This window comes from Shewanella sp. SP1S1-7, assembly GCF_031932105.1.
GTDB classification, from domain to species: Bacteria; Pseudomonadota; Gammaproteobacteria; order Enterobacterales; family Shewanellaceae; genus Shewanella; species Shewanella baltica.
This window is the reverse complement of the sequence record NZ_JAUOEU010000007.1, coordinates 1-57,671: the sequence shown is the minus strand read 5'-3', so window position 1 is coordinate 57,671 and position 57,671 is coordinate 1. Positions and strand designations below refer to the sequence as shown.

Genomic DNA, 57,671 nt, shown 5'->3' with positions numbered 1-57,671 from the left:
GTTATTTTTAGGTAGCCTGCGGGCGGCGTCGATCCCGATTATAACCATTCCTGTGTGTGTGATCGGGGTGTTTGCCGTGATGTCGGCGCTGGGTTTTAGCATCAATGTGCTCACTATTCTGGCGATAATCTTGGCCATTGGTCTGGTGGTGGACGACGCCATTGTGGTGGTAGAGAACTGCTATCGCCACATCGAAAACGGTGAAACCCCTTTTAACGCGGCGATTAAAGGCTGTCAGGAAATCATCTTCCCTATCATTGCCATGACCTTAACCCTCGCGGCCGTGTATTTGCCGATAGGACTCATGTCGGGATTAACCGCCGATCTGTTTCGGCAATTCTCCTTCACCTTGGCCGCCGCCGTGATGATCTCTGGTGTGGTGGCGTTGACTTTGTCGCCTATGATGAGCGCCTATCTTATCAATACCACTGAGCAGCAGCCTAAATGGTTTAGCCGAGTCGAGCATGCGCTGCAGCAGTTAAATAATTTGTATATCAAAGAGCTGGATAAGTGGTTCGGTCGTAAGCGTTTAATGCTCGGCGCGGCAGTGGTGCTTGTCGGTCTTGCGGGCATCGCCTACTGGCAGCTGCCGAAAATACTCTTGCCCGCGGAAGATTCTGGTTTTATTGATGTGGCGTCCAATGGCCCAACGGGTGTGGGTCGCCAGTATCATCTGAACCATAATGCTGAGCTTAATGGCGTGATGGACGAGCATTCTGCCGTTGGAGCGAACTTGTCTTACATCGAGGGCGAGCCAGTAAACCATGTGTTGCTCAAACCTTGGGGTGAGCGCAGTGAGGGTATAGATGAGGTGATCAGCGACTTGATGGCTAAATCGAAGCAAAGCGTTTCTGCCTACAACATGTCCTTTAGCATTCGCTCGGCGGATAATCTCAGCATTGCCAATAACCTGCGCTTAGAGTTAACGACCTTAGATCGCAATAAGGATGAACTGAATAACACCGCCGCCAAAGTGCAAAAGTTACTCGAGGATTATCCAGGGTTGAACAACGTCGGTAACTCGGTGCTGAGGGATCAACTGCGTTACGATCTGTCTATCGATCGCAACGCCATTATCCTCTCGGGCGTCAGCTATGGTGATGTGACGAATGCGCTGTCGACCTTCCTTGGCTCAGTCAAGGCGGCGGACTTACATGCCACCGATGGCTTTACCTATCCCATTCAAGTGCAAGTAAACTTAGATAAGCTCAGTGATTTCAAAGTATTGAATAAGCTGTACGTCACCTCAGAATCGGGGCAAGCATTGCCGTTATCGCAGTTTGTGTCGATTAAGCAGACCACGGCAGAGTCGAACATTAAGACATTTATGGGCCTTGATAGCGCCGAGCTGACGGCAGATATTATGCCCGGTTATTCCACCAATGAAATTAAAGCCTATTTAGACGAGCAACTGCCAACGCTGCTCAATGACGCCCAAGGCTTTAAATACAATGGGGTAGTGAAAGATTTAATGGATTCGCAGGCGGGGACTCAGTCGTTATTTTTGCTGGCACTGGTGTTTATCTATTTGATTTTGGCCGCGCAGTTTGAAAGCTTCGTCGATCCCTTAATTATCTTACTGACTGTGCCCCTGTGTATTGTTGGCGCGCTGCTGACCTTAGCTTTGTTTGGCCAGAGCGTGAATATCTACTCGCAGATAGGGTTATTAACCTTAGTGGGACTCGTGACTAAACACGGCATCTTACTGGTGGAGTTTGCCAATAAGCAACAGGACCAAGGCTTGAGTGCTATTGAGGCGGCGCTCAGCAGTGCTAAATCGCGCTTAAGGCCGATTTTAATGACCTCTTTAACCATGATTTTAAGTGCCATTCCCTTAGCGCTGGCTTCTGGGCCTGGTTCATTAGGGTTAGCCAACATAGGCTTAGTCTTAGTCGGAGGCTTAATGACGGGGACCTTCTTCTCGTTATTTGTGGTGCCTGTGGCCTATGTCGCTATGGCCGAACTCAAAGCTAAGGATGTGCTTGCTGGGCTGCGCAGTGCTAAAGCTTAGTCGCAGGTTGGTTGGGGTTGATCGAGCCTAGATCCACTCCATGGGTTCAACTTGCCTATAAATACGTTATGATTTAAGCCAATAGCTAAGCGCGTTGGCTTAATTTTTTTGTCGAGTGATCATTGCAGTATTTGAGAGAGTGTTGAGTGCGAGTGGCCTCATCAGCGACGGAGAGCTGGCATTATGAGTTTGTTACAGTGTTTTCATCGGGCGCCCCTGTATCTGGCTTGCTCGGCTGGGCTGATGTTTGCCTCTCCGGTCATGGCCTCTTTTTGGCAGTCCTTGTTGCGCAGTGAGTTACCGGTCGATCAAGTGACGGCGCCGGCGGACAGCCAGCGTTTCGAGTTTGTCGGTGTGTTGCCCGCCAATACGCAATTAGAACTGGTCGGTTATTACGCCTCTTCGATTTGTACCCGCAAGGAAATCCGTTTTCCCAGTGGCGATCTTGCCAATCCCTATCGCGCCACACTCGAAGAAACCTCAGTGCTGCGGCAAGTGATTAGCAGTGGTAGCAAAGCGAGTGATTTTTTGCTGCCCTTAGCCTTAAATGGCGGCGGTGATTGTCAGTGGCGGCTTGAGGATTTAATGCTCGATGTGACTATACTGCCAAACCATCCACTGTGGCAGAGAGCTAAAACGCTGCAACGGGATTACCTCGCCAAGTTGCAGCGCACTTCGGTAGATGCATCTAAGGCTGCCAGCCAAACTGCGTTGCCGACTCAAGTGTCATCTCACGATGATTTTTATTTAAGTCAAGAGCTTAATATCGATCCTATTCATGCGGGCAGCGAGGCAGATAACTCACTGCTGGCGACCACGCCGTTATCGTTAGCGCCAGTTTACTATCCGGTTTTTATTCATTATCCAGAGGAAGACAAACCCTTCGAGGCACGGCTGAAGAGTAGCCTGCAGCGCACTTCTAGCCTGTGGGCCAGCCCGTATACTCAGGCCGTTCGGCGTGGCGATGAGGCGGTGATGCGGGTGAACTTCAATCCACAGATTGCCGAGCATTACGAGGTCGATGTTTGGTATCTGCCCGATACGGTTGAGGTGAAGTATCCCGACGGCACTCAATATGCTTATGTCAACAGTGAAGTAAAACTGTATGCCTATGGCAAACCTGAATCACAAATCAAGACCTTAGCTCAAAGTGCCGAGGCCGAAGATAAGCGCTTATTGGCGCGTATCTATGAGCTTGGGCACGCCTTGCCTAAGGATGAGGCTAAGGCGCTAAAGTATTACCGCGAAGCCGCAGAGGCGGGCGATATTGAGGCCTTGCACTGGATGCGAGATCAAGCTGGTTACGCGGGGCGAAAAGATGAAAAAACCTATTGGCTCGGGCGCGCCGCGAGCTTTGGTGATAACACGGCAAAGCTTGAGTTAATCCGTTTACCTTTATCGGTTATTGAGCGTGGCCTCGTTAATACGGGTGAAGATAAGGTTAGAGAAACGCAAGCGTGGCAGCTGTTAAATCAATTAGTTGACCAAGGAATGCCAGAGGCAAGCAGCCTGATGGCTTTCTATCAAGTGTTACCCTATTCACCGTATTTTGATGCTAATGCCGCGCTGGAAAATTATCGTCTGAGCGTGAAGGCTAAGCCTGAACTGGCCTATGCGGCGGCCAGCGATTACTACTATTTGGCGGATAATTTTGCTGCGGGTGAGGAGTTTTGGCTGATTGCCGCCGAGCGGGATCTCTATGCCGCAGCCGAACTTGCCAATATCTTGTTATCGGAAACCCATCGTGATGCGGTTAATGCGCGCTACTGGTTAGCAAGAGTGACGACGCTGGGTGCCAAGCAAGGTTTGCAGGCGGATATTTTAGGCAATGCATACTTCCAACTCGCAACCTTATTAGATAAAGGCGAGGGCGGCGCGGTCGATGCGAAAACAGCGTTAACGCTTTATCAGCAGAGCCTTGAAATTGCAGAGCGATTTTCAAATGACTATGAAGCAAAGGCTAAGGACAGAGTGCAAGTGCTTGAACAGCTGCGCTTATAACCTCATGTTTATATAAAAGAGTATTCGTTAGCATTTAGCCAATAAAAATCCCTGCCATGGCAGGGATTTTGCTATTTATTCAGCTGCTTGATTTAAGCCTCTAGTGTTAAGTGGCTAGAGTTAAATAAGCAGATTTAAACGTTCTGGCTTAAGCAACGACAGCCAACTAGCGTAAATCAACCTGCAGTGCGACACCCGAACTCTGGGGTTCACTCTGCACTGTGATGTAATACCACCCCACGTTTGGCGCATCGACTGTGATACTTTCTTGAGTGTTAGCAGGCGTGACAGACGCTGCATCGAAGTGTTGAGCATTGGCCCACGTTGTCCCCGAAAATAGGCTCACATCACCACTGCCGTGGGCTGAGTTGATGCTTAACTGACTCGTACCTTCTGGCACCCAAAGATAGTAATCACTGCGACCATCGGTGGTGCAGATGGCTTTGCCTGAACTCAGCTCACCATGACTCAAGGGTGATTGCGTCGCGCAAGCATTGGCGATGAGAGCTGGCGAAGGCGTGTTGCTCGCGCCTGTATTGAGGGTGAGTGTTACGCCGCTAAACTCAGTGGCAGTGTCCACTGTGATATAACGCCAGCCGCGATTGGCACTAAAACTTAGCGACTCTTGATTACCTGCTTGAGTGCTCTTGGCATCGGCATTTTCGGCGTCGGCCCACTGACTGGCATTGAAGTAAAGATTGGCATCCCCAGAACCGCCCTTAGTGGTGACGGTGAACTGAGTATTATCTTCCTCAACCCAGAAGTAGAAGCTGTTGCGTCCACCACTGATACACTCGTTTTTGCCCAGTGTGAGCTGGCCGTAATCTAAGGTTACTGCACCGCAATTTGCTGGTGGCTCAGGATCCACGCCGCCATCTCCCAGATCGGGATCAACATCAGCGAACAGCTCAGTGGTGCTGACTTGCATATCAACGCCGCCAAAATCTCCCGACAAGGTAATGTAATGCCAATATTCGTCAGGGTTTAACTGCACTTTAATGACTTGATAGTTACCGTTGCCGATCCCCGCGCCTTGGTTTTGTTCTGGGCTTGCCCAACTTTTAGAATTGAAATAAATGTCGGCATCACCCCAACCGCCGCCAATCTTGATCCACAGATCTTGGGCCGAGCGATCGGTATTAGTGAAACTGAAACTGGCGCGACCGAGTTTAGAGTCGATACATTCCATCGGCACATCGATTTTCAGGCTAGCCGATTCAGTGTAACGGTAGGCTTCGTTCGTTACTTGGCAAGGCGAGTAATCCTTACTGATAGTGCCCGCAGGGCCAGCCCAGTTACCTTCACGGCCACTGGGCTCAGCATCGACATCACTTGGGCCTTTATCGACAATGCCATCGTCAGCCGTGCTCAAGCCGCTGGCGAGCCAACCTTGCCACTCGTTGTCGTAACGTGTACCGATACCATCCATAAAGGTTTGATATTCCGCGTATTGGTCGTTACGTAGGTAGGCGAGAATCTGTCTCACATCGTCCCTGTGATGCTCAAACATAAAGCGCACCGCCAGATAACCCCAACGGTAGATACGGTCTTGGCCTGATTCATAGTTGTTTTTGAATATGGTCGACAACATAAATTCACCAGTTTCGCCCATGGCAATGGCCGCGGTATTGGCGTCACGGTAAGAAATGTATTCCGCTAGGCCTTCAATCCACCAAATGGTATTGGCCGAAGTGCCGCGGCTAAAGTCACCAAATAGGTTATAGCGCCCGTCGAGGTAGTGCACATATTCGTGTTGCAGGTTCCAGACATGGAAATCCGGCGTGCGCCATTCGGCTTCATAGGCGATAAAACGCGCCTGATTTTTGAGTCCGGCGGGCGAGCCCTCAAGGTACATGCCGCCGTTGTCGGTATTGATACCAAAGATACTGTTGGCTAAGGATTTATACTCAGACGAACTGCCAAAGATCACTAACTCTAAGTCATCGTTGTTATCTTGCCCTACGGGTTGCATGCCTGTATCTAGCTTACTGTGGAAATAGCTTTCTTGGCTGGTCAGCACATCACAGGCCCACTTGGCTTGATCTTGATAGAGATCTTGGGCGCGGATCTTGAGGCTGTCGGAGCATTTCCAATTAAAAGGTAAGGCATCGGCCTCTAACTGCGCCTTAAAACCACAGATATTGTAATCGTTACAATGACTGCGATCGTAATAGTCGGCCATTTCTGCCGCCGCGTACCAAAGCACTTTACTCGGTTCGGTTTTACTGGTGCTGCTGAGGATATTTTTAACCAGCTGAGTCACTCGCGGGCGCATGGTATCAATGTAATACAGTCTAGATAACTCTTTGACTGAGTTAACTAACAGATACTCTGCATTGGTACCTAACAAGTCGCGATGTTCGAGTTGGAAGTTATTCAGCGCATCTAAAATGCCTTGATCGCGAGCGAATTGCGCCTGCATGTCATCATTCCACTGGGCACGGAATAAGGTGGTAAACACTGAGTTTGCTGCGGCGTTCATGGCGAAACTGGCTTGCCAGTTAGCATCGTAGTCCGTTAGCACTTTTATGGTGACATGATTAAAATCGGCGCCGAGCTCGGCTGAGTCAATCAGGATTAAGGCTTCTTTCAACACGCCAGCATTAGCATCGGAGACCGTCCAAATCGCAGCGTTGGCAAATAAAGCGTTGAGGGCCGATTTTAAGCTGGCCTTAGCGGCGCTGCTGTAAGCGGGTACATCATTTGGGCTGTAAAATTGCACATATAGGGCAGCGCGGACAAAATAAATATGCGATTCAAGATGCTGAACATCGACCCCAGTGTAGTCCTTGGCTTTAGTAGCAATGGCGTTGGCGACACTGATCACATTGGCCTCGCTAAACAGCGCGGTGGCGCTACTGCCTTTGAGGCTATAGAGCTTACCGACGCATTCGGGTGTCGATTGGCTCAATTGATCTACTAGGGCTTGGCCCGATTTACCGACAAAGTCACTGCAGTCATTGCTCTGCAGTGCGGCGCTGCGACTCTGTAACTTAAGTGGCGGTTGCTCAGATACTTCTCGCTTCTTGCGTGAATGCATCTTAGGCGGTTCTGTCATTGTCTGTTCTGTCATAGTTGGCTCATTCGGGGATGCCATCAATGGCGTCTCCCGCAGTAGCGGTCTATGGGATTCTATTTGGCTAATGGGCGCCGAGGGTGGTCGTGGTGCCGGTTGCGCTTGTGGGTTACTGGGTGTGTTGCTGCCTAATGGGTGACTCGTATGAGTGTCATGGGCGAGAGCGGGAGTCGCAAAAGCTAAGCTAATAGCTGCGAAGATCAGTGTGTTTTTCATTGTGTATCCGTAGTTATCTAGTCTGCAAAGCAGATCTTCCTTGGGCGTTATTTGATGCGTGGAACCTAAGCTTGCATCAAACCTCATTGGATTATTTGCGTGATAACAATAGCGCGACAAACATCGCAGCTAGCAAATAATGCGTCCAAATGATGGCTGTAAGTTTTTAATATATCTAGTATTTACCTCAATATTTACTCGATACATCTTTTTTGTTCAGCTTAGGTTCAGCTTAGGTTCAGCTTTTGCTAAATGTGTTTGCCCCGGAAGCTGAGTCTGTGGGACTCCACACCTTATGAAATGCTTGATTGAATAAGAGTGGCTATTTGGCTTGAATTTGCGCTAGCTTAGCCGCATTAAGGTTAGATGCACTTTCCGCTGTAAGCACTCGAACCGCTAAGCCATCTGCGATGAGGTCGATGCCATTCCAAAGGAGCTTTTATGTCAGCTTTACCAAGCGAATACACCCATATCTATGTTGAGCAACCCGGTGCCCCCGAGGTGATGCAATTATCGCGCTCGCCTCTGCCTATCCCCGCCGCTGGTCAAGTGTTGATCCGCGTACATGCAGCTGGAGTGAATGGCCCCGATGTCAAACAAAGGGTGGGCGCGTATCCACCGCCACCGGGTGCATCACTTATTATTGGGCTTGAAGTCGCGGGGGATATTTGCGCCCTAGGTGAAGGCGTGAGCCAATGGCAAATCGGCGACAAGGTTTGCGCCTTAGTACCGGGCGGGGGTTATGGCGAGTATGCGCTCACCTATGCCGCCCACTGTTTGCCTATCCCAACGGGCTTTAGTTATGTGCAGGCCGCTGCGCTGCCAGAAACCTTCTTCACCGTATGGGGCAACCTGTTTATGCGTGCGGGACTGAAAGCGGGCGAGACGGTACTGATCCATGGCGGCTCGGGCGGTATTGGTAGTACGGCCATTCAACTCGCCAGCGCTTTAGGTTCAACAGTGATAGCGACGACTGGGCAAGATGAGAAGCGCGATTATTGCTTGAGCCTTGGCGCTACTGAAGTCATCAACTATCGCACCCACAACTTTGTTGAGCCTGTTATGGCGCTCACCCAAGATAAGGGGGTAAACGTGGTCTTTGATATCGCGGGTGGCGATTTTATTAACCTCGATTTACAAGCCTTGGCGATGGACGGTCGTATGGTGTCGGTGGCGATGCAGCGCGGGCCTAAGGCTGAAGTCGAGATTTTCCGCTTGATGGCAAAACGCATTATGTGGACAGGGTCGACCTTAAGACCGCAAAGCGTGGAGGCAAAAGCCGCGATTGCCGCCGAATTATTTGAGAAAGTCTGGCCACTGTTAAACGCCCATAAAATTGTGCCGAATATTTTTGCGACCTTTCCATTAGGCGAAGCCGCGAAAGCCCATGCACTGATGGAGTCGGGTGAGCACAGGGGCAAGGTGATACTGACGGTCATTTAGGCTCGGCACGTTGGTTTGGCTGCGATGCATCGTTTAGGTCGCGGCCATTTGAGGCAAGTCTGAGAGCGTTCAGGCAAAAGCGTGGCTGAGTAACGTAGGGGTAAATAGTCGTTTGCGCTACTGTCGTTAAATCGTCATGGTTAAACCTGATGCTTAACCTTGCAGTAACCTCGAACGGCAACTTCGAATCGTAAAGTTTATACCCATCGAACATAGTCGATATGATTGCTTTTTATTGGGAATAAAACTTGCCGCGTCGATTTTTTAGACTAAAGTCGTTAATGATTAAACTTTTTGGGTACTTTGGCAGAAATTAATACGTAATTAGTGAAAATTTCATGGTATGAGGCATTGATTATCGGAAATATTCTGTAAAAATACCCAGTTGAAAACGTCAGAGACTTTCCGGCGCTATTCGTGGATCAAAGCAAGCGATGCTTCGCTTATTCAGGCTAAAAAACTCATAGTGTATGTGTTGATTTAAGGGTATTAGCATATATGTATAACACAGCAAAGAAACAGGTTTGGTATGGTGAGCTGAGAACATCGAAAGGCAACGCGATTGTCGTCCATGACAACCAGCTGCCCGATGCCTCCCCAGGACGTATCTACCTATACAATACCGATCGTGATGCGATCATTGAGTATGTGGAAGATATAGTCAAAGTGAACCTATACGACTTAGATGAGGCTGCGTTAAAAGCTGCTGAGGCTAAGTTTAGTGGTGCATGGAAGGCGGCTAGAGCTCAATTCATGAGTAAGCATCAAGCTCGTATTGACCTAAACAACGTGAAGGAAACTGCGCCTGTTCGTAAGGCGAAGCCTGAAGTTGAACCAGAAGTGGAATCCGATGCCGTAGGCGTCGATTTTGACGATGATTGGGTCGATGATTTTGATGATTAACACAGTGTCGGCTTAAGGGCTAACACTGTGAGTGTAAGGAATAAAATAGTGCTTATTTTATTCCTTATCGCTTTATTTCCTTCCGCGAAACCGTGCGTTAACCTCAATTCATCGCTATTTTATCGCGACTCGATTTACCCGTTAATATACCGCTAATTTATAGCTAATGTTACGCATCGGCATCGAACTGATATCGGCTGATGTGGTGATAAACCTTGCCTGGCACTAACCAAACATCATCACCAAAGCGCTCGCCTTGATTCGGTGAGTCTGGCAGCATTTGCGGTTCTAAACACACGCCATGATGTTGATTTAATACCTGTTGATTGCGACCCACAGTGCCATCTAAAAAGTTAGCGCAGTAGAGCTGCACGCTCGGTTGATTGGTATAAACCGTCATAGCGCGGCCACTTACTGGACTGCTTAAACAGCCAAAGCGGGCGAGTGAGCCGTCGGGGTCATTCATCATATAACAGTGATCATAACCGCGCGTGCTCGCTAATTCTGCGGCATGCAGTTTGTCGCCTAAGCGTATCGGCTGACTCAAGTCGAAAATTGACCCTGCAGTCTCGGCAATCCCAGTGGGAACACTGACATCATTCATGGTGAGATAACGCTTGGCATCGATTTGCATCAAATGCTCGTGATTGGTCTCTGAGCCATCAAGGTTGAAATAACTGTGTTGGGTTAAGCTCACGGGACAGGCTTTATCCACCGAAGCTAAAATTTCCACATAGAGATTATTGCCTGCGAGGCGATAATCCAGCTGAACCGTGCAATTACCGGGGAAACCCATGTCGCCGTCTGGACTCATTAAGGTCAAGCGCACACCATCGGGCAGTTGGCCTAAGTGCCAGTTTTTACGATTAAACCCTTCACGACCACCGTGTAAACAGTTAGTCGCTTGGTTGACATCAAGTTGATAATCTTGGCCTTGATAGTGCATTTTGCCGTTAGCGATACGATTCGCAAAGCGGCCAGCAATAGCGCCTAAGTGAGCCGATTGCGTCAGGTAGTCTTCGGCGTTGTCGCAACCAAGGACGATATTGGCACGTTCGCCGTGTTTATCTGGGGTCCACAGAGCGCGGATAATTCCGCCTAAGCTGATGACTTCTAATGCGAGTATGCCATTGTCGATCCGAACCCGTTCGATTTCGCCGCCGCGGGGATCGGTCCAAGGATCCAAAACACTGAAACGTACCATTTAGCTTCCCTCTGTGTTGAATATGCTCACTGCTTATTGTGTTAAATGAGTATGTTAACCCTATTGTTTGCCATCAACACCATAAAGTTCAGCGATGAATTCGTATGTTATCGATGGCCTTGTCACTGTATTGGTTTTCTTTGTTTTAAGCCTGTTCTGGCTAATTGTCTATGCGGCCCGCGCCAGCGCTGGCGGAACATAAATAGACTGTGGCATCGATTGCGGTTTTGTCGAAAAACTCATGTTCAACGGCGGCCACGACAGCATCGGTCAGTTCATGATCAACTAAGGCCACCACGCAGCCGTCGGTCATGCGGATGCCGCCACGCTCGCCAATCACTTGGCTGACAATCTCAACTAAGGTATCAAATTCGGGCAGTGTGACTTCAAAATCATCCCGCAGTGAAGCATGGGATTCCGCCATTAAGCGGCTGAATTTTTGAATGTTATTTTGCTCTAACGCGCGGGCTGCACTCTGGGTTCTTTGATTTTCTGTGACGACGTGTTTTGCTCTGCGATATAACACTTCATCTAAATCGGCTTTTGCGCTTTCTAATCGACGTAAATCGAGGTGACGCAGCGCATCTAAGCCAAAGTATTCTGCCGCTTGGGCGCATTCGTTGCGACGTTGTTGATTGGTGGCGGCTAAACGTTGTTTCTCAATATGTGCATCTATGATGATAAGGCTTAGGTTTTCTGGGATAGGAATGGCTTCACTGTCCAGATCTAAGCAGTCAATCAGCAGCGCGTGGTCTTGCTCACCCATGGCGCTGCACATTTGATCCATGATGCCACAGGCCGATTCGACATATCTGTGTTCACCACGTTGGGCCAGTTGCGCTACCGCCATTGGCGATAAATGCAGTTGGCTGGTATCACTGATGGCAGTGCCGAAGGCGACAACGAGGGCGCCCGATGAGGATAACCCCGCCGCAAGTGGTACATCGCCCACAATGGCTAAGTCTAAGCCCTTGGCTAATAAACCTGTTTGCGCCATAGCCGCAGTAAAACCTTTAAGGTAATTCACCCAGCCATCTTGCGGGTCCATGTCGTTTTCTTGACCGAAGGTCCACTCTTTAATTTGTCCGGGGAAGGCATCGGCAACGGCACGAAACTTAGTGTCGTCACGGCGTTTTACTGCAATCACTGTATGAAAATTAATGGCTGCCGGGAGTACAAAACCGTCGTTGTAATCCGTGTATTCACCGATCAGATTGACGCGCCCAGGGGCTTGATATAAATCGTCGGCTTTAGTGCCAAAGGTTTGGACAAATAACTTTGTGGCGCGCTGCGCAGGGTTTGACATGCTGTAAAAAATTCCAAAAAAGCTGAGCTAATTTCGTTACCGTCATCGATTTATATCACGACTGAGTCGGTGATGTAACTGAGATTTTTTGCTGAAATGGCGATAGGTTGTAAGGAGAAAATCGATACAGTGATAGGAAGTCAAAATAACGTATACAGTGCGTTATCTAGTCGATTGATTTGTAAAGATTAGTCAGTAGTTAGTTGGATGCCGCACAAACTTGCAGAAGAGGTTACTGCTTGTTTGTGCGGCCTATTATGGCGTGATTTTAATTCAATGCAGCATTAGCAGGCACTTAACTATTGGACTCTGCATTAATTTTAGGATCAGGCACTTGCGCTGTTTCTTCCGCTTGCGCGGCGTTTTTCTCTGAATCTTGCAACAGCTCGTAAATCACATGATCCACAAAACCGGCACCGGCGGCTTCGTACAGGTTGTAAACACTGTGTACGCCCGATTCGCGAAGTGCCGCGGCATCGTCACTGTACTGCACAATCGCGCTGATCTTGCCTTGATAATCCAGTTTTTTGAGTTGCTCGACCGCAAACATATTTCCCGCGTGGTGCGGCATGGCCAGCAGCACTAATTCAAGATTAGGCGCTCTGTCGAGTTTCTCCCAAAAGTCGGTATCCGCGGCGTCACCTTGCACTACGTTGCGGCCCTTGGCTTTATGTAAATCGACTAAGTCTTGCTTGTGCTCAATGCCGAGAATTTCGCCGTCAAATTGTTCCCTGAGTTCATCGTAGGCGCCGCTACCAATGCGGCCCATGCCTAAGATTAAGAAGCGTGGATTGCCAATGGCGATCGGTCTGTCTTCTGGATGCAATGGGCGTTTTTCAAGCTTGATTAAACGCTGTTGGAATCGTTGATAGATGTTACCTACGGTGGCGTTAAGCGGCGCGGCGAGTAAAAAGCTAAAGCTTAATGCCACGGCGATGATCACTAGCCACTCGGGAGGCAACCAACCTTTATAGGTGGCGACGGCGGCGACAATCAAACCGAATTCACTGAAGTTACCTAGGTTGAACGAGCCCAACATAGAGGTACGTGAACGCAGCTTAAAGCGGGTAAGAATGTAAACAAACAGCAGGATTTTAAGTGGTACTAGCAGCACTAACAGTGCTGCGAGAACGATATCCGATACTGTAGGTAAACCGTTGAGACCAATCGTTAAGAAGAAGGCCACGAGGAAGAGTTCTTTAAAATAGAATAGGGATTTTGCCAGCTCTGAGGACTTTTTGTGGCCCGCCAACAAGATCCCTATGATCAGTGCGCCGAGATCGGGTTTCAGGCCAACAGATTCAAATAACCAAGCGCCAACCACAAGTGCCATCACTAGACCAAACAGGACTAACAGTTCACCGTGGCCGACACGGTCGAAGGCTTTATAAATAAGGGGCTTAGCCAGTGGCAGTAAGAGTAGTGCGAAGGCCCATACCGAAGGTACATCGCCCTTAGAAATTGTTAAAAACAGTACGGCGAAGATATCCTGCATAATCAAGATACCAATGGCGACCCGGCCGTAGAGGGATTGGACATCGCCCTTATCTTCTAACACTTTGACCGCAAATACGGTACTGGAGAAGCTTAACGCGAAGGCGATTAACGTCAGTTGCTCAAGGTTAAGACTCGTGAGTTGGCTTAAACCCAGTAAGCCGAAGAGCTTCAGAATCGGCACAAAAACCACGATTGAGAGTACTAAGTGCACACTCGAACCCGCCCACACTTCGGCCTTGAACAGGCTGCGAATATCGAGTTTTAAACCAATAGCAAACAGCAGCAAAGTCACGCCTAGGCTGGCGAGTTCTTGCAGCAATGGCAGGCTTTCTTTATCTATCCCGAGGACGAATAGTACAAAGCCCGCCACTAAGTAGCCGATGAGCGGTGGCAGTCCTATACGGCTGACGAGCATGCCGCAGATGAGTGTGATAATGAGGATACCGGGTTCCATGATGCTCCAATCTAAAAAGTCCAAAATTATGAGTGATTGTATAAGAAATCTATGACACTGGAACAAAAAAGCGGACTTTTAATGAAAAAAGTCCGCTTTCTATTGGTGTTGCGGCAAATACACTTGCTGGTTAAAACCGGCGCGAGTTAAATCGCTTTAGTGGTCTAAGTCTAAATAGTGACTATTTCACCAGATGATCTAAATGGGCTGCAAAATCTTTAGGGCCCATAAAACCAGTCACACGTAAATCTTCCCTTTGCTCACCTTGTTCGTTAAACATCAACAACGTAGGTAAACCGAGCACATTGTATTTTTCGAGTAAGGCCACATCGACCTTGTCACTCTTAGTCACATCCGCTTGTAGCAGCACGATTTTATTCATGCGGGCTAACACGTCGGCATCCTTAAAGGTGATGGCTTCGAACTCTTTACAGGCAACACACCAATCGGCGTAGAGATCCAGCATCACAGGCTTACCTTGGGCGGCAGCGGCGGCGATTTCTTGATCAAGATCTTCAATGGATTTAATCCGTTTAAAGCCATGGGCTTCTTCGGTCGTCGCCGCGGTGCCTACGGGATTGTGATTAAAACCTAAGTGGCCCATCACAGCTTGGAATCCGTAGGAGAAACTCGCCAGTAGCGTCAGAGTTAATAGCACTGAACGGACAGTTTGTTTCCAGTTGAAGGGACTGAGTTTGTTCTGGTGCATCAAGTAGCCGGTGAAGCTCACGCCCCACAGTGACCAAAGCACATCGGATACCACGCCCGTCCAAATACGACCGAGCATTACGATAGACACAGCGATCAACAGGAAGCCGAAGACGGTCTTGATGATGTCCATCCAAGCGCCCGCTCTAGGTAATAATTTACCGCCAGAGGTGCCGATAATCAGTAGCGGTAAACCCATGCCCATACTCAGCACATACAGGGCTAGGAAGCCTTGGAGTAAGTCGCCGGTTTGCGCCACATAAACGAGCGCACCCGATAGCGGAGCGGTAGTGCAAGGTGATGCGACCAGACCTGAAATCACGCCCATCAAGAATACGCCAACTAAGTTGCCGCCTTTTTGGTTGTTCGATACTGAGTTCATCTTTTCCTGCCAGCTCGATGGCAGTTTTAAATCGTACAGGCCAAACATAGATAAGCTGAGCACAAAGAACAGAATCGCCAGAACCACTAACACGGCCGGATGTTGCAATGCCGCTTGGTATTTCAGTCCCGCCGATGCGACTACTAACCCTAAGATAGAGTATGTGATTGCCATGCCTTGCACGTAAGCCATAGACAAGGTAAAGGCTTTTGCAGTTGAGAGCTTTTGCCCTTGGCCGACAATAATGCCGGACAAAATTGGGTACATAGGGAATACGCAGGGCGTTAATGCCAGACCGACACCCAGACCAAAGAAGATCACTAAGGTCCAAATCAGGCTGTCGTTTGACAGCATTTGGCTCAGGGTATCTTGCTGGGTAATAGGTTGGGTATTGGCTTTATCGGCCGTGCTCGACTCGTTACTGGCAGACTCAGTGCTGGCTGACTCAGTGCTGGCTGACTCAGTGCTGGCAGGCTCTGCAGCGGCGGTCGATTCGCTCGCTTCGGCACCTGCGATTAAGCCATCGTTGGCGGCAATCGCTTTTAGCACCACGTCACGTTTGGTCGGTGGATAACACAACTTGCCTTCGGCGCAGCCCATAAAAGTGACTGTCAGAGTGGCATTGTCATCGGCCTGTTTCAGCGCAACGGGAATATCCACATAGGTGTAATAGACTTCTTGTTCGCCAAAATACTCATCTTGATGGGGCTTACCCTTGGGCAGCGCCACTGTGCCTAGTTCGGCGCCATTAACACTGAATTTAAGCTTGTCGCGGTACATATAGTAACCGTCGGCAATCACCCAATTGAGTTTGACCTGATTACCTTCTTGCTTGAAATCGAAGGCAAAGGCTTGATCGACAGGCATCAATTCCGGCTCACTCTTCATGAAGTCGAATTTGTTACCGAAAACCCCTTCACTGTGCGCTAAGGGCGTGAGGAGCAATAAAGACGTGAAAATAAGGCTGAGTAGTTTTTTCATGGCTGAGTGTTGTCTTTTATCCAATCTAAGTAGGCTGGTAGCCCGTGAGTCACAGGCACGGCAATAATTTCGGGTACTTGATAAGGGTGAAGTCTAAGCACAAGTTGTTCTAACTCTGAATATCGACTTTGTAAACATTTAATCTGTAAGCTAAATTCTTGTTCTTCACAGATTTTCCCTTCCCAAGCATAAATTGAACGTATCGGGGCGGAGATATGAACACAAGCGGCAATACGTGACTCAACTAAAGCCCGAGCCAAGGTATTGGCTTGTACTTCATTGGGGCAGGTAGTGCTAACCATTAAATACTGATGCTGCATGGTGTTAGGTATCGTCTCTTAAGAATCTTAAAGTTCGCTTAAGCCAACTGAGTTAGGCTACTTTACGTGTTTTAATGGTCTCATACATTAGCGCGTTAACAAAAGGGTGAGCTAAATATCAGTTGTGATATCCATTGCTAAATCCGTGGTGAATCGCCCCTGAGTCTGTCGCTATGCTTAGCCTGACTTGAATTAAGACCGGATAGGCCCCATTTAGTTTACACAGATAGTCAGATAAACCTGAGGTCGGTATGTTTTTCATTATATTTTTACTCTTTGTGCTGATCCCAGTAATAGAGCTGTCGGTGCTGATCCGTGTGGGTGAAGTGCTTGGCACTTGGACTACCATAGGTTTAGTGCTGTTTACCGCCGTGCTCGGGGTCTCTTTGGTTCGCAGCCAAGGTTTAAGCACCTTAATGCAAGTTCAACAAAAACTCGCTCGCGGTGCAGCGCCGGGGCAAGAAATCGTCGAGGGCATGATGCTAGCTATGGCGGGCATTTTACTGCTGATCCCCGGTTTTGTAACCGACGCCATTGGCCTGTTATTGCTGACACCATTCACTCGTCGCCCGATCGCCGCCTTGCTGTTTAAGCGCATGCAGTTAAGGGTTGTGGCGGGATTACAGGGTGGTATGCACGGTGGCTTTCAAACGGGACAAAGTCCCTTTGGGCCTAAGTCGCATGACCCATTTGGCCAAGCGCCGTTTGATGATAGCGTGAAGAAAGACGGTAATGTGTTTGAGGGTGACTTCGAGCATAAAGTCGATCCAAGTGATATCAAGCCCGCTAGTCACCAGCTGCCTGATAAAGATCAGAATAAAGAACAAGGTAACGCGCAGGATAAAGATCCTAAGCCTTAGTCTGTTATGGTTTAGCTAATTTGGTTTGCGCGTTTATTCGCTTGAACTTCTACCCAAATCTCGCTTCAATACCAGCGGTCTTCAGAATCCTCTGAGCTGCGCCGCTGGTGCACTTCATCCACTCGTTATAAAAATTCCACTGAGTTGAGAAAGGCTTCTGCGGTGCGACGGTTTTGGCCGTTGTCATCATAGCTGGCGGTTAAAATCAGCAGGTGATTATTGTAGGCATAGGCATGCTGCACTAAGGTGCCGAGATCTTTACCCATATCCATACTGATCTCATAACCCCGCTGCCCGCCGTGTTCGATATAACCGCGCGTCAATTTCAGCTCATCTGTTCCCTGCATCTCTTTAAACTTTTTCGCGAGCGTGTTGGTGTCATCGAAGGAAAGTTCAGTAATGTCTTCCTCGTCTATGGTTTCGAACTGGGAGCTGTAGGCGATAACGCTCAATACCAGCGGTTCTTGAGCTTGTTTTTGAGTGGTGATGGTTTCAACGCTGACTTGTCCCGAGTTTTTATGTAGCGCCTTGGGATTAGGTAACATGTGCACTTTTACGGGGACAGAAGTTAATACATGGGATTCGAGGGGTTTGACCGCATACCATTTTTGATACGCCATAAAAACGAGGCCGAGCAGCACAGCTAGCTTGATAAGCTTCATATAACTTCCTTATTTAATAATCATTTCCTTGAGCTTGTCGCTCGCCATCAAGTGTAAATGGCAAGTCAGATAAGCGCAACAGATCGCAATAGCTAGGGGTGGGACATGTATTAGAAATGACCAGCCAGCCACGAGTGACTGACCGGCCACGCCGGGAAGCGTTTTTGGATCAATTGCGGAGCTATACGTTGAGTGTTATTTGTTAGGTGACTCACCTCCTATCGCTGTCGCTTTAATATTGAATACTAGGCTGTACATCACTGGCAGTACTATGAGTGTTAACAGTGACGCAAAACCGAGACCGAAAATAATCGTAATCGCCATTGAACCAAAAAAGGCGTCTGAGATCAGTGGGATCATCCCGAGCATAGTGGTTATCGCTGCCATCATGACGGGGCGCACACGGCTGACACAGGAGTCGACCAAGGCGAAATAAGCGGGTTTGCCTTCACTGAGTTCGAGGTTGATTTGATCGACCAAGACGATACCGTTTTTAATCACCATGCCAGACAAACTCAGCAGGCCGAGTAGCGCCATAAAGCTGAAAGGTGCGTCGAACAACAAGAGTCCGGCAGACACCCCAATCAGGGCCAACGGCACAGTAAACCAGATCACTAAGGGCTGACGCACTGAGTTGAATAGGAATACGGTGATTAAAAACATCGCCAGATAACCCATGGGAATCGAGCTGAATACCGCGGTTTGCGCTTCGCCTGCGGTTTCAAATTCACCGCCCCATTCCAAGTGATAACCTGCGGGTAGGCTGATCGCTTCGACCTTGTCTTTCACTTTACGCAGTACAGAGTCGGCGGTTTCATCACTGCCAAGCTTAGGATCGGCCATCACAGCGAGCATACGCATACGATCTCGGCGCATCACCAGCGGGTTTTCCCACTCAGTGTTAAAGCTACTCACCACTTGGGTAGCAGGCACAAAGGTGTTGTGTTCGCTACTCCAAATTTGCAACTTCCATAGGCTGTCGGCCTGCAAACGTTCTTCGGCGGGCGCTCTGGCGACGATGGGTAACAAGTGGCTGGTTTCTCGGTATAAACCAATTTGCTTACCGCTAAAGTTAACCAATAGGGCATTGTCGAGATCTTGCTTACTGATCCCCGTTTCTCGCGCTTGGGCATTTTCCAGTTGCGGACGGATCAAGGGCACTTGATTACGCCAGTTGTGACGTATGCCATCCATGCTCGGTTCGGCGTGGAAAATGGCCTCGGCTTGGGCGCCTAAAGCGCGCAGCACTTCAGGATTGTCGCCGTAGAAGCGTGCCTCAATTTTGGCTGCGGGCGACGGGCCGTTTTCCATGTTTTTTAAGCGATATTGTGCCTGTGGGAAACGTTGATTTAACAAGGTTTCTAACTCTGGCATATAGGCTTTAACGGCGGCGAGATCTTGCATTTCGACTATCAACTGGGCAAAGGCGGGATAGCCTTTTTCTGGCTGATAAGGCAGGACGAAACGCTGCGAACCTTGGCCAATAACGGTTGTTAAGTGTTTTAGCCCTATATCTTTTTGCTCGTTCTGTTGCAGTAACTGGCGCTCAATATCGGCAGTAAAACGTTCGGTCGCCTTAATGTCCGTGCCCTCTGGCATCCAGATATCCACAAAGAAAATCGGCGTGTTAGAGGCAGGGAAGAACACATTCTTGATATGACCAAAGCCCACTACTGCGCTGAACAGCATGGCGACAACCAGCAGAATACTCACCAATCTAAAGCGCAGCGCTAGGGTTAAACTTGCGCGATATAAGCTGAAGAACCAGCCCTTGTAAGGGTCTTGGGCTTCTTCGTCGCTCGGCGCATCCTTAAATAACAGATGGCAGAAGAACGGCGTTAAGGTGATGGCGGTGATCCAACTGATAAACAGCGAAATCATCAACACTTGGAATAAAGAACGGCAGAATTCACCGGCGGCATTTTGCGATAAGCCAATGGGCGCAAAGGCAATAATGGCAATGACAGTCGCGCCCAATAGCGGCCACTGGGTTTGAGCCACAATTTGCTTCGCCGCTTCGAGACGGGTTTTACCACGGCGCAGGCCAATCAAAATACCTTCGGTGACCACAATCGCGTTATCGACCAACATGCCGAGGGCGATAATGAGTGCGCCGAGGGAGATGAGTTGCAGCTCAATCCCCAGCACTTTCATCACGATAAAGGTACCCAAAATCGTTAGCAGTAAGATCAGGCCCATCAACATGCCTGAGCGCAGCCCCATAAACAGCAGGAGCACGGCGATCACGATAGCAATGGATTCTAATAAGTTGATTAAGAAGCCGTTAACTGTCTCATCGACCGCCTGACTCTGGTTGTAAACCGTCGCTAAATTCATGCCGATTGGGCGTTGGGATTCAAGCTCGGCTAAACGGTCACTAACCTTTTGTCCGACTTCGACCACGTTCACGCCGCTAGAGAAAGAAATCCCCAGTGATAACGCCGCTTCGCCCTTATTGTGGTAAAGCACATTCGGGGTTTCGTCGTAATCCTTTTCAATATTAGCAATGTCGCCAAGGTAAATTAGCTCAGTGCTACCCGGTGGGCTGACAATCAAGCGCGCCAGATCCTGCACATTGCTAAATTCGCCCGTGGGATGAATGCGGATACGGTTATCACCAATCACTAAACTGCCCGCGTTGGAGACCACGTTTTGATTGTTCACTAAACCATAGATATAGCTTTGATCTAATCCCAGTGCCGACAGCTTTTGCTGGGAGATTTCAATCACGACTTGCTCGGTGACGTTGCCCGCAACTGAAACTTTTTTAACGCCGGGCACGAGTACGAGTTCGCGGCGCAGATAGTCGGCGTAATTGCTTAACTCGCGGTTGCTGTAATCAGGCCCAGAGAGATTAAATAAAATGCCATACACATCGCCAAAGTCGTCCATCACCTGCGGCGCGGTTGTACCCGGAGGCAAGTTGCCCGCCGTGTCGTTGACCTTACGACGCACTTCATCCCACACCTGTGGCAGGGTGGTTTTGTCGTAGCTTTCTTTAATCTCGATTTGGATTTGTGACAGGCCCGCACTGTTAATCGAGGTCACATGCTTAATGGCATCGAGTTGCTGCAGGGCATCTTCGAGCGGCAGCGTGACTTCTTCTTCCACTTGTTCGGGTGATGCACCTGGATAAGCCGTGATCACTAAGGCTTCTTTAATGGTAAATTCGGGAAATTCTAATTGCCCCAAACCGGTAAAACTCACGCCGCCACCCACGAGTAGCAGCAACACAAACATCCAACTGATGACTTTGTGGCGTATCGAATACTCTGCAATGTTCATCAATTACACTCCACGCTGCCAGCGTAGTGGTTTAACTTTCATGCCAGCGGATAACTGAGACACCCCAGCGCTAACGATAAGATCGCCCTTGTTGACGCCTGTTAAAATCTCAACACCTTGATTACTCACGCGTCCTAGGGTCACCATAGTGGGTTTGACTTCACCCGATTGGGTTTGATAAACCCACACTTGCACTTGGCCATCTTGATCGCGTTTATCGATAGCGGTCACAGGTACGACCGTTGACGCGAGTGCGCTGGGATCTTTGACTAAAGCTAAGGTTAATTCGGCGCTCATACCAGGAAGTAATTGAATATCTTGGGGTTGAGGCAATGAAAACACCACTTCATAGGCTTGAGTGCCTGGGGTGACTTGGGTGGAGTATTCTTTAAATTTGGCGTCGAAACTCTGCTCGGGGAAGGCGCTAAAACGCACCTTAGCGGTAAAGTGAGCTTGATCGGTATATTGCTTCAGCCCCGCAGCCATCGCCTCGGGCACTTGAATACTCACATCGAGCAAGTTGTTGTTTTGCAGTGTTAACACCCCTTGATTGGCCTGCACTATTTGGTGGTTATCCACTAAACGTTTAGCAATCGTGCCGCTAAAGGGCGCGGTTAAGCGAGTGTAACTCAGCTGATCGCGTGCTGCCGCAAGGGCGGCCTTGGCCGATTTGAGCTGCGCTTGTGTGCTATCAAACTCAGATTGTGAAATCAGCTTACGATTGAGCAGCTCGGCCTTACGTTTAAAGTCGGCGGCTAACAGTTCGTGCTCTGCCTCACGGGTCATTAAGTTATTTTTGGCATCCCTATCGTCAAGCTGGGCGAGCAGACTACCTTGAGCGACTCTTTGGCCTTCGACTAATGTCAGCTCGGTGAGTTGCCCAGAAATACGGAACGACAATTCGGCGCGGCTATTGGCTGCAACGCGGGCAGGAAAGGTTCTAAAATCTCCAGCTTCTACGTTGAGCACTTCAAACAGTTTAACCGGACGGACAGTGTCCACTTGTACTGAACTTTCCGCTGGCGAACAACCACTGAGCAGGGCTGGAAGCAGCATAGCCAGTGGCAAGAGTCGATATGATTTCATGGTGGCGATTTCCTAGTTAACAAGTTGTCAGCATTTCTGGTCGCGAAGATACCAGCTAAAGTAGTTGCAATAAACGGGATACTTTGGGATTATCAGTCCCACATAATGAGATTGAACTTAAGGTCAAAATGAAGACAGAGGACTTAGCGTTATTCCACCGAATTGCTGAAACCGGTAGTTTGATTGAAGCGGCTGATTTGCTTAACTTGCCAAAATCGACTGTCAGTCGGCGTTTGCAAGCCTTGGAAGATGAGCTGAACATTAAATTGTTCCACCGTCAGAGCCGCTCTATGACGCTCACGTCTGCGGGCAGTCATTTTTACCAGCGTTCGCAGAATATTTTGGCTCAGCTCGACGAAACCCTATTCGAAATGACCAATGACGATGCTGAGATCAGCGGGCATTTGCGCATTCAAATGTTCCCCATCCACAGCATGAAAATCTTGATGCAAGCCATTTTCCGCTTTATGGATATGCACCCCAAACTCACCTTAGAAGTCATCAGCAGTTCAGAATCCGTTGATATGGTGAAACATAATCTCGATGTGGCCTTTGTAGTCGAGCCTGCGTTGGATACCTTAGATTTAGTGGTGCGGCCAATTTTTACCACTGACTTACGTTTTTACGCCAGTCCGCAATATTTAGCGGCACACGGTACACCTAAAACACCGAAAGAGATTGAAGCGCATAATGTGTCTATGTTCCGTTTATCCAACGGCAAAATTTTTAATGAGTTATTTATCGGTTCAGAACAAGAGGTGAGAGTTAGAGGCAATTTCTGCTCGAACAGTATTGAAGTGGCGGTAGAGTTTGGATTGCAAGGACGCGGTATCGTGTATGCACCTTCTGAAGTCGTTGCCGAATATGTGGAAACTGGTGAGTTAGTGACCTTATTACCTGAAATCCAACCCCACCAAGGTGAGTGCTTCTTAGCTTATCCATCAAGACGTTACGTAAGTTTAGCCAGTCGGCGCTTTATCGACTATATCATGCAAGAGTTAGTGCCAAACGGGGTGCCGACTAATATGAGTGAGCAAGGCCCACGTCGATCCTGCAAAGCCTCTACGGGAGCGTTTTCAGACGACGTGTTGCGCTTTCCCGTTAAAAAATCAAGCTAGCTTACCCCTCGCTAATGGCGTTTGCGGTCGTGATCTTTGTGGGCTCACAGATCCGCTGCGCCAGCCAGTAACAGGCAATTCCCATCAAAATATTGGTCACAGGTAGCGCGAGCAGCAGGCCTTTAACGTCACCTATATACGATCCCAAGGCTGCTAGCGGCAGCATAAGCAGCACTAAGCGGCACAGATTGATGACTAATGAACTCATAGGCCTGTGGTAGGCATTGAGCGAGGTCGCGACAATAATCACTATACCCAAAGGTCCGTAGGCACAGGGCAGCACTAAGATATAAAAACTCAGCCACTCGATAACCTGCGGATCGGTACTGAATAAATGCGCGATAGGCTCGGCTAAAAAGATCAGTGGGATATAGAGTAAGGTTTGGAAAATAAAGATAAATTTTATCGATAATAGCAGGGCTTCTTTTGCTCTGTGTGGCTGTCCTGCCCCTAAGTTTTGCGCAATAAAGGGCATTAAACTCGACGATAGCGCCATCACTACTATTAATAGTACTGACTCTAATCGAGTACCGGCACCAAAGGCTGCTACGGCGCTGTGATCGATATGCGCCAACATCGCCATGATAATGGCATTGGCTAGTGGATTGATTAAATTCATCAAGGCGGCGGGTTGTGCGATATGGGCTAATTTGCTCCAGTTCGCGCGCATTCTGTCTATGTCAAAGGCGGTCCATTCGAGCATTTTGCGCCTGACAATCAACAAATATCCCGACAAAGATAAGGCAATCAACCAAGCGAACAGGGTTGCAATTGCGGCGCCTTGGATTTCTAAACGTGGAAATGGCCCAATACCAAAAATCAGTAACGGATCGAGGATAAGATTGATGATTGCCGCCAGCGCCATGATCATCGCCGGCGAGCGGGTGTCGCCAGTGGAACGTAAGCCCTGATTGCCCACCATCAACAATACCAGCAGCGGTGCGCTGACATACCAGTAAATCATATAGTCGTGGATCAGCGGCAAGCTGTCATCGTTTGCCCCGAGTAAGTGAAACAGTGGCGTAATAAAAATGCTACCCAGTGCGGCTAAACTGGCGATCAAGACAAAGGTGAGCAATAAGGCATCATGCAAGAACACTTTGGCCTTGTGGGCATTACCCGAACCGAACAGTCGGCCTAAATTAGTCGAGACACCAGCGCCAATACCAATGGCGATGCTAGAGATCACTAAGGTTACCGGAAAGGTAAAACTGATGGCGGCTAAGGCTTCAGTGCCCAATTGGCTGATAAAAAAAGTGTCAGCGAGGCTGAAACCTAGAATGGTCATAATGCCAATTAAGTTGGGGAGGCTCATGTTGAGCAGTACACGACCAATTGGCGCGGTGAGCAGCCCGTGTCTGTCTTTCATGGAAAAATAGTGCCTTGTTAGCGAGCGGAGGCGAGATTCTAGCAGGATTGTGCGGACTTGAAAAAACCGACATCAAAAAATTGAAGTTTTTTTTGTAAATGCCCTTGGATCTCGACACTGTCAGCCCCATATCTCAGACAGCAAAAGAGCAGACTAAGGTGTCTGTTTTTTTAATCACAAATAGGCTCGATTGTAGGGCATCAAATCATTAGGAGAGTTCATAGATGAATATTCGTCCATTACATGACCGCGTAATCGTTAAGCGTCTAGAAGTTGAATCAACATCAGCGGGTGGCATAGTACTGACCGGTAGCGCCGCTGAAAAATCAACTCGCGGTGAAATCCTTGCTGTGGGCAATGGCCGTATTTTAGAAAATGGCACAGTTAAGCCACTGGATGTCAAAGTGGGTGACGTGGTGATCTTCAACGAAGGTTACGGCGTTAAGAAAGAAAAAATCGACGGTCAAGAAGTCTTGATCCTGTCGGAAGCTGACCTGATGGCAGTAGTGGGTTAATCCTCAGCATCAATTCGACATTCCAATTAATCATTAAAAATTTAAAGGATAATCAAGATGGCAGCTAAAGAAGTTGTATTTGGTAATGACGCTCGCGTAAGAATGCTGGCTGGCGTAAACATTCTCGCAAACGCAGTTAAAGTGACCTTAGGCCCTAAAGGCCGTAACGTGGTATTAGACAAGAGCTTCGGCTCACCACTGATCACTAAAGACGGTGTTTCTGTTGCCAAAGAAATCGAGTTAGAAGACAAATTCGAAAACATGGGCGCGCAAATGGTGAAAGAAGTTGCTTCTAAAGCCAACGACGCCGCCGGTGATGGTACTACTACTGCAACTGTACTGGCTCAAGCCATTGTCGTTGAAGGCTTAAAAGCCGTTGCAGCCGGTATGAACCCTATGGATCTGAAGCGCGGTATCGACAAAGCCGTTATTGCTGCAGTTGCTGAATTAAAAGCCTTATCACAACCTTGTGCCGACTCAAAAGCGATTGCGCAAGTTGCGACTATTTCTGCAAACTCTGACGAATCTATCGGCGAAATCATCGCAACTGCGATGGAAAAAGTCGGTAAAGAAGGCGTGATCACAGTTGAAGAAGGCCAAGCGTTAGAAAACGAATTGGACGTAGTAGAAGGTATGCAGTTTGACCGTGGCTACCTATCTCCATACTTCATCAACAAGCCAGAAACCGGCAGCGTTGAATTAGATCACCCATTCGTACTGTTAGTAGACAAGAAAATCTCTAACATTCGCGAACTGTTACCTATCCTTGAAGGTCTGGCAAAAACCGGTAAGCCACTGCTTATCGTTGCTGAAGACGTTGAAGGCGAAGCATTAGCAACGCTAGTTGTTAACAACATGCGCGGTATCGTGAAAGTGGCTGCGGTTAAAGCACCTGGCTTTGGCGATCGTCGTAAGGCAATGCTGCAAGACGTAGCAATCCTAACTGGCGGTACTGTTATTGCTGAAGAAATCGGCCTAGAGCTTGAAAAAGCAACCCTGGAAGATTTAGGTACAGCTAAGCGTGTTGTGATCACTAAAGACAACACCACCATCATCGATGGTAACGGCGAGCAAACACAAATTGCTGCTCGTGTAAGCCAAATCAAACAACAAGTTGAAGAGTCAACTTCTGACTACGACAAAGAAAAATTGCAAGAGCGTATGGCTAAACTAGCTGGCGGCGTAGCAGTAATCAAAGTTGGCGCAGCGACTGAAGTTGAAATGAAAGAGAAAAAAGCCCGCGTTGAAGATGCTCTGCATGCAACTCGCGCTGCGGTAGAAGAAGGCGTGGTTCCTGGCGGCGGTGTTGCTCTGGTTCGCGTAGCTTCTAAGATCGCTGAAGTTGAAGTATTAAACGAAGACCAAAAACACGGTGTGGTTATCGCACTGCGTGCAATGGAAGCGCCACTGCGTCAAATCGCTACTAACGCGGGTGAAGAAGCGTCAGTTGTTGCTAACACAGTGAAGAACGGCAGCGGTAACTATGGTTACAACGCCGGCAACGATACTTACGGTGACATGTTAGAAATGGGTATCCTTGACCCAACTAAAGTGACCCGTTGTGCATTGCAATTCGCTGCGTCAATCGCAGGTCTGATGATCACTACAGAAGCTATGGTTGCTGAAATCCCACAAAACTCTGCGCCAGATATGGGCGGAATGGGTGGGATGGGCGGAATGGGCGGCATGATGTAATTTTTGCTGGTCTAAAACGTTGATTACGGCGTTGCTGCTCGCTCACATACACACAACGTATGCTACGCTCACAGCGCCTTGTACTGAACGTTTTATCCTGCGCAAAAATATCTGCGGTCTTTAGCTTAATCGCTTAAACCTAAATTCTTGTAAAAGAAAAATGAAAACCCCGATACTGGAAACAGTGTCGGGGTTTTGTTTTTGGTCTGGCAACTTGGGGAAGTATTGGGTGTACTTACCTACACTTTTTGAGATTTAAGCACTGAAATCGTTACTAAAAGTGTAACATTGTATACTTTTGCTGGTGGTTAGATGGTTCCATCTTTCAACATTGTTAGTCATTGCGGCCTAACGGCCGAGGTGAATCAAAGTCGTGTGGCTTCACCCCCCAGATTCTTAATCAAGAGTCGACCAAGGAGGACTGCTCGTCTTATCCTCCTTGCCTATTGTTTTCACATCAGCCAAGACGCCCCTAACGGAGTTGAAAGCCCCTTGAGCATTTAGCGTCCTTGATTAGACTGACGCTATCTCGGCATCCATGCCTCGCTCACGCAACGAACGCAAATGCCCTACGGCAACTCCTAGGGGAGGGTGAACTTCTGTAATCTCGGTGTCGGCTGTTAAACCTAAAAGAGTTAACCCGTCCCATCTTTGTTCTTTAACCACAACACCTTTTAGAAAATTTAATAATGGGTAGCACGTTAAATTTGCGGTTAAACCCAAAAGAGTTATGCCTGTTCCATTTTCCCCTGATGGCTTTTATTCTGAGGTTTGCTTTAGCTTGAGTACAGACTAAAGCTGAATTATCTTATTGTTTTACAATAGATAGCTGGGGTCGTTTTTAATTGTCTAAATAAGGACATTATGGAAATTTCAAAAGCAATTATTCTGCCGCTGTTCTGTGTGTTTGTAGTGCCAGTATTATCGGTTTGGTCTGCGCAGGATGCAGCATGTTCTACACCGGAGGTTTGTTCGATAAAAGTACAGCTGCAAAAAAAACCTGATTATCTACTTCTCAGAGATCTGGCTGAAAAAGGCCCGATGGGACGTGAAGCTGGTTCTGTCGTCGCGGCATTATTGGACCATCCTGATTGGGCTATCAGAGAGAAGGCTGCCAGAGCACTTGGATTTATTGACTATCCAGAGGCAATTCCCTATTTGGGCAAGTTGCTTAATGATCCAGTCAATGCTGTATTAAGTTTGATAGCCGCTGAATCGCTTGGTCGAATCGGAGACCAGCGTGCAATAGACTTTCTTGAGCCAGTTGCAGAATCGCATTGGTTCCCTGCAGTTCGAAATGCTGCGAAAACAGCGATATTCAACATTGAGCATAATCGTCAGTACCCGAAGCAGCACCCGGATGCCAGTTTCGCTGATGTCTTTTTTGATTATTTGATGGTCGAAAATTACAGTACTCCAAGGCCCAAGTTATGTAGCGAATTGGCAGTTCCCTTTGCGAAGAATAATTTGTTCATAAAACGCTATCAAGATACTGAAAACAGTTCTCTGGCAGCTATTTCATATAGGGTTATCAGTCGTGGCTCCAATTCTTTGGAACAGACAAACCCGGACGCTATAGAGCGTTACACAATAGTTTTGGATGCTTCAAATCAGCTGACCCTGCCAGGAGTTCGATACCCACAAGAGCCAAATGTGGCATTAAAAGTCGGTGGCGGATGGTTGGCAGGCCTTAATCTTGGTGAGTGGGGCGGAGAACTGGTTTTTCTTTCAGACTTGGGGACATCTTCGCGCATCTTATCAGAGCCAATCGCGGACATTTTTCAATTGGGTAGCAGGAATATTGCCATTACCGATAGAATCGACGGGTTTGACATCATCTACGAAATAAAGCGCTCTGGCGACAACCAATGGTCGGCAACACCATGGCGGCGATTACCCGATTCTATGTTTGAAGCCAAAATACTTGCAAGCGGTGAGCTAATGGTAAATACGAACGTCGGAAGCCTGCAAATTTCAAGTGATGGCCAGATGCGAATGGCGTCTTGTAAGGCATATTACCCAATCAATGAAGATAAATAAGTGGAGAATTTAACGAGCCATCCATTGTTAAATTTTTATTGTTTTGGACTACTCACTCCGTATAACCATAATGCGCCTTTAGTGAAACCGATAGGAAAAGTCGTTTCGTGATAGGCGCCTTCGATGATGTCGTCTTTCACTTCAAGACTCATATAGTTGCGCGAACGCAGCTTGGCGACGAACGCATTTTGCAAGCCTACCATGTCATTTTTGCTACCGTTGGCGGGCGTTTCCATCGCGCCAGTCGCAAAATAGATTTTGGCTTTTAAATCAGTATTTTTTGCGGCGAATTGTTTTTCTAGTTCGAAAAGATAGCGGTCATGGATCCACAGCGACGGGCTCGCCAGAATATAATTTTCAAATAATTGGGGCTTAGTCAGCAGCGCTAAAACGCCAAAAGATCCCCCTAAAGATTGACCTGCAAGTGTTCTGTGGTTGGGCGTTGCTCTGTAATGAGTCTCCACAAATGGGATCACTTCCGACTCAATAAAGGTTAGGTAATTAAGCGCTTCACCCGTTTCAAATTTAACCCAATTTAACGAGCCATCCATTGTGAAATTTGCAGAGTGTATGCTTATAAAAAGGCATACAGATTACTGGAGAGTTGGTTGAATTAAGCATTGGCATGTAAGTGAACGTTGGCGGCATGGCCGCTCTTTCACATCCATATGATCGCGGCATTTGCACTTCCGTATGCAGCAGATGCCGTCGTCGAGCCCTCATGGATACTTCTTGTGAAATAAAAGGGGTGGCGTATCACTGGAATGACAGTGCTTAATCATCAGCTTGATTTACTTCGGCTGTTAAGCTGCAAACGAGCAGCAAAATAGTCTGCCAACCTTTGATAAGATCGAAAGCGAGAAAACGCGGACAGACATATTTCTTTCTGAGTTATTTATAAGGGAGAAATCGAGGACTGGCAAAAAGCAGTTTAGCTTGTCCCATCTTTCTCATTTGCTAATTAACCTGAACTCGGGATATCGAGTGTCGAAAAATCTAAATTTAACAAATTAAATCAATGTTATAAATGATTAGTTTGAAACGAAAAATCTATTTTCTGACTGAATGCGCATATCAAGGCGCTCTGTCGTGCGCCATAGCGAGCTATGGTTAGACGGAGCAACGCAGAGAGGCCCGAAAAGATGCCTATTCAGCGGCTCTGCTTATCCCGAGCTCAGGTTAATTATGATTGCTGGCGTCTTGGCCAAATGTAGGTGTACTTAGCTACACTTTTTGGAATTTAAGCGCTGAAATGACCATAAAAGTGTAATATTGTACACTTTTTGGTGACTTGTCATTTTCAACAATAAAAAAGTGTAGTTCTGTACACTTTTATATTGAATGGGGCTGGTTTTAGGGCTAAGGTGTATGAAGTTACACTTTTGGAGATGATGATGGCATCACAGCTAAATCAACAATCCCTCGGCTTGTTAATTAAAGAACGAAGGAAAAGTGCTGCTCTTACTCAAGACGTGGCGGCCATGCTGTGCGGCGTAACCAAAAAAACGCTGATCCGAGTTGAAAAAGGTGAGGATGTTTATATCTCAACCGTATTCAAAATCCTAGATGGTCTGGGGATTGATATCGTTGCGGCTCAAACCAGCGACACCGAAACTAACGGCTGGTATTAACCCATGAGTACTTCCAAAAAGCTCACGTTAGAGATGCACCTCGGTGATTTAATGATCGGGGAGCTATCCTTTGATGCGACGACCGACACCTTTGCCGTACATTACACCAAAGACTGGCAACAAAGTGGATTCCCACTATCCCCAACAATTCCCTTAGATGGCACAGGAAGTAGCAGTCAGATATCGATGTTTTTGGTTAACTTATTACCGGAAAACAAAGGATTAGATTATCTAATTGAATCCCTTGGCGTCTCCAAGGGAAATACCTTTGCCTTGATCCGCGCCATTGGTCTCGATACTGCAGGTGCTGTTGCTTTTGTTCCTAAAGGGACTTTGCTGCCTGAAACACAATTACGGCCAATTAAGGCTGAAGAAGTTATTCAGCGAATTGAAGATCCCACAATGTGGCCGATGGAAATTTGGGACGGCAAACCTCGACTGTCGGTAGCGGGTGTACAACCTAAATTAAACCTGTTTTATAACGGTGAAGAATTTGCATTTGCCGAAGGCGCACTGTCATCTACCCATATTGTTAAATTCGAAAAATATCGCCATTTAGTGCTCAATGAATTTATGACGATGCGCTTAGCCAAGGCGATTGGAATGAATGTGGCTAATGTTGATATCGTTCATTTTGGAGATTACAAAGTACTCTGTGTCGAACGCTTTGACCGACGTTATATACCAAATGCGCAAAAGGTATTAAGAAGACATATTGTCGATAGCTGCCAAGCTCTTGGTTTTAGTGTTAGCAAAAAATATGAACGTAATTTTGGTTCAGGGCGTGATGTTAAAGATATTCGTGAAGGGGTAAGTTTTAACAGGCTATTTAGTCTTGCTGTAAAATGTCGCAATCCAGTGGCTGCTAAGCAAGATATGTTGCAGTGGGCGCTATTCAATTTACTGACCGGCAATGCCGATGCACACGGTAAAAACTACTCATTTTTTATGACGCCAAGCGGAATGGAGCCAACCCCTTGGTACGATTTGGTCAGCGTGGCTATGTATGAGGATTTTGAACAACAGCTTGCGATGGCAATTGATGACGAATTTGATCCAAATAGCATTTACGCGTATCAATTGGCTGCATTTATTGATGGCTTAGGTTTACCAAGAAATTTATTAATCAGTAACTTAACGACAATAGCGCGAAGAATACCGCAGGCAATAGATGGTGTGATTTCAATGCTCCCGCCCCTTGATGAAGATGAAGCATCATTTGTGGCTCATTACAAAGCGCAGTTGCTGGCGAGATGTGATCGTTACTTTAGTTTTGCCGCCGATGTCAGGGATGTGGAAGTGTTGCTCTAGCTACAGCTACAGCTTATGACCCTGCGGTAATTTCGCAGGGGGGAGTGAAATACTATCCCTTGGCTTTATTTGTTAATCCATAGAGAGTTGGGTATATCCCATAATTCTTGATTGCTTTTAAAGGCAAAATTAAAGTCGTGGGGCTTCACCCCACACTTGATCTAGGAGGACTGCTCATCCTATCCTCCTTGCTATTGTTTTCACAAGCAGCCAAGACGTCCCTAGCGAAGTTACATGCATTGACTCTCTATTTATAAAGCAGGGCTTCGTGCTTATTCGAAAATCGCTAACGCTTCCGATGGGGCGTCCCTTCCCCCCGAAAGCTACGCAGACGTCCTGTCTGCGCCACACGCCATTCTTTCAATAAAGAGTCTTCAACGCCACGCGGCAACTTCGCAGGGGAGGGTGAACTTCTGTAGTCTCGGTGTCTGTTGTTAGATACAAAAGAGTTATGCCTGCCCCATCTTTGGCCGCTACAACTTTTATAAAATTTAACAATGTGTGGCTCGTTAAATTACTGAGGGGAGGGGGAACTTCTATGATTCTGGTATCGGCTGTTAATCCCAAAAGAGTTATGCCTGTCTCATCTTTGCAGTAGGAAAGCGTACCCGTTAACGGGTACGCACTTATATTAAGCTAAACCACAGAATACGGCTAAATCTTCACCTTTTTTGGTCATTCTTAATTCGTCATTACCCGTCATAGTTATATAGTTTTGTTCAACTAATTTACGAATGGCGATATTTATAGATAATTGATTATTCTCACTGCTCACGTACTCTTTTAAACGTTCACTTCTTAGTGAACCGTTTGAAACTAATGCCATAAAAATATCACTCTGAAGTTTATTTGGTAAATGGAAATCTAAACTTTTTGTTTGTTTTTCATCTGACTTTTCACCAGATAAACGTAGTAATGAGATTTCGCTATCATTGAAAACTTTTAATTTACTATTTAAATCTGCGTTTTCACGCTTCATTTCATTACATACTTCAGTTATTTCACTCAGTTCTTTAGTGCTAGTAGAGTGTTTTTCGTTCAACTCATTTAGTTTTCCAGTTAATTCGTGATTCTTTTCTTTTAAAACAGTTGCATGTGCAGTTAATGATTCATTTTGAATTTTACTATCTTCGATCATTTTATCTTTAATACTAATTAAATCGAGAAAGTGCTTCTCTTGTTCAAAAGATACTCTTTTAATCTTTGCGGACTCATCCACACTAAGTAATAACGTCTTTTCAATTTCATTTCTGGCATCTCTTAATTTATTTTGACTTTTCAACCAGTATTTATACATAAACTCAGATGGTATAGGGTACAAAATAATAAATGCTACAGCAGAGATTAAAGGAAAAGCCAGTCCATTTGATAACAAATAACCTAACGGATCCCAACCCGATATTTTAATAACAGAATTACTCGTAATTATGTCTAATTCACTGTATTTGTCATATGGCTTCATAGAAGAAAATAGGACAATTAAAAATTTATAGTTCCATAAACACCAAGATATTATAAAGCCACTAGATAGTGGACTAGAAATTCTGTCATACAAAGTTGCTTTTATTGAATTTGAAAATTGTTCAATCATTCTTTACTCTTAGAAAGATGTTGGTTCATAACATAATAATAACGTTTGTGTTGTGTTTTTTACCAGAACATTTATGTACTTAGTGTAGTTTTTATATTGTTTTTGATCACTTGATTATTGTTCACAAAATAATCCAGCGGCGCTAGCTTTGCTAACACGCTGGGGCTGATACACATTTCTGCAGCCATCATCCTGTGGTCAGCGGCGCGGCTTAGGCGACCACTGCGGATAATGGTTGCGTTACCAAATGCGGGCTTAGTAAGACAGCCACATCTTGTAACGTGTTTGACGCTGTGACAACTCTTCTGCTTTATTTGTTGGCTTTTTTAACGCTGATTACAATTCATATTGATTGATGGGACTTGGCTTTTAATAGTATTAAAATAAAACCTGAATTTAACGAGCCATCCATTGTTAAATTTGCAGAGTGTATGCTTGTAAAAAAGGCATACAGATAACTGGATAGTTGGTTGGATTAAGCATTGGCATGTAAGTGACCGTTGACGGCATGGCCGCTCTTTCATATCTGACCCATAGGGATATGGGAAATGTCACTATGATGTCTGGAACATCATTGACCATGTGATCGCGGCATTTGCACTTCCGTATGCAGCAGATGCCGTCGTCGAGCCCTCATGGATACTTCTTGTGAAATAAAAAGGGTGGCGCGTCACTGGAATGACAGTGCTTAATCATCAGCTTCCGCTGTTATGCCGCAAACGAGCAGCAAACGAATTTAACGAGCCATCCATTGTTAAATTTGCAGAGTGTATGCTTGTAAAAAGGCATACAGATAACAGGAAAATTGGTTGAATACTCACATATTGGTAGACATTTAAGCTGAACAAAAATAGTGGGTTAAGCTCTTATTCTCAATTACAATGCACTATTTTCATTCGCTAAATGCGGCATTAAACGAGCAGGAAATCCAGTATGAATATCCCAATGATTACCGCGCTTCAGAGTGCGATTACCGAAGCGCTCGCGAGTATACCAACCTCTGAGGCGGAGCCTATCTATGCATTGTCTTTCTATATCAACAACGAATATGACGATCCCCGTCTACCTACGCTGACCGTCGGCTATAACACAGTCGACGAGTGGCATGCCTCGATTCCAAAGGCTTCTAGCTCTGACGAAGCAAAATGGAACTATGCCTTCTGGCTTCAAAACGAACTCCTCGTCTTTGGGGATTCTGACTCTCAGACTGCGGATATCTTAGCTCGCTGGGTGGCCGATCTCGGTCTCGGGTACAGTGATGCGGAGGAAGATGTCGATTTTGAGCGCTGCCTTGAGCTCGGTCAGGAGATAACCGAGCAATTTGTTGCCGCAGTATGCGTTGTCGCTTCTACACTCCATTCCAACTTAACCGTTAGTCGCGTTTTCGGTCGTTCGGTACCCATCATAGTTCACGAGCTCGAGTACTATAACGAGATCGCAGATCAGACAGAGGCCTGTAACCCTCCCAGACTCGCCGAAGAGTTTGTTTCTTGGGTGCGCTCAATCTAACGTTAGTTATCAGTTATAGGTGGTAAGGATATAGGGCAGATTGGTTGGCGGCGGTTCAATAAGCCTAATCACATAGCTTAATCACATAAGAAAAAAGGATGCATCGATGAACGATGAGCAATACGAGAAGGGGCTTGAGGTGCGTCGTGCTGTGATGGGCGATAGCTATGTGGATAAGGCGCTCAATAGTGCGACGGATTTTACCCAGCCGCTGCAAGATTTAGTTACGGCGAACTGCTGGGGTGAAGTTTGGGTGCGTGATGCCATTTCAAGGCAAACGCGCAGTTTGATTACCATAGCGACGCTGGCGGCATTAAAGGCGCCGACTGAGTTAAAGGGCCATGTGCGGGGCGCGCTAAACAATGGCTGCTCGGTTGAAGAGATCCAAGAAGTCTTACTGCATTGCACCGTTTACTGCGGTATGCCTGCGGGGATTGAAGCTTTTCGAGCGGCGAAAGAGGCGATTGAGGAGTGGTAGGCGCAACACAGTTAGCTCACTTGGTATTAATCATTTTGAGCGTCAATGGCTGTGAGGTTTAGTGGTTTTAACATTCGCTAGGGGATCTGAGTTACGCGGATTCCCCTAGCGCATGATGGCTACAAACTTGAACAGTCTGCGCTTATTTTTGCAGTTGGGCTTTTGCGGCTTCTACTTTTGAGAAATCCAAACCGAGTTCAAGCACGGCTTCTTTGATCAAGGCTGGTTTCTGCATCACTAGCCCCAGCAGTTGTTGTAATTTTTCGGCTGGGATACCTAATTGACCGAGCGTGCCCATCGCCATTAATGGATTTTCGGTTAATGTTTGAAACAGTTCTTGGATTTTAGCGTCACTGACGTTGTGTTCTTTTAAGATGGCAATAATGGGATTCATTGCATTACCTTGTTGATATGAAAGTTAAACAGGTGCCGATTTTATCACAGTTCTGCCAGAGTGGTTGCCTCACACATGGGTATCCGTTGGATGTTGCCACGCTTTGCCTATGCCATTAAGCGCATTAGATTTTATCCCCAATAAGCTTTACTCTGGTGACGTATTCCCCAAAATCAGCCGATAAAACCTGAGCGACTGTCGTGCATCGTGAGCCGTTGCATTGGATATTGTGGCTTTAGATATTATTGCCTTAGATATCATGGCGCAATGCGATTGGGTAATCGCTGGCTTTTATCATCCCTTAAAAATAGAAAGGAACTGTGGTTATGCTTGATGTTGTCGCGAACCAAGACAAAAGTATTGTGGTTAAACAGTTACGATACGGGCGTGATAATGAGGTGCTAGTCGTCGATGAATGGCAGCTGCACCCTGCTGAACACTGGGCGATTTTCGCGACTGACAGCTATTGCGGTTCCTTGCTCGGGCGAATATTAACGGGTGATATTCTGCCCGATGAAGGGACGATTTCTGGCCTACCGCAACGTATCGGCTGGGTGTCACTTGGGTTGCAGCAAGCATTGCTGGAGCGCGAGTTAGAAAAAGACGAGTTGGATTACGGTTCGAGTGTCGAATCCTTAGTGTTGGAATGCTGCCAAGATGCCAAGCAACTCCCAGCATTATTACAAAAGGTTGGGCTTGAGCCTCTGCGCCGGCGCGGTTTTCGGCAATTATCGACCGGTGAAACACGCCGAGTCATGCTGGCACGTGCGCTGGCAATGTTACCGCAATTGCTGATTTTAGATGACCCTTATGCTGGGCTCGATGCTGAACATCAGGCGAGTTTATCTGAGCTGCTGAGTGAAGTGGCCGAGCATAGCCAGTTGCTGATCATTACCTCTCGCCAAGAAGAATTGCCGCCGTGCATCAGTCATGTGGCGCTGTTTAATGGTGAGATGCTCAAATCGGGGCAGAGTGTGCACAAACTCAGCCCGTCGATGTCGATTGAGCAATGGCACAATCATCCTGTGATGGCGCAGCTGAATGCGTTATCGGCGCAACGTAGCGATGAACTCTTGGCCTTGATGGAGCGGCAAAGGCACAACGCCGAGGCGTTTGATCCTCTGGTCGAGATTAAAAATGGCAGAGTGGAATATGTCAGTGGGCTGATTTTCAGCGGCGTGAATTGGCGCATCGAGGCGGGGCAACATTGGCAAGTTCGCGGCCCAAATGGCTGCGGTAAAAGCACTTTGCTGGGGCTGATTTTAGGCGACCATCCCCAATGCTATAGCAATGACATCACGCTCTTTGGCCGACCTCGCGGAAGCGGCGAGAGTATTTGGCAGATTAAACAACGGATTGGCATAGTATCGTCGGCGCTACACTTGCAATATCGCGTCAGTTGCTCGGCATTAGATGTGCTGCTTTCGGGCTTTTTTGACTCTATTGGCTTGTACCATAAACCCACTAAACCTCAGCTAGATTTGGCGAAGGAATGGTTGGCGATTTTGCACATGACAGGGCTGGCGAGCACCAGCTTTAAGAAGCTCGATTATGGTCAGCAGCGGTTACTGCTGATAGGTCGCGCCTTGATTAAACAGCCACTGTTGCTGATTTTAGATGAGCCGTATCAGGGCTTAGATTTTATCAATCGCACCTTAGTGATGCGGGCGCTGGAGATGATAGCCGAGCATCATCTGAGCCAATTGCTGTACGTGTCGCACCATAGGGAAGATGCCCTACCTGCGATTAAAAACTTTGTCGATTTTATCAAGCAAGATGACGGCTATTCGGTACAGGTGAACTACTGTGAGTCTGAGGATTTCACCCGTTTAAATCCATGAACATCATCAATAACAGCGGCTTAACGGCTGCTTATTTGTTTGCAGAGTTTGTCATTATCCCTCGGCACCACCAATGCAGGTTAAGATTGACCTTACAGGGCGCTAGCCATTGAGTGTGTTAGTCACGCTCAATGGCAATATACCTGTGGCGCGAAAGATTTTCGTATTCCAGTGAAAACTGAGATGCACCACATATCGATAATGATGGTATCGCCCTAGTGTTTAATCCCCCATTCGTCAGACAGCAGTTCTGTTAATTAGTCATGCTTGATATAGGTAACTGTGAGCCGTCTTAAAGTTTTGAATGTCGTTGGCGCGAATAATAGTTTCTGGCCTATGCCAGAAACTCGTGACAGTTTTATGGTTCATCCACTGAACTTATTCATCAAGTCAGTTATCACGCTTGAGAATCCAGAATTATGGACTCCCTTAGCGAGATGAGCCCGAGTGTCACTCGTAGTACCGAAGATGTGCACTAAGACCTAAAACACGATTTCAAGACATATAAGACGACTTAAAGATAAAAACATTTATGCCAAGACCCAAAAAATGCCGTCAATTATCGAGCTGTGTGCCCTGTAGCCTATTTAAGCCTAATGGGATCCCTGCGGTTAAATTAACTCATATTCAATTAGAGGCCGATGAGTTTGAGGCCCTCGAACTGGGTGACGTTAAAAGATTAAGCCAGATCGAAGCCGCGGCCTTGATGGGGATCTCTCGGCAAACCTTTGGATACCTTCTCGCCAATGCCCGTAAAAAGGTGGCGACGGCTATCACTCAAGGTCAAGCCTTGAGGCTGCCAACCCAAACAGACAAGGATTTATCATGATTATTGCCATGCCGATGAGCCGCGAACGCCTCGCCAGTCACTTTACGAAAGCCCTACAAATTGGCTTTTATAATGAACAGTTTCAGCTGATTAAGCTGGTCGATAACCCGGCAATTGAGGGTGACTGTAGTGCTAAAAAAGCCTTATTAGAGCTGATTATTCAACAAGGTACCGACATTGTACTTGTGCAGAATATCGGTGAGCGCATGTTAGGAAAGTTGCTAGATGCGGGGATTAGTGTGAGCAAAGGCAGTGCGAGTCAAACAGTGGTGACTTTACTTGCACAAACGGCGGATCTTAATCTTAGATTGACGGATGCATCCCAAGGCCGCGCTTCACTCAAACATGCAGCCAAGGGCGGATGTTGTCATTCTACAGGTGACGGCTGTGGTTGCAGCGGTAAAGCTAAAGCAGCACCTAGATCAACACGTCTTATGGGCATGCCTGCAGCACAGGTTAAGCTCGATAAGTCAGTGCATTACGCTGGGTTTAGACCCTTGGTAAACAAATAATATCATCGTTTAATTTGGATTATTCCGTCACAGTTAAAGCGTAGGGGCGGGCAAGCGCCCCTCGAATATCCGCTAACGAAAACACCTTGGAAAACCGTCCAAAGGTTTTGCCATAAAACACACATTCCACCACCGGCAAGGCAAATACATTGCGGCTCGCCGCTATCTCACCTTGGGCTTGGCAATCAATATAGGCCATCCGCATCAGCGGGAACGCTTGCGCCAACATCTCTGCAATTCTCGGTTTGAGCGTTTGGCACACACCGCAGTCCGGCGCACCAAATAACAACAGCACCGCCGCATGCTCAGTTAACATGGACTCAAGCATCTCAGGTGAATCAATGTGCATGATGATGTCGGTGTGCATACGTTGCCATTTGGAAGTTGTTATGGGTATGAATTCATGGGTGTCGCATCGCTAACTGCACCACTGGCGCTCGCAGGGAATGCCATCATCGTCACCATCCATTTGAGTATTGGGGCAATTTTGGATGTAGAAAGTCGCCTCAGCACAGGAACTCATGTGGCTGCAATGGGTTTTACCCGCTTCACATTGGAAACTTGGTGTTGCCGTTGCTTGTGTTCGCGCTTTAGTTTCATACATGGGCATTGGCTGAATGTCTTCATTCGTGAGGACAGGTACTTCATCGATTGCAGGAGCTTCGTTGAATTCTTGGTATTGTTTAAAGCCAAAGATAACTATGGCCACGATGATTAGCAGCGGGATTATCGTATTAAAGGACGATTTTCGTGAGTTATGGTGATGCGCTTTGTCTTTGTTATTGAAGTTGAAGTTTTCATTGCGTGATTGGACATGAGAGTGGGAGCGCGGTGTTACACTCGCTGCAACGACAGCGACGCCTTCAATTGAGGCGATAACCGCTTTTCTCTTGCCATCATTTTGCACTTCCGTTTGATACAGAATGCTGTCGCCCACTATGGGTTTTCTCGCCATCTTTTTCAGCACTGAAATGTGAATAAACACATCTTGGGCTGCGTTTTTTTCAGGCTGAATAAAGCCAAATCCCTTTTCATCGTTCCAGCGTACCAGTACGCCTCTATCCATGAGCATTTTCTATGTCCTTAATTTAACCGCTTAATATTTTTAGTTATTGAATATCAATACTTACTTGAGTCGCTCCGATTTATCTTTTTTAAGGAGCAAACCGTACTTAGGTTGACGAATCGGCTATTCAATGTTGGCAGCTAAGTTACTCAAGCAAAGGAAGTTTTGCAATTTTTTATCTTGAATTTGCTTATGTGTGACTCATTCGCATTGAGTGTATGGCGGTGGGGAAATGTGAGCACTTAGCAGGAACGGTTGGCATTTTTGTAAATTCAATACAAACAATAGATTGCATTAATAATAAATAAAGTGATCAAAAAATGCGCATGAAAACTTGCAATTTTACTGTGTGCTACATAGTATTTGCTGTGTGGCACACAGTGTGTGTGACACAGTGTTAAGGACAGGAATTCGACAATGACAAGTTCACAGCTAGTCAAAATGCGACTCGAGTTGCGCCGTGGGGTATTAGTGTTGGCGGTACTGGGATTATTAAAACAAGCCCACTATGGTTATTCGCTCCGCAAACAGTTGCAGGAAGGTGGTATTGATATTGACGAAGGGACTCTGTATCCCTTAGTGCGCCGCCTAGCCGATCAAGGATTGTTGGATAGTGAGTGGCGACAGGCCGAAGGGCGTGAGCGTCGTTATTACCAATTGTCGTCATTGGGCGCTGAGTTGCTCAGTCAACTTACCGATGAATGGCAGCAACTTAATGGCGCCTTGGCTTTTTTACTGGAGCAAAGCGCTGACACTAATGGCTCTGATATGAAAAGCTCAGACGAGAGTGCAGAGGAGATTTGATATGGAATTAGTCGATCGCTATATCGCCGCGGTGCAGCGAGAATTGCCTGAGAACAAACGTCAGGAAATAGGCCGTGAATTAAAAGCCAATATCTGCGACCAATTGGATGCCCTATCTGAACAAGGTGAATTGACTGAAGCGCAAATTGTCGCGGTATTAAAGCAAATGGGTCATCCCTGTAAGGTCGCGCAGCAATTTGTTCCGGCAGTGCCTATTATTGCCTCTGAGGATATTCCGCTTTTTAAACATACACTTTTCACTGTGCTTGGGGTCTTGTTTGTGCTGCAGGTTGTGGGCGGCACGACTCAATGGTTGGGCTCTGCAGAGGGGGACCTATTAGGATTTATCCACCATATTGCCAAAGGTTTTATCGGCGATGCCTGTCTTGCCTTTACCGCTATCCTGTTGGCCTTTTGGAGTTTCTCGGCTCAGGGGAAACCCCTATCTGGCAGCAATTGCCAAAAATGGCAGCCGCAGAATTTGCCTAAGGTTGGGCCCGGTTGGCAGCATATTAGTTTAAGCGATGTGTTTACCGATCTGGCGACATATCTTTTTCTCTTGCTTGTGATCTGGTGTTCTGTGTGGATGAGTAGCGAGCAATTAGCCGCGCGGACTGTGATTTTCAGCGCCAATGCTCAGCAATTGTTGCAATGGTTTAGCCCTATTATTTTACTGTCTATGGCGAATAGTCTCTGGCAACTACGCCGCCGAGTGTGGACTACTGAATTGTTACTGACGAATATGGGGATCAATCTTGCTTATGCCTCGTTCTTAGTCTTTCTGGCCTTTGGTTCGCCACTATTACAAAACCAAGTACAAAACCAAGGCGCTGAATTAAATGGGGAATTTACGTTATTACAGTTAGAACATTGGCTAAGTTATAGTCTAGTGATTGCCGCTATGTTCCCTGGCTATGAGGTGATTCGCGATGGGTTGCGTTGGCGTAAACTCGCAAGCAAATAAGTAAGGTTTAACCTAGGTTTTGTAGGTGAGTTTTATGCGCTTTTTCATCGAATACATGGCCTGTTCAGTATGATTGAACAGGCTTTTTGCATCTGTGCCGTTTTCTGGATAAATCGCCAAACCGACGCTGACACCGATATGGATTTGATGACCATTGATAGTGTAGGGTGCGCAAATAGCTTGGCTTATCTGAGGGATCAGTTGGCCGATTCTGTGGGTATTGGCAAGGTGTTCCAGCAGGATCACAAACTCATCGCCTCCGAGGCGAGTGATGGTATCCATTTGGCGAATCCCAGATGAAAGCCGTTTCGCGACTTCCTGTAATAGTTTATCTCCCACATCGTGACCAAACTGGTCATTCACTGGCTTAAAGTTATCTAAGTCTAAGAAAAGGATTGCAAAAATATCATCAGACCGTTGGGCGTGCACTATGGCTTGTTCAAGTTTAGTGTGGAATAACACACGATTAGGCAGGTTAGTCAGGGCATCGTGATGGGCGATATGACGCAGATATTCCTCCTCTGCCTTACGTTCGGCAATGTCGGTAATCACAATGACAAAATGAGTCAGGCGGTCATGCTCATTGCGCACTGTATTGATGCGCACACTGAGCGGCAGTAAGTCGCCCGTTTTAACTTGTTTGAGTAATTCCCCCTGCCATTGCTCGCCCTGTTGTAGCAGATTTAGCATGGCTTGGCGGGCGTCATCACTATTGTGCCCGTCATTGAGGAAGTCGTTGGCATCGCCGTGTAAATCCTGTTGGGTAAAACCTGTAACATGGGTAAAGGCTTGATTAATAGAGATAATGCTTAGCAGGGGATCGGTGATCATTATGCCGTCTGTGCTGGCATTAAAAACGGTTGCCGCGAGTCTGAGTTTATCTTCGGCCTGCTTACTGGCGGTGAGGTCCATAAAGTAAGCTACGCCTTCATGTTTGCTGCCATTCAAAAAGCTCGCCGCTAGCATCACTGGCACTAAGACGCCATTCTTGCTGATAAGTTGTTTTTCATATTGCTGGCAACGGCCAAACTGTTCTAACTCTGTAATCGCAATGGCATCACGTGTTTCATATTCAGGCGGGGTAATTGAGCGCCAGTTGATTAAGCCTGAAGTTAAATCCGCACGGTCAAAATTGAGCATCTGGAGAAAATGATCATTGGCATCATGTATGGTGCCATCGAGTTGCCATGAAATGATCCCGATAGTGTCGGAGTTTTTCAGGCTAGTGAAGCGAGATTCGCTTATCTGTAACAACCGCTCGGATCTGGCGATGTTACGAATGATCTGCCGACTGGCGAAGATCCCAATACTGATAAACAGCAATAGGGCACCAAGGCTAATTAACCAAGTCATTTGCTTGACCCAGCGCGCGCCTTCACTGAGCACAGCTGAAAATTCAATTTCTAGGCTGAGCAATTCTTCATTGGCATCAATCAATTGCTGGCGATATTGTGCGAGGACTTCGGGCCTAGCACCAAGCTGATTGATTTCAATGCGAATATTTTCGGCGAGTTGCACCACAAACTCGAAGCGTTGATCGGCTAAGCCCCACAACTGAATGGCTTGCTGCATATAATGATTGGATTGAAAGTGTCGGAAAAACCAGATCATTGAGTCGGTATCCCGTTCTTCATTGAGGCCCTGAATAAAACCCTGTTTGGCGGCTTGTTCATCAATGGGTGTGGCGAGTAGGGCTTGTCTAGCTCGATGATCGCCTTCCATGACGCTCGTCGCTGCACGATAACGCTGAAAGTCCACATCATTTTGGGTGTGTGAATAGTGGGTGAGATAAAGTACCGCATCTTTTTGCGCTTTAGCCCATAAGCCTTCACCACGGACATAGGTGCGTACACCATCAAATATATTGCCTTGAATATACACTAGGGCGACGAGCGCGATGCAGATCCCTACGAACATGCTGATGATTAATAAAACCTTAGCAACCGTTGAACGAGTTCGTTGCCGTAACCTAGCTAAGGTGCGTGCGAACTGAGTCCCCATCCTTATGCTCCACTGCCAGTACAGCAATACCACTTCAGAGTGGGCAGCTTAGGGAGAAGGGGTAAATCGATTTGTCTGCAATTTTTGAGGACTATTTTGCTATTCATCTGTTCCTTAGGTTGATTGTTCCACATGCTAAATCTAAATACCGTTTGGTTGTGGGTCAGCCTCTTTGTTGGGCAATACACTGCCAGTTCATTCATGTTCTGTCAGTTAAGCCATATATGTCAGCGACATACTTTAGATAACACTAAAACGCTTTGAAATTAAGTCAATGAAATAATTGAAACAAGATTGGCGATGCCGATTAAGTTATTGTGGGGCATCGCCATCATTCACTGCATCATTAAGTGATTTTTTTGCCTGCTGTTTATAGGTTTCAAATATGCCTTCTTGCTTCATCTGTTTTAACTCTCGAGCAAGATTAACGGCGAGTGCCGCGTGACGTTTATTCAAGTAACCATAGCTAGTGAGTTCTTCTAGGGTGGCAATCGCGCTGATCTCGCTACCTTGAAACTCTGGCGTTTGTAATAGATCCAATGAGCTTGCTTCTGTATCAATATAGATATCAATTCGGTTGCGGAGCATTTTACGAAAAGAGCTCACTGGGGATGAGGATTCAGTCAGGCGCTCCTCTGGAATGAGTCCCTTTAGCTTTTGTTCTGCGAGGAACACGCCTCGATAGTATTCGATCTTATATCGACTCTTTTGCAGTGCTTGCCAGTTGGTAATCTTGATGTTGGGATTATGTGCGAAGGCAATTAAATGAGTATCGACAACCGATTCTTCGATGCGAATGAGGTTAGTAAATTTTTCACCATAATGAAATACGCGTCCCGGTTCACCATCCACTTTTCCAGAGTCTGCCATCATACTGGCGCGGGCAGCGGGAACCACTTGATAGGAGAAGCCATAGCCTAAGCGTTCAAAGGCTTGGGTGTATATCAGCTCAGCCCATTTAAAGTAAAAGTTGTGTTTGGGGTCCTCATAAAACGCCATGGTAATAATAGGTTTAGCTGCAAGCGCCGTTGTAGTTTCTGCTGTGGATTTACAGATCGCAGGAACTGAGAAACAAAAGAATAGGACTATCACCCCCCAAAAAATGCGCATATTGCTCCGTCGCTGCATAGCCTGTCCCTAAACGTGTTGAGTTATCTAGAGTATAGCTAGCCTAATAAATGGGTTCATTTTTATTCAAGTTAAATCACTCGTTTCCATGAACTCGCATCAATAGGGTGTTGAAATGTGATCTGCTGGCGGACATTTTGTCCTTTTGCCTTTAAAAATGTGCGATACAACACATAGAATTAACATTTGCCTGTATTTTGCTGTTTTTTTACTCATCAGAGTTTGAGCTCGATCGGCTTTTTCCGTGTGAATTAGGCGTTAAATCGGCGTCATCTATTACTTGTACTAGGAAATAAGGGATGAAGTCTGGACGTGAAGTACCAGGAATACGGTTATCAAAACTTTGGTTATCAATGGCATGGTTATTACCTCTCTGTAGTTTATCCAGCGTGGTTATGGCTGATGCGGCGACTGACAATATTGAACGCCTTGAGGTGCGCGGCAGGCAGATTAATACCTTAGGCCATAGCACCTCGGCATCTGAGGGGATAGTCGGCGCGGCTGAAATTGAGAGTCGACCACTATTGCGCACGGGGGAAATCCTCGAATTTGTGCCAGGTATGATAGTCACTCAGCACAGCGGCTCGGGTAAGGCGAATCAGTATTTTCTACGCGGCTTTAACTTGGACCATGGCACTGACTTTAATACCCGCGTCGACGGTATGCCGGTGAATATGCGCACCCATGGGCATGGTCAAGGTTATACCGACCTTAACTTTTTGATCCCTGAACTTATCGGTGAGATCCGTTATGCCAAAGGGGCTTATTATCCTGAGGTGGCCGATTTTTCCGGTGCGGGTGCCGCCCAATTGCTGCTGGCCGATCAATTGCCCCACAACCAAGTGGGCGTGACTTTTGGGGAATATGGTTACCAGCGGCTTGTGGCGACGCAGGAGTTAAACACTGATATGGGGCGGTTTATTCTTGGCGGTGAAGTACAAGCCTATGATGGTCCGTGGACGGATATTGATGAGGATGTGAGTAAAGTCAGTTTGGTGGGGCGTTATTTAACTCGGCTCGGTGAGGGTGACTTGAGCGTGACTATGATGGCCTATGACAACAGCTGGAATTCGGCGGATCAGATCCCCGCCCGCGCGGTAGATTCTGGATTAATCGATTTTTACGGCTCGTTAGATAAAGACGTCGGCGGTGATTCAAGCCGCTATAGCGTGTCTGCCAATTACGATGCGGGCGATTTGCAGGGAAATGTGTATGCCATTCGCTCGACCATGAATTTATTCTCTAATTTTACCTACTTCTTAAACGACCCCGTTAATGGTGATGAGTTTGAACAAGTCGATGAGCGTACGCTTTGGGGTGGCGATCTGAAACGCGACTGGCAGACTTACCTTGGCGGCACTCAACTGAATTACAGTGTGGGCGGCGATGTACGTTATGACGATATTGGCGCAGTGGGTTTGTATAACACTAAGGCGCGACAACGGCTGAATACCGTCAGGCTCGATGACGTGCAAGAGTTGTCGAGCGGTATATTTGGCAAAGTGGAGTGGCTGCCCGTAGAGCAATGGCGCTTCAACCTTGGGCTGCGTTACGACTATTTTGATGTGCAGGTCGACAGTGATAATCCACTGAACAGTGGCGATGCGTCCGATGGTATGTTCAGTCTTAAGGCGGGCGCTTCCTATTTGTGGAGCGATAATCTTGAGTTATATGTGAATGCAGGCCAAGGGCTACATTCGAACGATGCCCGTGGTGCGACCATTAGCGTCGATCCCGTGAGTGGCGATGAGGTCGAGAAAGTCGATCTGCTCGTGCGCTCCAATGGCGGCGAATTTGGGGTGAAATATTATGATAGGGACTTTATCAATTTCTCCGCCGCGCTTTGGTATCTGCAATTAGACTCAGAACTCGTGTTTGTCGGCGATGCAGGTAACACTGAACCGAGTCGCGCATCTGAACGTTATGGTGCTGAATTAACGGCTTATTATTGGCTGAATGATGCCATCAGTATCGATATGGAGTTGGCTTGGACCAATGCTAGATTTACTGAAAATGAACTCGAAGAGGGCAAGTATATCGATGGCGCGGTTCCTTTTGTTGCCAGTGCGGGCATTACCTATCGACCCGACGGCGATGGCCTGTATTCGAGTGTACGCGTGCGCCACCTTGGCGAGCGGGTGCTCGACAGTTTCAATGATCACAAGGCCGATGCGACCACATTAGTTAACCTCGCGCTAGGATACGAGTTCCGCCGCTTCGACACTAAGCTTGAGCTACTCAATGTGTTCGATAGTAAAGATCACGACATAGATTACTTCTATGAATCACGCTTACTTAGTGAAGCCGCCGAAGGGGTAGAAGATCAGCATTATCATCCTGTTGAGCCACGTATGGTGAGAGTGAGCGTGAGTTACCATTTCTAAGATTACCCCATCCTTTGATCAGTTTGGCCACCATGCTGGTGGTCAAACTTAACGTCTGGCATATTGTTAGTTGAAATAAATCTGACACTTAGCTGCAATAAAATCGCCATCCAAATCACGCTTATTCGTCACATAAATGCCTGAAAATCGGGTCGCCTCTACAGGGAATACCCTCATACACTCAATAATAAATCGGTGATGAACGTGATGAATATTAAACGGATCGCTGCAGCTATCTCCTGCAGCTTAATGACGGTTGTGGCTCATGCTGCAGTCCTACCCGCAACACAAACAGACAGCCAGTGGTTTAAAGACAGTGCGGCAAATGTGGTGGCTAAAGCCCAAGTCGACACTAAAAAAACCGCTAAAAATGTGATTTTATTTGTCGGTGACGGCATGAGTATTTCGACGCTAACGGCAGCCCGTATTCTGCAAGGGCAGGATAAAGCTGACAATCAAGGCGGCGAAGAAAACTTCTTAAGTTTCGAGCAGTTCCCCCACACGGCGTTAGTGAAAACTTATAACACTAACCAACAAACGCCAGATTCTGCGGGCACTATGACGGCCATGGCGACAGGCGTTAAAACCAAGGCGGGTATTATCTCTATTTCAGATACCAGCTTACGTGGTAACTGTTTGTCTTCAAAAGGCAATGAACTTGTTTCACTGGTCGACCTTGCTAATGCCAAAGGATTATCAACTGGCATAGTCACTACGGCGCGTTTAACGCACGCTACGCCAGCGGCAACCTATGCCAAAACCCCTGAGCGCGATTGGGAAGGCGATTTCAACTTACCTGCCGAAGCGGTTGCGAACGGTTGTACCGACATCGCAAGCCAATTGGTGATGCGCGATGAAGCCAATTCGTTAACTGTGGCATTAGGTGGCGGCCGTAGCTACTTCCTACCCACAACAGTGAAAGATGGCGAGAACAAAGCCGGTAAACGTAAAGACGGTAAAGACTTAACCAAAGCTTGGGTCGATAATTTCAGCAAATCTGCTTACGTGTGGGACAAAAAAGGCTTCGACGCCATTGATGCTGCCAACACAGATCATTTACTCGGCCTATTCAATCCATCACACATGGAATACGAAGCAGACCGCGCTGATGACGTAGGTGGTGAGCCATCACTAACTGAAATGACCGCTAAATCCCTCGATATTTTGAAGAAGAACGACAAAGGCTACTTGCTGATCGTTGAATCTGGCCGTATCGACCATGGTCATCATGCGGGCAATGCGAGCCGCGCGTTGACCGATGCGGTTGAATTATCTAATGCAGTGAAAGCGGCAATGGATGCGACGAGCAGCGACGATACTTTGATCATGGTAACAGCGGACCACAGCCATGTGTTCACTATCGCAGGCTACCCAAAACGCGGTAACCCTATCTTAGGTTTAGTGCATAACGTCGATGGCACGTTAGCGACAGCGAATGACAACAAGCCTTACACCACGCTGGCTTATACCAACGGCCCAGGTGCTGTGGTGGGTGTGCGTGACGACTTAACCTCAGTCGATACGCAAGATAAAGATTTTATGCAACAAGCGCTTATCCCAATGGAAAGTGAGACTCACGCCGGTGAAGACATCAGCTTACATGCCAGAGGTCCAGGTTCGAATCTGGTTCAGGGCGTGATTGAGCAGAACGTGATCTTCCACATTATCAACCAAGCGCAGCAGCTTGGCGGCACTAAGTACTAATCCCGAATTAGTTACTGAGTCCTCACTTTTGGAGCAAAAAATGAATAAGAAATTACTAGTAGTCGCGATTTCAGCCATGCTGGGTTTAGCCGCATGCGGTAGCGATGGTGATAATGGTGCCGCGGGCACTCCGGGTAGCAATGGATCAAATGGGTCTAACGGTAGCAACGGTAAAGACTGGACTGCTGTGAATCAGTGGTATGTCGATGCACAAGCTCGCGTGACCAAAGCCGAAGGCTTAACGGTTAACAATGATGTTGGCGCCGCTAAAAACGTGATCCTGTTTGTGGGTGACGGTATGGGTGTATCGACCATTACTGCTGCACGTATTTTAGAAGGCCAGCTAAAAGGCAAAACGGGTGAAGAAAACTCGTTATCTTTCGAAACTCTACCGTATGTGGGTCTTTCTAAAACCTATAACGTCGACGGCCAAACGCCCGATTCTGCAGGCACTATGTCGGCGATGATGACAGGTGTAAAAACCGACGTGGGTGTGATTTCACAGGCCGAAGGCGTAGTACGTGCTAACTGTGCCTCGACTAAAGATCAAAATCTGGTGACATCACTTGAGCTTGCCGCAATGGCGGGAATGGCGACTGGCGTGGTAACGACTGCGCGTTTAACCCACGCAACTCCAGCGGCGACTTACGCCCATGTGCCAGAACGTGATTGGGAAGCCGATTCAAACCTACCAGCAGAAGCTGTGACTAATGGCTGTAAAGATATCGCCGCGCAAATGCTCGACTTTAACTACGGCAGCGGTCTTAACGTGATGATGGGTGGCGGTCGCCGCGCCTTTATTCCTAAGACGACCGTAGATCCAGAAGGTAAAGCCGGTAAGCGTAACGATGGTCGCGATCTCACAGCTGAGTGGATGAACAAATACACTAACGCCGCTTACGTGCAAGATAGGGACGGTTTCCTCAGTGTTGATGCAGCAAGCACAGATCATTTGCTTGGCCTATTCAACTCATCGCACATGGAATACGACTACGATCGTAAAGAAGCTGGCGTGACTGGCGAGCCATCACTGGCTGAAATGACGGCTAAGTCGATTGATATTCTGAAGAAAAACTCAAAAGGCTTCGTGCTGATTGTTGAAGCTGGCCGTATCGACCACGCTCACCATGCGGGTAATGCGGCGCGTGCGCTGTATGACACAATGGCATTGTCTGAAGCGGTACGTGTGGCGATGGAAAAAACCTCGGCAAACGATACCTTGTTAATGGTCACTGCGGATCACAGCCATGTGTTCACCATTGCAGGTTATCCAACTCGCGGTAACCCTATCCTAGGTTTAGTGAAGTCGAACGACGCCAACGGCGTTGCTGAAGTGACTAACTCTACCGATGCTAACGGTTTGCCATATACCACAGTCGGTTACGCTAACGGCATGGGTTATGCGTCATTAGCAACAGGTGGCGATGAGCGTTACAACTTCCCAGTGGACGCTGGTCGTAAGGACTTGAACTTTGTTGATACCCAAAGTGCCGGATTCCATCAAGAAGCGCTAGTGCCATTAAGCGATGAGACCCATGCTGGGGAAGACGTGGCGATTTTCGCCCGCGGCCCAAGTTCGGATCTTATCCAAGGTACGGTTGAGCAGAACCACATTTTCCACGTGATGAACCGCGCGGCAAATTTAGTGGCTAAAGCTGAAGCGGCTGCCGTTAAGTAAGACTTGCTTAGTCTCTGCATAGTGAAGTAAGAAATAGTGAAGTAAGAAATAGTGCAGTAATAGTTAAGTAAAAGCAGTGCTGATGGGTGGCATATGTCATCCATCGGCCTTTAGCCTAACGATTTAACATCCCAAAGCGTTTACAAAAGCTTAAGTGTTTACCCTGTTCAGCAAGTGAGAAGTCTAATGAAAAACCGCCTATTGGCTTTAATGTTATCCAGCTTAGTTTTGCCAAATGCTGCTATGGCAGCGCAAGAGGCTCAGTGTCCAACGCTACAAGCCGAGCATTTAAAGGCTCAATATCAAGTGACCAATGGCAAGGGCCAGCAATGGCAAATGACCCTCATCCGTAATGGACAAGACTTTATTATTCAGCGTGATGGTTCAACATTTGAAGAATGGTCGAGCAATGGCGAGTACGTGCGTTATTTCCCCGCTGAAAAACGTTCTGTGACTTACCGCAAAGGTGATTTGCGCGCACTCAACATTCAACACGATCGCGACCAGTTGTACCATGTAGTATCGCCAGCATTGCCGACCCACATGGCCAAGACACAAGCTAAGCAAGAGGCGTGTTTTGCGACTCAAGGCTTTGAAGGTAAGGTTAACGGTTTAGAGAGTGAGCTTGTTTGGATTGATGCCATCGGCCTGCCCGCTGAGTTTATCTTAGGTCAATCTCAACCTAATCTAGCCTACAAGCTGGTGGGCGTAGAGCCATTTGATAGCGATGCGTTTGTAGTATTAACCCAAGATTATCAAGATATTGATTTTGCCGATGTCGGCGACAGTGAGTCCGATCCTTTTATCGCTAAGATGATCAACCAAGGCTTTATCGAGCATGGCAGCAGCGGTTTTTACAACAGCGAAGGCCAAGCGATTGAAGCCCAAGGCGGACACGGCAGTCATTCGCATTAGTCGATATTAAGTGTAAGTGATACTGACGAGCCTAGCGCTTAACTTAAGCATCACCTTATTTATAAGCGCCCACAGAGTTGGGCGTTTTTGTTTTTCTTCAGCGCGAATCTATGCGCACATTCCATCAAACCATATGGCTGCAATAATTTACTATTCCCGCGCTGACAATGAAGGCTAGAATGAACCTCAGTGGATTTGAGTTTCCCCAGTTTTTATGCTGATTTATAGGTAATAGCCGCGAGCGATGAGCACAGCAACACCGATTGAAAACATTAACTATTGGCGTCATCCCAGCTTATCAGGCATAGAACTGAGTCAGGCGGAATTCACGCATTTCAGCTTTGATAAACATGTGCATCTGGATTACCACTTAGGTGTGGTCACCCAAGGTGCGCAGCAGTTTGTGAATAAGGGCAGCAGTTATCAACTCGGTCAGCACAGTCTATCGACCTTAAATCCCGACGAAACCCACGATGGCCAGAGCCGCGATGCCGACGGTTATCGGGTGAAAGTGATGTCGATCCCCGTGGAATACATGAATGAAGTCAGTCAAGAACTGGGGTTGAAGGAACACTTCTTCAGCGCGCCTATGGTGGATGACCCAACGCTTTATCAATATTTTATTCAGCTACACGAGCTATTGATCCAAGGCCAATGCAGTGCGCTCGCGGGCGAATCCCACTTACTGAACTTTATTCATCTGCTGCTGGAGCGTTACCCAAGCGGCGTGTCATCTGGCATATCTAAACTGAATCCACAGCTGGGGTTATCTAAGTTACAGGTAAGCTTAGTCAAGCAGCGAATTCACGATGAGCCTTGGCATAATACTCAGCTTGAAACCTTAGCCAATGAAGTGAGCTTAAGTAAGTTTCAGTTTTTACGGCAATTTAAACAGGCAACAGGGATGACACCCCATGCGTATCTCAAGCGGGTGCGTTTAGAGTTGGCGAAAAAATCCTTAAGCCATGGCGCTTTAGTGGCGGATGTGGCGCAGCAATTCGGATTTTTCGATCAGAGCCATTTAAATAAAGCCTTTAAGCAGGCATTCCTATTATCGCCGGTGCAATTTCAGCGGCGCATGCTCTAGTTTTTCCGTCTTTCGACGACTGCCGATTCGAATAAAACAGAATAGTGCAATTTATTACAATTCAGTCCGGCGACAAATGGCCATACTGGCCGCCTCAGTTATCGTTTATCACCTTTTTTGCGGAGCCGTATCTCTATGGATTTATCTTTATTACTCACCTTGGCCGTGATCCACACGGTTGCTTTAATCAGCCCCGGACCCGATTTCGCTATTATGGTGAAGATTGCCACTCAGCAGCCTAGAGGCACGGCAATTGCCGCAGCCGTGGGGATTTCAATGGCCATTTTAGCCCACACGATTTTGAGCCTAACTGGCGTGAGTCTACTCATTAAGAGTTCGCACACTCTGTATTTATTGGTGCAAATCGTGGGCGCGTCTTACCTCGCTTGGATGGGGTTTGGTGCCCTGCGTGCCGGTCTTGCGATACTCGCTAAACGTAAAGCGAGTGCCAGTACAAATGCTGGGACAAAGGTTGATGCTCTTTCTGCTGACGTTGAATGCGCGGCGTCTATTGCTGGTGGCTTAGGTGGCGCTATGTCGCGCAGGCAAGGTTTTTTGACTGGGCTTTATACCAATCTATTGAATCCCAAAGCATTGGTGTTTTTCTTAACCCTGTTTTCGGCCTTGATTACTCCAAGCGTTACCACTAGCACTAAAATCGCTGCCGCTACCTTGTTGCTATCGCTGTCGCTAGCATGGTTTGGCTTTGTGGCTGTGATGTTATCTAAGGCGCAGGTGCAACTTAAATTGCAGCGACTGACACCGATTATCGATGCAATTATTGGGGTTATCTTTATGTCGGTCGCGCTGGCGATTTACGCTAACCTGTTGCTGACGGTTTAGTCAGGCATTGCGTCAATCAGCTTAGGTTTTTGTCCTGTGTACTTATGTTATTCTTCGCTTTGGGTCTCAGCAGAGATGTTTGGATATAAGGGATAAATATGTCACTCGCCTCACCATTAAAGGCAATAAAAACCGCTGTTTTCGACCAAGCTAAATTGATGCAAATTCTATGTTATGCCGCTTTGATATTCGGTGCTATGGGGTTAAGTAGCGCAGTGAATGCGGCCGACGAGGCATTACCAAAGGAATATATTCCTCTGGTGCAAGGGCTTATCGATGCGGCCAAAGCGAATGCTCCAGAAGCCATTGCTAAGCGAGTGGCTTACCCACTTAAACGTGAATATCCTATCCCAGCGATTCAAAATACTCAGGAAATGGTTGCACGTTTCAACCAAGTCTTCGATCCACAGCTGCTTGAGCAGATTGCTCATTCTAAGGTTGAAGCCGATTGGCAGACTATGGGGTGGCGCGGCATTATGCTCGGCAGCGGTGTGGTGTGGCTGGATTTTGACGGCAAGATTATTGGCATTAACGCTCAAACACCCGCAGAAGCAACGTTGAAGGCAGAGCTTATCGCTAAGCAAAAAACGGGATTACATGCGAGCGTGAGAGAGTTCGTGAGCCCTGAATTAACTTGGGAAACCGCTAAGTTTACTATTCGTGTCGATAATATGGGCAACAACCAATATCGTTATGCCGCTTGGGCAAAGGGTAAGTCATTGAGCGAAAAGCCAGATCTAGTGCTGAATAAAGGCAAACTCGTATTCGATGGTAGCGGTGGGAATCATTCATACCAATTTCGCAGCGGCCCATACCAGTATCACTGTTATGTCACCGTCTTAGGCACCAGTGATAGCCCTCCAGGCGAGCTAGTGGTGTTTAACAATGACCAAGAAATACTAAAACAAGCCGTCATCAAAGCAGACTAGTCTCGTTTCCCTATCCCTATGAGTGAGATGTAAAGCAGTGACCTAGGTTAATGGGCGCTGCTTTAATCATCTATGTTTTAGAAGGTCACTGTTGTAACAATGCTAATCTTAACTAACCCTCTAGCTGTTCGTTCAGCTAAAAACTACTGTCCCAAAGCAAGATAATTGTATCGTCAGATGTGCAGCATTTATTGTCATTTTTTCCCCTGTGACTCGCCATAAACTCGTCCCTGAGGGCTCGACGACGGCATCCATGCCGCCAACGGTCACAGCTGCAACAATGCCAATCTTAACTAACCCTATCACTGTTCGTTTAGCTAAAAAAGCTATTGCCCCCAAAGTGTGTTTCGCAGTTCAAAAGGGGAATAGGCCAAGTAAAGCTTTACCTATAGATAAGTTGATGGTTCGACTTAGAAGTTATGTATCCCATCTTTTAGTAGTTTGAATGCTTTAATCAAAATCAAAATCAAAATCAAAATCAAAATCAAAATCAAAATCAAAATCAAAGTCGTGGGGCTTCACCCCACACCCGACCAAGGAGGACTGCTCGTTCTATCCTCCTTGGATGCTCCAAGACGCCCCTAACGGAGTTGAAAGCCCCTTGAGCATTTAGCGTCCTTGATTAGACTGACGCTATCTCGGCATATATGGACCCATCCGGTTTGCAAGACATTCGATAGCGATTTTGAGAAGAGTTCATTGCACCCATATATTCGGCCTGTTATTGAGGTATGCCTCTGGCCCTGATGGATATCTGCTTCTACTGTCCTTATCATCCTTGCGGCTTCATTATGAGCCTATGCCGAGCTAAGGTTTTCAGTAGATCAGTCTGACTGTCTCATCATCAATTCAAGTGTCTTAGCAACTTGCTGGTTGGTTAATTATTAACGTTTATTGAATCTATTCAGCACTATACTGGAAGTCGATATTCTTCGTCATGCGCCGCGATAACCCATGCCATTCTGGCGAGTTTATTGGCGACGGCTACACAGGCTCGGTTAAAACCTCGGCGTTCTGCTAACTGGATTGCCCAGCAACTAAATTTATCCTGTTTATGACAACTGTGCTGTAACACAGCTCTGGCGCCGTGGATGAACAGGGTACGTAAGTAAGCATTTCCCCGCTTGCTTATTCCAAGGAGGTTATCTTTACCTCCACTGCTGTGTTGCTTGGGAACCAAGCCACACCAAGCTGAAAAGTGTCTACCATTACTGAAATCTTTACCATCACCTGCGGCGGCATAAAAGGCGGTAGCGGTGACTGGACCAATACCTGGGATAGTTTCTAAACGCTGGCAAATCACATTGTTCTTAGTTTCAGTGAGCACTTGAACGTTACAACCCTTAAGCCGTTTTTCTATATCACTAAACTCTTCATATAACTGATAAAAAATGGCCCGACCTTTGGTAGTCAGCGCATTGGTTTCATCCGCTAAAATATCTGGAAACTGTACTTTAAAAGCCGATTTACTTTTGGTTATCACAATGCCGTATTCCGCTAACATCCCTCTGACTTGATTGATTAAGGCGGTTGATTGTTTGTTTAAACGCTCACGCATACGGTGAAGCAGTTGTACATCTTGTTGCGCGACGCCTTTGGGTTTTACAAACCGCATGTTGGGTCGCTGCGCAGCTTCAGCGATGGCTAGCGCATCGTTGTAGTCATTTTTATTACCTTGCCGAAAAGGCACCACAAATTGAGGTGCGATCAACTTGCCAGCTTTATCGACGCCAACAGCATGAAAAACAGACTTTGCGATATCTAAACCAATTGTAGTAATCTTCATAAGTGGACCCGTCCTCTTTCTGATGAGTTTTAGCGACTACATCGTGGCCCATTGTGAGGCCGATTTAAAGTGGATGGGTCCATTCCATTATCCATGGCAAGACTCACGCAATTTGTCTATTCGCCCAGCGGCAACTCCGAGGGGAGGTGTATTCCTTGGAGTTTTGAGTCGTTAGATAGCTATTCATCAGCAAAAAAATAAGCGTAAAAGAACGAGAAAGGTAAAACGATATCAAGTGATTACCCATCAAACTGTATAAAAAACCGCTACCGCAAAAAAGCAAATTCCTATAGCATTATTTATACCAATTGAATGGATGTGGCAGCGGCCATATTTGAGATTTAGTAAACAAGCGATTTATGCCCTGCAAACAGCGCAGCGTATAAATACTAATACGTTAAGGCCCTAATGAGAAATTTCCGTAATCTGTCTAAAAATGAAAATGAAGAACTTTCTAGAAAGTTTTCATTTCTGTTGAAGTACAACGAAGATTGTACCGCAGAGGATTTTAGCTGTGCAGCGGTAACAGTATTTGATCATTGGCTATATGAAACTGACTCTTTAAGTATTATTGCTGATGCAACTGATGATCAGATAAGAGCTTGGAATGGAATCATCAAAAGGTTTTTGACCCAGCTTGTTGAGTTGGAAAAATCGCTTAAATATAAGTACATTGGCCGAAATTTTAAGCAAAAGTTGCAGTTTTCGCGTTTTGTTGGCAGCGATGACTTAGGCTTATATATTTCAAACCTGTTTGATGCTGTTTATACAACCAATTTAGTATTTGTGCGCTTAGGTGTTGAACTTTGGTTCGAGGACAACTGGACAATTCACTTTAAATATAAAAATCAGAAGGATTGTTTGGAAATGTTCGAGTTGATCGCTAGTCTAGGGTTGTATATTTTACCAGCCTATTCAGCAGATCATCTAAATAATTACGAGACTCTGTCAGCATACTTGCGTAGCCAGGGCCTTAACAAGTTACTTCATAGGACTGCTACCGCAGCCGTTGAGTAAAGCGTTGAACTAAGCCGCTGCGCGGAGCTTAACTGCGATTTAGTGGAATGATTAAGCCTGCTCGAATCAGCTAGACTTAAAAAAGGTGCGATGGAGCACAACCATGACAAAGGATTATCAATGAAATACGCAGAAAG

44 protein-coding genes (1 of these 44 running past the window's edge) are annotated in these 57,671 nt (G+C 47.0%); 26 read left to right on the top strand and 18 right to left on the bottom strand.

The genetic code is table 11. The annotated features are described in order from the left end of the window. Positions 1–2,011, top strand: the 3' portion of a protein-coding gene (locus Q4Q49_RS07810) for an efflux RND transporter permease subunit (protein WP_311999053.1). It extends 1,067 nt beyond the left edge of the window; 2,011 of the gene's 3,078 nt are visible here — the last part of the coding sequence; its start codon lies off the left edge, out of view; it ends in the stop codon at positions 2,009–2,011. Between the two features lie 183 nt (positions 2,012–2,194). Further along, on the top strand, positions 2,195–4,012 hold the full coding sequence (locus Q4Q49_RS07805; RefSeq protein ID WP_311999052.1) for a sel1 repeat family protein: 1,818 nt from the start codon (positions 2,195–2,197) through the stop codon (positions 4,010–4,012). A gap of 166 nt (positions 4,013–4,178) precedes the next feature. Here Q4Q49_RS07805 and Q4Q49_RS07800 read toward each other — a convergent pair whose 3' ends face one another. Next, positions 4,179–7,304: a M9 family metallopeptidase gene (locus tag Q4Q49_RS07800; protein WP_311999051.1), complete on the bottom strand. Its 3,126-nt coding sequence runs from the start codon at positions 7,302–7,304 to the stop codon at positions 4,179–4,181. 441 nt (positions 7,305–7,745) lie between these two features. Here Q4Q49_RS07800 and Q4Q49_RS07795 point away from each other — a divergent pair, with 441 nt between their 5' ends. Further along, entirely contained in the window at positions 7,746–8,747 is a 1,002-nt protein-coding gene (locus Q4Q49_RS07795) for an NAD(P)H-quinone oxidoreductase (protein ID WP_311999050.1), read from the top strand. Between the two features lie 498 nt (positions 8,748–9,245). Next, positions 9,246–9,650 (top strand): hypothetical protein, encoded by a 405-nt coding sequence (locus tag Q4Q49_RS07790; protein ID WP_311999049.1) that lies wholly within the window; start codon positions 9,246–9,248, stop codon positions 9,648–9,650. A 169-nt stretch (positions 9,651–9,819) separates the two neighbouring features. On the opposite strand, the gene Q4Q49_RS07785 is transcribed toward Q4Q49_RS07790, so the two are convergent. The 5 genes from Q4Q49_RS07785 to cutA form a co-directional block, all read right to left on the bottom strand. Next, the gene (locus tag Q4Q49_RS07785) at positions 9,820–10,854 is read right to left on the bottom strand and encodes an aldose epimerase family protein (protein WP_311999048.1); all 1,035 of its coding nucleotides are present in this window, start codon (positions 10,852–10,854) and stop codon (positions 9,820–9,822) included. 160 nt (positions 10,855–11,014) lie between these two features. Further along, the gene (gene galK / locus Q4Q49_RS07780) at positions 11,015–12,160 is read right to left on the bottom strand and encodes a galactokinase (RefSeq protein ID WP_006086123.1); all 1,146 of its coding nucleotides are present in this window, start codon (positions 12,158–12,160) and stop codon (positions 11,015–11,017) included. Positions 12,161–12,455: 295 nt separating this feature from the next. Next, positions 12,456–14,111 carry a cation:proton antiporter family protein gene (locus tag Q4Q49_RS07775; RefSeq protein ID WP_311999047.1) on the bottom strand — a complete coding sequence of 552 codons (1,656 nt, stop codon included), beginning with the start codon at positions 14,109–14,111 and terminating at the stop codon, positions 12,456–12,458. A 181-nt stretch (positions 14,112–14,292) separates the two neighbouring features. Then, complete coding sequence (locus Q4Q49_RS07770; protein WP_311999046.1) at positions 14,293–16,182, bottom strand: protein-disulfide reductase DsbD; 1,890 nt, start codon at positions 16,180–16,182, stop codon at positions 14,293–14,295. Then, positions 16,179–16,502, bottom strand: coding sequence for a divalent-cation tolerance protein CutA (gene cutA / locus Q4Q49_RS07765; RefSeq protein ID WP_310802613.1), 324 nt, complete (start codon positions 16,500–16,502; stop codon positions 16,179–16,181). The genes Q4Q49_RS07770 and cutA overlap by 4 nt, the downstream gene beginning before the upstream one ends. 251 nt (positions 16,503–16,753) lie before the next feature. Here cutA and Q4Q49_RS07760 point away from each other — a divergent pair, with 251 nt between their 5' ends. Next, on the top strand, positions 16,754–17,362 hold the full coding sequence (locus Q4Q49_RS07760) for an FxsA family protein (protein ID WP_311999045.1): 609 nt from the start codon (positions 16,754–16,756) through the stop codon (positions 17,360–17,362). A gap of 125 nt (positions 17,363–17,487) precedes the next feature. Here Q4Q49_RS07760 and Q4Q49_RS07755 read toward each other — a convergent pair whose 3' ends face one another. The 3 genes from Q4Q49_RS07755 to Q4Q49_RS07745 all read right to left on the bottom strand — a co-directional run bounded on the left by Q4Q49_RS07755 (position 17,488) and on the right by Q4Q49_RS07745 (position 22,395). After that, on the bottom strand, positions 17,488–18,024 hold the full coding sequence (locus Q4Q49_RS07755; RefSeq protein ID WP_012088204.1) for a hypothetical protein: 537 nt from the start codon (positions 18,022–18,024) through the stop codon (positions 17,488–17,490). A 195-nt stretch (positions 18,025–18,219) separates the two neighbouring features. Continuing rightward, entirely contained in the window at positions 18,220–21,309 is a 3,090-nt protein-coding gene (locus Q4Q49_RS07750; RefSeq protein WP_311999044.1) for an efflux RND transporter permease subunit, read from the bottom strand. A gap of 3 nt (positions 21,310–21,312) precedes the next feature. Continuing rightward, positions 21,313–22,395: an efflux RND transporter periplasmic adaptor subunit gene (locus Q4Q49_RS07745; protein WP_311999043.1), complete on the bottom strand. Its 1,083-nt coding sequence runs from the start codon at positions 22,393–22,395 to the stop codon at positions 21,313–21,315. 128 nt (positions 22,396–22,523) lie between these two features. Here Q4Q49_RS07745 and Q4Q49_RS07740 point away from each other — a divergent pair, with 128 nt between their 5' ends. Then, positions 22,524–23,513: a LysR family transcriptional regulator gene (locus tag Q4Q49_RS07740; protein WP_006086115.1), complete on the top strand. Its 990-nt coding sequence runs from the start codon at positions 22,524–22,526 to the stop codon at positions 23,511–23,513. Position 23,514: 1 nt separating this feature from the next. Here the strand turns inward: Q4Q49_RS07740 and Q4Q49_RS07735 are convergent, their stop codons facing one another. Next, positions 23,515–24,882 carry an MATE family efflux transporter gene (locus tag Q4Q49_RS07735; RefSeq protein ID WP_311999042.1) on the bottom strand — a complete coding sequence of 456 codons (1,368 nt, stop codon included), beginning with the start codon at positions 24,880–24,882 and terminating at the stop codon, positions 23,515–23,517. Between the two features lie 224 nt (positions 24,883–25,106). Here Q4Q49_RS07735 and Q4Q49_RS07730 point away from each other — a divergent pair, with 224 nt between their 5' ends. The 3 genes from Q4Q49_RS07730 to Q4Q49_RS07720 all read left to right on the top strand — a co-directional run bounded on the left by Q4Q49_RS07730 (position 25,107) and on the right by Q4Q49_RS07720 (position 29,132). Continuing rightward, a complete protein-coding gene (locus Q4Q49_RS07730; RefSeq protein WP_006086113.1) occupies positions 25,107–25,397 on the top strand; it encodes a co-chaperone GroES in 291 nt (96 codons plus the stop codon). A 57-nt stretch (positions 25,398–25,454) separates the two neighbouring features. Continuing rightward, the gene (gene groL / locus Q4Q49_RS07725) at positions 25,455–27,092 is read left to right on the top strand and encodes a chaperonin GroEL (protein WP_259511555.1); all 1,638 of its coding nucleotides are present in this window, start codon (positions 25,455–25,457) and stop codon (positions 27,090–27,092) included. A gap of 864 nt (positions 27,093–27,956) precedes the next feature. Beyond that, positions 27,957–29,132 carry a HEAT repeat domain-containing protein gene (locus Q4Q49_RS07720; RefSeq protein ID WP_311999041.1) on the top strand — a complete coding sequence of 392 codons (1,176 nt, stop codon included), beginning with the start codon at positions 27,957–27,959 and terminating at the stop codon, positions 29,130–29,132. A 35-nt stretch (positions 29,133–29,167) separates the two neighbouring features. Here Q4Q49_RS07720 and Q4Q49_RS07715 read toward each other — a convergent pair whose 3' ends face one another. Further along, positions 29,168–29,683 (bottom strand): alpha/beta hydrolase-fold protein, encoded by a 516-nt coding sequence (locus Q4Q49_RS07715; protein ID WP_311999040.1) that lies wholly within the window; start codon positions 29,681–29,683, stop codon positions 29,168–29,170. 843 nt (positions 29,684–30,526) lie between these two features. Between Q4Q49_RS07715 and hipB the strand changes: the two genes are divergently transcribed. Beyond that, positions 30,527–30,763, top strand: a complete 237-nt coding sequence (gene hipB, locus Q4Q49_RS07710; RefSeq protein ID WP_106651754.1) for a type II toxin-antitoxin system antitoxin HipB — start codon at positions 30,527–30,529, stop codon at positions 30,761–30,763. 3 nt (positions 30,764–30,766) lie between these two features. Next, positions 30,767–32,074 (top strand): HipA domain-containing protein, encoded by a 1,308-nt coding sequence (locus Q4Q49_RS07705; protein WP_311999039.1) that lies wholly within the window; start codon positions 30,767–30,769, stop codon positions 32,072–32,074. A 631-nt stretch (positions 32,075–32,705) separates the two neighbouring features. On the opposite strand, the gene Q4Q49_RS07700 is transcribed toward Q4Q49_RS07705, so the two are convergent. Further along, a complete protein-coding gene (locus tag Q4Q49_RS07700) occupies positions 32,706–33,665 on the bottom strand; it encodes a hypothetical protein (RefSeq protein ID WP_311988870.1) in 960 nt (319 codons plus the stop codon). A 933-nt stretch (positions 33,666–34,598) separates the two neighbouring features. On the opposite strand from Q4Q49_RS07700, the gene Q4Q49_RS07695 reads away from it, so the two are divergent. Both Q4Q49_RS07695 and Q4Q49_RS07690 read left to right on the top strand, forming a co-directional pair. Then, complete coding sequence (locus Q4Q49_RS07695) at positions 34,599–35,174, top strand: hypothetical protein (RefSeq protein WP_311999038.1); 576 nt, start codon at positions 34,599–34,601, stop codon at positions 35,172–35,174. A gap of 106 nt (positions 35,175–35,280) precedes the next feature. Next, the gene (locus Q4Q49_RS07690; RefSeq protein ID WP_311999037.1) at positions 35,281–35,652 is read left to right on the top strand and encodes a carboxymuconolactone decarboxylase family protein; all 372 of its coding nucleotides are present in this window, start codon (positions 35,281–35,283) and stop codon (positions 35,650–35,652) included. Positions 35,653–35,794: 142 nt separating this feature from the next. Here the strand turns inward: Q4Q49_RS07690 and Q4Q49_RS07685 are convergent, their stop codons facing one another. After that, on the bottom strand, positions 35,795–36,046 hold the full coding sequence (locus Q4Q49_RS07685; RefSeq protein WP_006083102.1) for a DUF2999 family protein: 252 nt from the start codon (positions 36,044–36,046) through the stop codon (positions 35,795–35,797). Between the two features lie 326 nt (positions 36,047–36,372). Between Q4Q49_RS07685 and Q4Q49_RS07680 the strand changes: the two genes are divergently transcribed. From Q4Q49_RS07680 to Q4Q49_RS07670, 3 genes are all read left to right on the top strand, one after another. Then, a complete protein-coding gene (locus tag Q4Q49_RS07680; protein ID WP_311988412.1) occupies positions 36,373–37,887 on the top strand; it encodes an ATP-binding cassette domain-containing protein in 1,515 nt (504 codons plus the stop codon). Positions 37,888–38,419: 532 nt separating this feature from the next. Further along, positions 38,420–38,716 (top strand): DUF134 domain-containing protein, encoded by a 297-nt coding sequence (locus tag Q4Q49_RS07675; RefSeq protein ID WP_012088215.1) that lies wholly within the window; start codon positions 38,420–38,422, stop codon positions 38,714–38,716. Then, entirely contained in the window at positions 38,713–39,228 is a 516-nt protein-coding gene (locus tag Q4Q49_RS07670; RefSeq protein WP_311988413.1) for a NifB/NifX family molybdenum-iron cluster-binding protein, read from the top strand. Before Q4Q49_RS07675 ends, Q4Q49_RS07670 begins: the two co-directional genes overlap by 4 nt. A gap of 19 nt (positions 39,229–39,247) precedes the next feature. On the opposite strand, the gene Q4Q49_RS07665 is transcribed toward Q4Q49_RS07670, so the two are convergent. Then, positions 39,248–39,595, bottom strand: a complete 348-nt coding sequence (locus Q4Q49_RS07665; RefSeq protein WP_263200635.1) for a co-chaperone YbbN — start codon at positions 39,593–39,595, stop codon at positions 39,248–39,250. Between the two features lie 51 nt (positions 39,596–39,646). Beyond that, positions 39,647–40,300 carry an excalibur calcium-binding domain-containing protein gene (locus Q4Q49_RS07660; RefSeq protein WP_263200634.1) on the bottom strand — a complete coding sequence of 218 codons (654 nt, stop codon included), beginning with the start codon at positions 40,298–40,300 and terminating at the stop codon, positions 39,647–39,649. Between the two features lie 411 nt (positions 40,301–40,711). Here Q4Q49_RS07660 and Q4Q49_RS07655 point away from each other — a divergent pair, with 411 nt between their 5' ends. Then, complete coding sequence (locus tag Q4Q49_RS07655) at positions 40,712–41,098, top strand: PadR family transcriptional regulator (protein ID WP_105251375.1); 387 nt, start codon at positions 40,712–40,714, stop codon at positions 41,096–41,098. Position 41,099: 1 nt separating this feature from the next. Next, positions 41,100–42,062 carry a hypothetical protein gene (locus Q4Q49_RS07650; protein ID WP_306684525.1) on the top strand — a complete coding sequence of 321 codons (963 nt, stop codon included), beginning with the start codon at positions 41,100–41,102 and terminating at the stop codon, positions 42,060–42,062. Between the two features lie 12 nt (positions 42,063–42,074). Here the strand turns inward: Q4Q49_RS07650 and Q4Q49_RS07645 are convergent, their stop codons facing one another. Then, positions 42,075–44,063 (bottom strand): diguanylate cyclase domain-containing protein, encoded by a 1,989-nt coding sequence (locus Q4Q49_RS07645; RefSeq protein ID WP_311999036.1) that lies wholly within the window; start codon positions 44,061–44,063, stop codon positions 42,075–42,077. Between the two features lie 312 nt (positions 44,064–44,375). After that, on the bottom strand, positions 44,376–45,191 hold the full coding sequence (locus Q4Q49_RS07640; protein WP_311999035.1) for a hypothetical protein: 816 nt from the start codon (positions 45,189–45,191) through the stop codon (positions 44,376–44,378). 353 nt (positions 45,192–45,544) lie between these two features. On the opposite strand from Q4Q49_RS07640, the gene Q4Q49_RS07635 reads away from it, so the two are divergent. The 7 genes from Q4Q49_RS07635 (at position 45,545) to Q4Q49_RS07605 (ending at position 54,731) form a co-directional block, all read left to right on the top strand. Next, positions 45,545–47,575, top strand: coding sequence for a TonB-dependent receptor (locus Q4Q49_RS07635; protein WP_261272432.1), 2,031 nt, complete (start codon positions 45,545–45,547; stop codon positions 47,573–47,575). Positions 47,576–47,782: 207 nt separating this feature from the next. Beyond that, positions 47,783–49,279, top strand: coding sequence for an alkaline phosphatase (locus Q4Q49_RS07630; RefSeq protein WP_011847836.1), 1,497 nt, complete (start codon positions 47,783–47,785; stop codon positions 49,277–49,279). A gap of 40 nt (positions 49,280–49,319) precedes the next feature. After that, positions 49,320–50,957: an alkaline phosphatase gene (locus tag Q4Q49_RS07625; protein ID WP_311999034.1), complete on the top strand. Its 1,638-nt coding sequence runs from the start codon at positions 49,320–49,322 to the stop codon at positions 50,955–50,957. A 186-nt stretch (positions 50,958–51,143) separates the two neighbouring features. Then, positions 51,144–51,872 carry a hypothetical protein gene (locus Q4Q49_RS07620; RefSeq protein ID WP_311999033.1) on the top strand — a complete coding sequence of 243 codons (729 nt, stop codon included), beginning with the start codon at positions 51,144–51,146 and terminating at the stop codon, positions 51,870–51,872. A gap of 244 nt (positions 51,873–52,116) precedes the next feature. Then, positions 52,117–52,959, top strand: coding sequence for an AraC family transcriptional regulator (locus Q4Q49_RS07615; protein ID WP_126491158.1), 843 nt, complete (start codon positions 52,117–52,119; stop codon positions 52,957–52,959). A gap of 135 nt (positions 52,960–53,094) precedes the next feature. Next, positions 53,095–53,802, top strand: a complete 708-nt coding sequence (locus Q4Q49_RS07610; RefSeq protein ID WP_311999032.1) for a LysE family transporter — start codon at positions 53,095–53,097, stop codon at positions 53,800–53,802. Positions 53,803–53,900: 98 nt separating this feature from the next. Then, on the top strand, positions 53,901–54,731 hold the full coding sequence (locus Q4Q49_RS07605; RefSeq protein WP_311999031.1) for a hypothetical protein: 831 nt from the start codon (positions 53,901–53,903) through the stop codon (positions 54,729–54,731). Between the two features lie 910 nt (positions 54,732–55,641). Here the strand turns inward: Q4Q49_RS07605 and Q4Q49_RS07600 are convergent. After that, positions 55,642–56,517 (bottom strand): IS110 family transposase, encoded by an 876-nt coding sequence (locus tag Q4Q49_RS07600; RefSeq protein WP_311999030.1) that lies wholly within the window; start codon positions 56,515–56,517, stop codon positions 55,642–55,644. 408 nt (positions 56,518–56,925) lie between these two features. On the opposite strand from Q4Q49_RS07600, the gene Q4Q49_RS07595 reads away from it, so the two are divergent. Continuing rightward, complete coding sequence (locus Q4Q49_RS07595) at positions 56,926–57,534, top strand: hypothetical protein (RefSeq protein ID WP_311999029.1); 609 nt, start codon at positions 56,926–56,928, stop codon at positions 57,532–57,534. Positions 57,535–57,671 lie beyond the last annotated feature (137 nt).

What these genes read in the sequence shown, in the direction of transcription:
- Q4Q49_RS07805 (WP_311999052.1), top strand. Translation starts at nt 2,195, where the DNA reads ATGAGTTTGTTACAGTGTTTTCATCGGGCGCCCCTGTATCTGGCTTGC.
- Q4Q49_RS07800 (WP_311999051.1), bottom strand. Translation starts at nt 7,304, where the DNA reads ATGAAAAACACACTGATCTTCGCAGCTATTAGCTTAGCTTTTGCGACT.
- Q4Q49_RS07795 (WP_311999050.1), top strand. Translation starts at nt 7,746, where the DNA reads ATGTCAGCTTTACCAAGCGAATACACCCATATCTATGTTGAGCAACCC.
- Q4Q49_RS07790 (WP_311999049.1), top strand. Translation starts at nt 9,246, where the DNA reads ATGTATAACACAGCAAAGAAACAGGTTTGGTATGGTGAGCTGAGAACA.
- Q4Q49_RS07785 (WP_311999048.1), bottom strand. Translation starts at nt 10,854, where the DNA reads ATGGTACGTTTCAGTGTTTTGGATCCTTGGACCGATCCCCGCGGCGGC.
- galK (WP_006086123.1), bottom strand. Translation starts at nt 12,160, where the DNA reads ATGTCAAACCCTGCGCAGCGCGCCACAAAGTTATTTGTCCAAACCTTT.
- Q4Q49_RS07775 (WP_311999047.1), bottom strand. Translation starts at nt 14,111, where the DNA reads ATGGAACCCGGTATCCTCATTATCACACTCATCTGCGGCATGCTCGTC.
- Q4Q49_RS07770 (WP_311999046.1), bottom strand. Translation starts at nt 16,182, where the DNA reads ATGAAAAAACTACTCAGCCTTATTTTCACGTCTTTATTGCTCCTCACG.
- cutA (WP_310802613.1), bottom strand. Translation starts at nt 16,502, where the DNA reads ATGCAGCATCAGTATTTAATGGTTAGCACTACCTGCCCCAATGAAGTA.
- Q4Q49_RS07760 (WP_311999045.1), top strand. Translation starts at nt 16,754, where the DNA reads ATGTTTTTCATTATATTTTTACTCTTTGTGCTGATCCCAGTAATAGAG.
- Q4Q49_RS07755 (WP_012088204.1), bottom strand. Translation starts at nt 18,024, where the DNA reads ATGAAGCTTATCAAGCTAGCTGTGCTGCTCGGCCTCGTTTTTATGGCG.
- Q4Q49_RS07750 (WP_311999044.1), bottom strand. Translation starts at nt 21,309, where the DNA reads ATGAACATTGCAGAGTATTCGATACGCCACAAAGTCATCAGTTGGATG.
- Q4Q49_RS07745 (WP_311999043.1), bottom strand. Translation starts at nt 22,395, where the DNA reads ATGAAATCATATCGACTCTTGCCACTGGCTATGCTGCTTCCAGCCCTG.
- Q4Q49_RS07740 (WP_006086115.1), top strand. Translation starts at nt 22,524, where the DNA reads ATGAAGACAGAGGACTTAGCGTTATTCCACCGAATTGCTGAAACCGGT.
- Q4Q49_RS07735 (WP_311999042.1), bottom strand. Translation starts at nt 24,882, where the DNA reads ATGAAAGACAGACACGGGCTGCTCACCGCGCCAATTGGTCGTGTACTG.
- Q4Q49_RS07730 (WP_006086113.1), top strand. Translation starts at nt 25,107, where the DNA reads ATGAATATTCGTCCATTACATGACCGCGTAATCGTTAAGCGTCTAGAA.
- groL (WP_259511555.1), top strand. Translation starts at nt 25,455, where the DNA reads ATGGCAGCTAAAGAAGTTGTATTTGGTAATGACGCTCGCGTAAGAATG.
- Q4Q49_RS07720 (WP_311999041.1), top strand. Translation starts at nt 27,957, where the DNA reads ATGGAAATTTCAAAAGCAATTATTCTGCCGCTGTTCTGTGTGTTTGTA.
- Q4Q49_RS07715 (WP_311999040.1), bottom strand. Translation starts at nt 29,683, where the DNA reads ATGGATGGCTCGTTAAATTGGGTTAAATTTGAAACGGGTGAAGCGCTT.
- hipB (WP_106651754.1), top strand. Translation starts at nt 30,527, where the DNA reads ATGGCATCACAGCTAAATCAACAATCCCTCGGCTTGTTAATTAAAGAA.
- Q4Q49_RS07705 (WP_311999039.1), top strand. Translation starts at nt 30,767, where the DNA reads ATGAGTACTTCCAAAAAGCTCACGTTAGAGATGCACCTCGGTGATTTA.
- Q4Q49_RS07700 (WP_311988870.1), bottom strand. Translation starts at nt 33,665, where the DNA reads ATGATTGAACAATTTTCAAATTCAATAAAAGCAACTTTGTATGACAGA.
- Q4Q49_RS07695 (WP_311999038.1), top strand. Translation starts at nt 34,599, where the DNA reads ATGAATATCCCAATGATTACCGCGCTTCAGAGTGCGATTACCGAAGCG.
- Q4Q49_RS07690 (WP_311999037.1), top strand. Translation starts at nt 35,281, where the DNA reads ATGAACGATGAGCAATACGAGAAGGGGCTTGAGGTGCGTCGTGCTGTG.
- Q4Q49_RS07685 (WP_006083102.1), bottom strand. Translation starts at nt 36,046, where the DNA reads ATGAATCCCATTATTGCCATCTTAAAAGAACACAACGTCAGTGACGCT.
- Q4Q49_RS07680 (WP_311988412.1), top strand. Translation starts at nt 36,373, where the DNA reads ATGCTTGATGTTGTCGCGAACCAAGACAAAAGTATTGTGGTTAAACAG.
- Q4Q49_RS07675 (WP_012088215.1), top strand. Translation starts at nt 38,420, where the DNA reads ATGCCAAGACCCAAAAAATGCCGTCAATTATCGAGCTGTGTGCCCTGT.
- Q4Q49_RS07670 (WP_311988413.1), top strand. Translation starts at nt 38,713, where the DNA reads ATGATTATTGCCATGCCGATGAGCCGCGAACGCCTCGCCAGTCACTTT.
- Q4Q49_RS07665 (WP_263200635.1), bottom strand. Translation starts at nt 39,595, where the DNA reads ATGCACACCGACATCATCATGCACATTGATTCACCTGAGATGCTTGAG.
- Q4Q49_RS07660 (WP_263200634.1), bottom strand. Translation starts at nt 40,300, where the DNA reads ATGCTCATGGATAGAGGCGTACTGGTACGCTGGAACGATGAAAAGGGA.
- Q4Q49_RS07655 (WP_105251375.1), top strand. Translation starts at nt 40,712, where the DNA reads ATGACAAGTTCACAGCTAGTCAAAATGCGACTCGAGTTGCGCCGTGGG.
- Q4Q49_RS07650 (WP_306684525.1), top strand. Translation starts at nt 41,100, where the DNA reads ATGGAATTAGTCGATCGCTATATCGCCGCGGTGCAGCGAGAATTGCCT.
- Q4Q49_RS07645 (WP_311999036.1), bottom strand. Translation starts at nt 44,063, where the DNA reads ATGGGGACTCAGTTCGCACGCACCTTAGCTAGGTTACGGCAACGAACT.
- Q4Q49_RS07640 (WP_311999035.1), bottom strand. Translation starts at nt 45,191, where the DNA reads ATGCAGCGACGGAGCAATATGCGCATTTTTTGGGGGGTGATAGTCCTA.
- Q4Q49_RS07635 (WP_261272432.1), top strand. Translation starts at nt 45,545, where the DNA reads ATGGCATGGTTATTACCTCTCTGTAGTTTATCCAGCGTGGTTATGGCT.
- Q4Q49_RS07630 (WP_011847836.1), top strand. Translation starts at nt 47,783, where the DNA reads ATGAATATTAAACGGATCGCTGCAGCTATCTCCTGCAGCTTAATGACG.
- Q4Q49_RS07625 (WP_311999034.1), top strand. Translation starts at nt 49,320, where the DNA reads ATGAATAAGAAATTACTAGTAGTCGCGATTTCAGCCATGCTGGGTTTA.
- Q4Q49_RS07620 (WP_311999033.1), top strand. Translation starts at nt 51,144, where the DNA reads ATGAAAAACCGCCTATTGGCTTTAATGTTATCCAGCTTAGTTTTGCCA.
- Q4Q49_RS07615 (WP_126491158.1), top strand. Translation starts at nt 52,117, where the DNA reads ATGAGCACAGCAACACCGATTGAAAACATTAACTATTGGCGTCATCCC.
- Q4Q49_RS07610 (WP_311999032.1), top strand. Translation starts at nt 53,095, where the DNA reads ATGGATTTATCTTTATTACTCACCTTGGCCGTGATCCACACGGTTGCT.
- Q4Q49_RS07605 (WP_311999031.1), top strand. Translation starts at nt 53,901, where the DNA reads ATGTCACTCGCCTCACCATTAAAGGCAATAAAAACCGCTGTTTTCGAC.
- Q4Q49_RS07600 (WP_311999030.1), bottom strand. Translation starts at nt 56,517, where the DNA reads ATGAAGATTACTACAATTGGTTTAGATATCGCAAAGTCTGTTTTTCAT.
- Q4Q49_RS07595 (WP_311999029.1), top strand. Translation starts at nt 56,926, where the DNA reads ATGAGAAATTTCCGTAATCTGTCTAAAAATGAAAATGAAGAACTTTCT.